The following is a 45,427-nucleotide window of genomic DNA, read 5'->3' on the forward strand; positions in this document are numbered from 1 at the left end:
TCGCCGCCGAGTCCGCCGCGCAGCACACCGCCCGGCTGCTGGCGGTGCACCCACCGGGTGCCCTCACCGTCCACCTGCTGGACCCGGCGGGCTCCGGCGCTGCCGCCTTCGCGGGGCTGCGCGGCGCGGGACTGCTGGCGCCCCCGGCGCCCGCCGGTGCGGCCGGGGTCGACGAGGTGCTGGAGCGGCTCACCCGGCGGGTCGACCTGGTGCAGATGGCGGTCCGCGGCGGTGCCCGCGACGCGCTGCCGCCCGGCCTCGACACCGCCGAGCAGCTCCTGGTCGTCCACGACTTCCCGCACGGCTTCGACGACCGGGCGGTGACCCGGCTGCGGTACCTGGCCGACGAGGGCCCCGCCGTCGGCGTCCACCTGCTGCTCGTCGCCGACCGCGAGGACGCCGCCGCGTACGGGCCGCTGCTGGACCCGCTCTGGCGCGGGCTGCTGCGGATCACGCCGCTGCCCGACGGCCATCTGGCCGACCCCTGGGTCCAGCACGTCTGGACGTACGAACCGGCCCTTGTGCCGGCGGGCAGTGGTGTGCTGGCAGCCGTGATCTCCGCCGCCGCACGGGCGCGGCGCGGGTCCGCCTGACACCCCTGCGCGACGGGCGGCCCGATGCTGCCGTGAGCTGCGCGTTTGGTGATCGTTTAGGCCCGTCTTTACCAACCGTTGGCAATTCGCGTAGGCTTCCCGGTGCGGAGGGGAGTACTCCTGGCGCGGCGAGCCCGTCAATACGGATCGGTACGGATTTTCCGGCCCGATCCCGGGCCGTCGGTCCGATGACCGCGCGCCCCGCGCGATTCCTCGGGTGGAAGAGACCTCCGGCAGCGATGACGCTGAGAGATGCCGTTACGTACTGCCGGAGGCGCAGTGGAAGTTTCCGTGACCCTATGGGTCCTCACCATCGTCGGTCTGCTCGTCCTGATCGGCGCAGACTTCTTCATCGGGCGCAAGCCCCATGACGTGTCCATCAAGGAAGCCGGGATCTGGACCATCGTCTGGATCATCCTCGCCGCGTTGTTCGGCGTGGGCCTGCTCCTGTTCGGAGGCGGGCAGCAGTCCGGTGAGTTCTTCGCCGGTTACATCACCGAGAAGTCGTTGAGCGTCGACAACCTCTTCGTCTTCGTGCTGATCATGGCGAAGTTCTCGGTCCCCTCGCAGTACCAGCAGCGCGTGCTGCTGATCGGTGTGCTGATCGCCCTGGTCCTGCGCGCGATCTTCATCGCGGCGGGCGCGGCGATCATCGCCAACTTCTCGTGGGTCTTCTACATCTTCGGCGCGTTCCTGATCTACACCGCCTGGAAGCTCATCCAGGAGGCCAGGGCCGACGAGGAGGACGAGGAGTTCGAGGAGAACCGCCTGCTCAAGGCGGCCGAGCGGCGCTTCGGCGTGGCCGACCGCTACCACGGCACCAAGCTGTTCATCGAGAAGAACGGCAAGAAGATCATGACGCCGATGCTGGTCGTCATGCTGGCCATCGGCACCACCGACGTCCTCTTCGCCCTCGACTCGATCCCGGCGATCTTCGGCCTGACCCAGGACCCGTACATCGTCTTCACCGCCAACGCCTTCGCCCTGATGGGGCTGCGGCAGCTGTACTTCCTCATCGGCGGTCTGCTCCGCAAGCTGGTCCACCTCAGCTACGGCCTGTCGGTGATCCTCGGCTTCATCGGCGTCAAGCTCGTGCTGCACGCGCTGCACGAGTCGGGCGTCCATGTCCCGGAGATCTCCATCCCGGTCTCGCTGGGCGTGATCTGCGCGGTCCTGGTGGTCACCACGATCACCAGCCTCATCGCCTCGCGGAAGCAGGCGGAGGCCGAGGCCGAGAAGTCCCGCTCCGGCGCCGTCACCGGTCCGTCCGGCGACGAGGACGGCGGCCGCAAGGACGGCGAGAGCTGACGGGTGCGGCGGGCCGTACCGGTCCGCCGTGATAGATGTCGGCCCGAGGCCGCATCAGCCCGCGTCCCCTCCGGGGGGCGCGGGCGCACCCGTTTCCGGAGGACCGCCATGACCCGCCCCGCCCACACCCTCGCCACCGCGCCGATCATGATCCTCAACGGCCCGAACCTGAACCTGCTGGGGCAGCGGCAGCCGGAGATCTACGGTTCCGAGACACTGGCCGACGTCGAACGGCTCTGCGCCGACGAGGCCGCGGCGCTCGGCGGCTCCGTCGACCTGCGGCACTCCAACCACGAGGGTGTCCTGGTCGACTGGATCCACGAGGCGCGCACCGGCGCGGCCGGCCTCGTCATCAACCCGGCCGCCTACTCGCACACCTCCGTCGCCCTGCTCGACGCGCTGAACGCCTGCGACGGGCTGCCCGTGATCGAGGTGCACATCTCCAACATCCACCGGCGCGAGCAGTTCCGGCACCACAGCTACGTCTCGCTGCGCGCCGACGGCGTCATCGCCGGGTGCGGTGTCCAGGGGTACGCCTTCGCGGTGCGGCGGATCGCGACGCTGCTGGCCGACGCGGGGTGAGCCCGGACTCCGGGCACGGCTGAGGGGCGGGACCCGCGACGGGTCCCGCCCCTCGGTGCGTTCGGCCGGCGGGCCGGCCGGTCAGCCGCGTCCGCCCCCGCCGCCGGTCACCAGCCCCGCTCCCGCCAGGCCGGGAGCTGCGGGCGCTCGGCGCCGAGGGTGGTGTCCGCGCCGTGGCCCGGGTAGACCCAGGTCTCGTCCGGCAGCTCCGCGAAGATCTTGGTCTCCACGTCCTCCAGCAGCCGGGCGAAGGCCTCCGGGTCCTGGTGGGTGTTGCCCACGCCGCCGGGAAAGAGGCAGTCCCCGGTGAAGACGTGCGGGTGGCCGTGCGGGTCGTCGTAGACGAGGGCGACCGAGCCCGGGGTGTGGCCGACGAGGTGGCGCACGGTCAGCTCCACCCGACCGACCCGTACCGTGTCGCCGTCGTCCAGCAGCACGTCGGTGGGGACCGGGATGCCCTCCGCGTCGTACCGCCCGGCCTGGGTGCGGGCCCCCGTCGCGGCCACCACCTCGGCCAGCGCCTGCCAGTGGTCGCCGTGGCGGTGCGTGGTGACCACGGAGGCGACCGAGTCCCGGCCGATCAGCCGCAGCAGGGTCTCGGGCTCCGCCGCCGCGTCGATCAGGAGCTGCTCGCCGGTGGCCCGGCAGCGCAGCAGGTAGGCGTTGTTGTCCATGGCGCCCACGGCGACCTTGGAGATCATCAGGCCGGTCAGTTCGTGCACGTCGGCGGGTCCGCCGACCTTCACCGCTCCGCTGTACGTCATGGCCGTCACCCTACCGACGGGGGCGCCGGGAGCCGGGGCCCGGCGGGGCTCACAGCGGGGGCAGGGCGGGCAGCGCGCCGCCGTCGGTCTTGAGGCCGTCGGGGGCGCGGCGTCCGGCGAGCCAGCCCAGCAGGTCGGCCGGGGGGCCCGAGACGGTGAGCGGCTCCTCTCCGGGGCTCGCGGCGCGGCCGCTGGTGAGGACGGGGGAGCCCTCCGGGCGGAGCAGCAGCGGGGGGACGTCGGGGTGGCCGGTGAAGCGGTCGGCGAGAAAGGCGTTCTCGGCGTCGGTGAACTCGGGGGAGAGGTTCTCCAGCGTCCGCCCCGCGCCGAGGTCGACCTGGTGCAGCTCGACCTCGACCAGCCGCCGGAAGGGGATGCGCCCGAGCCGGTCGGTGACGCCGTTGCGCAGCTCCACCACGGCGTCCCAGTCGGTGACCTCCGACAGGGCGGTGGCGAGCTTGGCGCCGCTCGCCCGGACGTCCTCGGCCAGGGCGTCGGCGGGCTGGGCGGCCCCGGCCTCGATGTCGGCGTCGCGGGCCTCGGCGCTCGCGTACATGGGGCGGCCCGCCAGGACGTTGAGCAGGGCGTCGGCGTTGCGGGCGAGGTGGCTGAGGACATGGCCGCGGGTCCAGCCCGGCAGCAGCGACGGCTCGGCCAGCGCCGCGTCGTCCAGCGTGCCCGCCACGGTCAGCAGCCGCGCCGTGGCCTGGTCCAGCGTTGTGAGATCGCGCACAGGATCAGTCATGGGACGACCCTAGTGGCAGGGGGTCGGGCCACTCGTTCGGGTGAAGGGGACGCCGTCTTCCCGTAAATCGAATGTACGTGCTATACGCTCGGTCTCCGGAAGAGGCATCCTGGATGTAGCCGGGATGCGATCCCCCGACGGTGGCCCGGTGCCGCCCTAGGGCCGAAGCCCACCGCCCCCGATCGCTCATTCCCTCCACCGCTGCCGCGGCGCCCCCGTACTTTGGTCAGGGGGCTCCGCTCCCGCTTCACTCCAGAAAGGTGCGGACCGGCGTGGCCGACCGTCTCATCATCCGTGGTGCCCGCGAGCACAATCTGAGGAATGTCTCGCTCGACCTCCCGCGTGACTCCCTCATCGTCTTCACCGGGCTCTCCGGATCGGGCAAGTCCTCGCTCGCGTTCGACACGATCTTCGCCGAGGGCCAGCGGCGGTACGTCGAGTCCCTCTCGTCGTACGCCCGGCAGTTCCTCGGCCAGATGGACAAGCCCGACGTCGATTTCATCGAGGGCCTCTCGCCCGCGGTCTCCATCGACCAGAAGTCCACCTCGCGGAACCCGCGCTCCACGGTCGGCACCATCACCGAGGTCTACGACTACCTCCGCCTGCTCTTCGCCCGGATCGGCAAGCCGCACTGCCCGGTCTGCTCCCGCCCGATCTCCCGCCAGTCGCCGCAGGCCATCGTGGACAAGGTGCTGGGCCTGCCCGAGGGCAGCCGCTTCCAGGTGCTGTCGCCGCTGGTCCGCGAGCGCAAGGGCGAGTTCGTCGACCTCTTCGCCGACCTCCAGACCAAGGGGTACAGCCGCGCCCGGGTCGACGGCACCACCGTCCAGCTCTCCGAGCCGCCGACGCTGAAGAAGCAGGAGAAGCACACCATCGAGGTGGTCGTCGACCGCCTCACGGTCAAGGAGAGTGCCAAGCGGCGGCTCACCGACTCCGTCGAGACCGCCCTCGGCCTCTCCGGCGGCATGGTCGTGCTCGACTTCGTCGACCTCCCCGAGGGCGACCCCGAGCGTGAGCGGATGTACTCCGAGCACCTCTACTGCCCGTACGACGACCTCTCCTTCGAGGAGCTGGAGCCCCGCTCCTTCTCCTTCAACTCGCCCTTCGGCGCCTGCCCCGACTGCACCGGCATCGGCACCCGCATGGAGGTCGACCCGGAGCTGATCGTCCCGGACGAGGACAAGTCCCTGGACGAGGGCGCCATCCACCCCTGGTCGCACGGGCACACCAAGGAGTACTTCGGCCGACTGGTCGGCGCCCTCGCCGACGCGCTGAACTTCCGCACCGACGTGCCCTTCGCCGCGCTGCCGCAGCGCGCGAAGAAGGCCCTGCTCCAGGGCCACAAGACCCAGATCGAGGTCCGCTACCGCAACCGCTACGGCCGCGAGCGGGTCTACACCACCGCCTTCGAGGGCGCCGTGCCGTTCGTCAAGCGGCGCCACTCCGAGGCGGAGAGCGACTCCAGCCGGGAGCGCTTCGAGGGGTACATGCGCGAGGTGCCCTGTCCGACCTGCGAGGGCACCCGGCTCAAGCCGATCGTGCTGGCGGTCACCGTGATGGGCAAGTCCATCGCCGAGGTCTCCGCCATGTCGATCACCGACTGCGCCGACTTCCTCGACAAGCTCACCCTCTCCGGCCGCGACCGCAAGATCGCCGAACGCGTCCTCAAGGAGGTCAACGAACGCCTCCGCTTCCTGGTCGACGTCGGCCTCGACTACCTCTCCCTCAACCGCCCGGCGGGCTCCCTCTCCGGCGGCGAGGCGCAGCGCATCCGGCTGGCCACCCAGATCGGCTCCGGCCTGGTCGGCGTGCTCTACGTCCTGGACGAGCCCTCCATCGGCCTCCACCAGCGCGACAACCACCGGCTGATCGAGACCCTGGTCCGCCTCCGCGACATGGGCAACACCCTGATCGTCGTGGAGCACGACGAGGACACCATCAAGGTCGCCGACTGGATCGTGGACATCGGCCCGGGCGCCGGTGAGCACGGCGGCAAGGTCGTCCACTCCGGTTCGCTGGACGGGCTGCTCGCCAACAAGGAGTCGATCACCGGCCAGTACCTCGCGGGCAAGCGGTCCATCCCGGTGCCGGAGATCCGCCGCCCGGTCGACCCGGCGCGCAGGCTGACGGTGGTCGGTGCCAAGGAGAACAACCTCCGCGACATCGACGTCTCCTTCCCCCTGGGCGTGCTGACCGCCATCACCGGCGTCTCGGGCTCGGGCAAGTCGACGCTGGTCAACGACATCCTCTACACCCACCTGGCCCGCGAGCTGAACGGCGCCAAGAGCGTCCCCGGCCGCCACACCCGGGTAGAGGGCGACGACCTGGTCGACAAGGTCGTCCACGTCGACCAGTCGCCGATCGGCCGCACCCCCCGCTCCAACCCGGCCACCTACACCGGCGTCTTCGACAACGTCCGCAAGCTCTTCGCCGAGACGATGGAGGCCAAGGTCCGCGGGTACCTCCCCGGCCGCTTCTCCTTCAACGTCAAGGGCGGCCGCTGCGAGAACTGCCACGGCGACGGCACCATCAAGATCGAGATGAACTTCCTGCCCGACGTGTACGTCCCCTGCGAGGTCTGCCACGGGGCGCGCTACAACCGGGAGACCCTGGAGGTCCACTACAAGGGCAAGTCCATCGCCGAGGTGCTGGACATGCCCATCGAGGAGGCCCTCGGCTTCTTCGAGGCCGTCCCCACCATCGCCCGCCACCTCCGCACGCTCAACGAGGTCGGCCTCGGGTACGTCCGCCTCGGCCAGCCCGCGCCGACCCTCTCCGGCGGCGAGGCGCAGCGCGTCAAGCTCGCCAGCGAGCTCCAGAAGCGCTCCACCGGCCGCACGGTCTACGTCCTGGACGAGCCCACCACCGGCCTGCACTTCGAGGACATCAGCAAGCTGATCACCGTCCTCTCCGGCCTGGTCGACAAGGGCAACTCGGTCATCGTCATCGAGCACAACCTCGACGTCATCAAGACCGCCGACTGGGTCGTGGACATGGGCCCCGAGGGCGGCAACGGCGGCGGCCTGGTCGTCGCCGAAGGCACCCCCGAGGAGGTCGCGGGCGTCCCCGCCAGCCACACCGGCAAGTTCCTGCGGGACGTCCTCGGCGCCGACCGGGTCAGCGACGCCTCGGCCGCACCCCGCTCCGGCGGCGCCCGCAAGACGGGGGCCACCCGCAAGGCCGTCGCGGCCAAGGCCGGCACGCAGCAGGCGGCGGCCAAGAAGACCACCGCCAAGAAGACCGCGGCCAAGGCACCCGCGAAGAAGGCACCGCGCGCCGCCAAGTGACGGCCGGGTGACCGGAAACCGCCGCTCCGGCCCGGTCACCGGTCCGACCGCGCAACGCCGCCCGCCGCCCTCGCGTCCTCACCGGCGCGGGGGCGGCGGCGGCCTGCCCGGCCGCCCCGCGGGAAGCGGGGTGAACAGCCGCTAATGTGACATTCATGATCGCGATGGGGAGTACCGCCCGCTCCCTGGCCGGGCGGGCCGGCGCCGCCGCGCGCAAGCCCTACTGGCAGCGCCCCGGCCCCACCTACCTGGTCCGCCGCTGGCCCGACCTCACCGCGACCTGCGTGGCCACGGTCTTCTTCTGGCTCTCCCTGACACCCTCGCTCGTCCCGCGGCCCTGGTACCTCCAAGGGCTCGTCGGCGGCATCAACGCCGCCATCGGCTACGCCCTCGGTGTCACCGTCAGCTGGCTCTTCCGGCTCCTGGTCAAGCGCCGTCCCCGCCCGGCCGTCCGCGCCCACGCCTGGCAGGCGTACTTCGTGATCAGTCCCGTCTGCGCGGTCTGGCTGATCTCCGAGAGCGCCCACATGCAGCGCCAGCTCCGCGCCCTGCAGGGGCTGCCGCCCTCACTGACCTGGCACACCCCGATGATCGTGCTGATCACCGTCGCCCTCTGGGCGGTGCTGCTGCTCCTGGCCCGCGCCGTGCGGCTGGGGGTGAGCCGCCTCATCCGGCTGCTCGGGCGGCTGCTGCCGAGGCCCGCCGCCGTCGGCCTCGGACTGCTCCTGTCCAGCGTGGCCGTCCTCTTCTGCGTCCAGGACCTGGTCTTCGAACGGGGCGTGGTCGACGTCGCCGACCGCATCTCCAAGGCCACCGACGGCGGCACCAAGGAGGGCGTCATCCCACCGGCCTCGCGGCTGGTCTCCGGCGGCCCCGGCTCGTACATCCGCTGGCGCGACCTCGGCTTCCAGGGGCGCAACTTCGCCGGGTCGGTCCTCACCAGCGAGCAGATCAGCGACTGGACCGGGCGGGACGCCGTGGACCCGGTCCGCGTCTACGCCGGTTCGGCCGCCCCGGAGGCCTTCGCCTACGACGAGGACCCCGTCGCCGCCCAGGTCGACCTGGCGATGAAGGAGCTGGAGCGGACCGGCGCCTTCGACCGCGACGTGCTCGCCATCGCCGGGACGACCGGCACCGGATGGGTCAACGCCAACGTCGTGGAACCCCTCGAATACATGCACGACGGCAACACCGCCACGGTCGCCCTCCAGTACTCCTACCTGCCGAGCTGGCTCTCCTTCCTCGTCGACAAGGAGAAGGCCGCGCACGCCACCCGCGAACTGGTCGACGCCGTCCACGCCCGCTGGGCGGCCCTGCCCCCCGACGGCCGCCCCCGCCTCGTCGTCACCGGCGAGAGCCTCGGCACGTACGCCGTCGAAGCCTCGTACGAGCGGCCGGGCGAGCTGCTGGACACCGTCGACGGCGCCCTGCTGCTCGGAGCGCCCAACTTCTCCCCGGTCTCCGAGGACATCCGCGCCCACCGCGACCCGTCCAGCCCCGTCTGGCGCCCGCTCTACGAGGACGGGCGCCACTTCCGCTTCGCCCAGTTCCCCCGCCGCGACCTCGCCCGGCCCGACGGGCCCTGGGAGGAGCCGCGCGTCGTCTACCTCCAGAACGCCTCCGACCCCATCGTCTGGTGGTCCTACGACCTCCTCTTCAAGCGCCCCGAGTGGCTGGACGATCCTCTCGGCCCCGACATCACCCCCGAGATCAACTGGTTCCCCTTCGTCACCTTCTGGCAGACCAGCGTCGACATGGCCGTCAGCTACGGGGTCCAGGCGCCGCACGGCCACCGGTACGGGGCCAACACGGTGGACGGCTGGGCGGCGGTGGTGCCCCGCGAGGGCTGGACCGACGCCGACACGCGCCGCCTGCACGACTTCATCGCCTCCCGGGACACCCCGTACTGACCGGGTGCGGACCGCGGCCGCGAACCCGGGGGCGGGAGGGGGCTCCGGCCGGGCCCGGGCTAGGGTCGTGACCGATCCCGAGCCGTCCACGGAGTCCAGCGGAGGCGCCATGTCCGCCCACCCCCTCACCCGCCGTACCGTCCTGCGGGGCGCGGCCCTCGTCCCGGCCGCCGGGCTGGGCGCGGCGGCCTGCGCGCCGCCGGACGACGGGCGCGCCGAGGGGCCCGCGGAGCCGGTCGAGCTGGGCGGTGCCGATGCCGTGGAGAAGGGCGGCGCGGAGCTCTTCCGCGAGCACCGGGTCGTCGTGAGCCGCGCCGAGGACGGTGCCTACCGGGCCTTCAGCGCCGTCTGCACCCACCGGCAGTGCCCGCTGCACAAGATCGAGGGCACCGTCTCCACCTGTACCTGCCACGGCAGCCGGTTCGACGTCACCACCGGCGAGGTGCTCCAGGGGCCGGCGGTCGCCCCGCTCACCGAACTCGACGTCTCGGCCGAGGGCGGCCGGCTGGTGGCCCGGCCCAGGCCCGCCTGACCCCGGCCGCCGCGTCCCGGCCCGTCACTGCGGGTCACGACGGAGTGTCGGTGGCCGACAGTAGGGTGTCTGACATGGCCGACCCCTCCAGCTACCGTCCGAAGCCGGGGCAGATCCCTGACTCCCCGGGCGTCTACCGCTTCCGCGACGACCACCGCCGGGTGATCTACGTCGGGAAGGCGAAAAACCTGCGCCAGCGCCTCTCCAGCTACTTCCAGGACCTGGCCGGCCTCCACCCGCGCACCCGCACCATGGTCACCACCGCCTCCTCCGTGGAGTGGACGGTGGTCTCCACCGAGGTCGAGGCGCTCCAGCTGGAGTACACCTGGATCAAGGAGTTCGACCCCCGGTTCAACGTCAAGTACCGCGACGACAAGAGCTACCCGTACCTCGCGGTGACGATGAACGAGGAAGTCCCCCGCGTCCAGGTCATGCGCGGCCAGAAGAAGAAGGGCGTGCGCTACTTCGGTCCGTACGGCCACGCCTGGGCCATCCGCGACACGGTCGACCTGCTGCTCCGGGTCTTCCCGGTCCGCACCTGCTCGGCCGGTGTCTTCAAGAACGCCGCCCGCACCGGCCGCCCCTGCCTCCTGGGCTACATCGGCAAGTGCGCCGCCCCCTGCGTCGGCCGCATCAGCCCCGAGGACCACCGCGACCTGGCCGAGGAGTTCTGCGACTTCATGGCCGGACGCACCGGCGCCTACCTGCGCCGCCTGGAGCGGCAGATGCAGGAGGCCGCCGAGGAGATGGAGTACGAGCGGGCCGGGCGTCTGCGCGACGACATCGAGGCGCTCCGTCGCGCCATGGAGAAGTCCGCCGTCGTCCTCGCCGACGCCACCGACGCCGACCTCATCGCCGTCGCCGAGGACGAGCTGGAGGCCGCCGTCCAGATCTTCCACGTCCGCGGGGGCCGCGTCCGCGGCCAGCGCGGCTGGGTCACCGACAAGGTCGAGGCGGTCGACACCGCCGGACTGGTCGGCCACGCCCTCCAGCAGCTCTACGGCGAGGAGCGCGGTGAGGGCGTCCCCAAGGAGGTCCTGGTCCCCGCGCTCCCCGACGACCTCGGCGCCGTCTCCCAGTGGCTCAGCGACCGGCGCGGCACCCAGGTCTCCCTGCGCGTCCCGCAGCGCGGCGACAAGAAGTCCCTGATGGAGACGGTCCAGCGGAACGCCCAGCAGTCCCTGGTCCTGCACAAGACCAAGCGCGCCTCCGACCTGACCACCCGCTCCCGCGCCCTGGAGGAGATCGCCGAGGCGCTGGAGCTGGAGAGCGCCCCGCTCCGCGTCGAGTGCTACGACATCTCCCACTTCCAGGGCGACGACGTGGTGGCGTCGATGGTGGTCTTCGAGGACGGCCTGGCGCGCAAGGGCGAGTACCGCCGCTTCCAGATCAAGGGCCGGGCCGGCGACACCCAGCTCTGGCACGGCCAGGGCCAGGACGACGTCCGCTCCATGCACGAGGTCGTCACCCGCCGCTTCCGCCGCTACCTGAACGACCAGGAGCGGACCGGCGAGTGGACCGAGGAGCAGGACGCCGTCGAGGGCGGCGAGGTCACCGCCTCCCTCACCGACGAGGACGGCCGCCCCAAGCGGTTCGCCTACCCGCCGCAGCTCGTCGTGGTCGACGGCGGCCAGCCGCAGGTCGCCGCCGCCCAGCGGGCCCTGGACGAGCTGGGCATCGACGACATCGCCGTCTGCGGCCTGGCCAAGCGCCTGGAGGAGGTCTGGGTCCCCGGCCAGGACGACCCCGTGGTCCTGCCCCGCACCAGCGAGGGCCTCTACCTCCTCCAGCGCATCCGCGACGAGGCCCACCGCTTCGCCATCACCTACCAGCGGGCCAAGCGCTCCAAGCGCATCCGCACCAGTCCCCTGGACGACGTCCCCGGCCTGGGCGAGACCCGCAAGCAGGCCCTGATCAAACACTTCGGCTCGGTCCGCAAGCTGCGCGCCGCCACCGTCGAGCAGATCTGCGAGGTCCAGGGCATAGGCCGCAAGACCGCCCTCGCCGTGGCCGCGGCCCTGGCGGAGACGACCCCGTCGGTGGCGGTCAACACGGCCACCGGGGAGATCGTGGGCGACGACTCGGAGGAGACGGCGCCTCAGGCGCCGGGCTCCGGGGACGCCGAGGGAGCCGGCGCACCCGGAGAACCCGGGCCGGGGACTCCGGCGGGGGCTGCCGCTCCGGACGCGGACCCCGACGGGGCTCCCGCGGCAGCCGGTGAGACCGGGGAGGCGGGCGCCGCCCGCGCCTGCGGCGAGCCCGGTCGCCCGGAGACCGCCGACGAGGGCGCGGCTCCGCAGGCGACCCCCTCGGGCCCCCTCGCCCCCGCCCGCCCGCAGGGCGAGCCCGGCCCCGGTGGGGACGCGCCTCCGCTCGTGCGCCCGGCGCCGTCGGCGCCCCAGCCCGGTGACGCGGAGACCGCGCGGGTGCCCGAGGAGGGCGACCCCGAGCCTCTTCAGGGGGCGGCCCCGCAGCCCGCCGGGGGCGGCCCACGCCCCGGTGAGGAGGCCGCCGCCCCGCCGGCCGGCGATTCCCCGGCCCGGTCCCGCGCGGCCGGTTCCACGGATGGCGGCGCGGCGGGACAGACTGGAGGTCCGGGGGTGTCCGGGGCGGCGGCCGAGCAGGACGGGCCGGGTGGCCCGGCAGAACCGGACGACGGCCCCGACCAGGCGCCGTCGCACATCGCACCGAAGAACCGGGGGCAGCAGACATGACCGAGCGTGACGGAGACGGAGCACAGGTGAGTACGGGCACGACCGGCGACGCGGCGGAGGCCACCGAGACGGCCATCCCCGAGCTGGTGATCATCTCCGGCATGTCCGGCGCCGGGCGCAGCACCGCCGCCAAATGCCTGGAGGACCTCGGCTGGTTCGTCGTGGACAACCTGCCGCCCGCCCTCATCCCCACCATGGTGGAGCTGGGCGCCCGCTCCCAGGGGAACGTCGCGCGGATCGCCGTCGTCGTCGACGTGCGCGGCCGCCGCTTCTTCGACAACCTCCGCGAGTCCCTCGCCGACCTCGACGTCAAGAACGTCACCCGGCGCATCGTCTTCCTGGAGTCCTCGGACGACGCGCTGGTGCGCCGTTTCGAGTCGGTGCGCCGCCCGCACCCCCTCCAGGGCGACGGCCGCATCGTCGACGGCATCGCCGCCGAGCGGGACCTGCTGCGCGAGCTGCGCGGCGACGCCGACCTCGTCATCGACACCTCAAGCCTCAACGTCCACGAGCTGCGCGCCAAGATGGACGCCCAGTTCGCGGGCGACGAGGAGCCCGAGCTGCGGGCCACGGTGATGTCCTTCGGCTACAAGTACGGCCTGCCGGTCGACGCCGACCTCGTCGTCGACTGCCGCTTCCTGCCCAACCCGCACTGGGTCCCCGAACTGCGCCCCTTCACCGGGCTCAACGAAGAGGTGTCGGACTACGTCTTCAGCCGCCCGGGCGCCAAGGAGTTCCTCGACCAGTACACGGAGCTTCTCCAGCTCATCAACCGCGGGTACCGCCGCGAGGGCAAGCGGTACGTGACCATCGCCGTGGGCTGTACCGGCGGCAAGCACCGCTCGGTCGCCATGTCCGAGAAGCTCGCCTCGCGTCTCGCCTCCGAGGGTGTCGAGACGGTCGTCGTCCACCGCGACATGGGCCGGGAATGACCGGCCGCTCCTCGCGCCTGCGGCGGATGCGGCGCCTCACCCCGGCCGCGACGCCCCTGGGCTGGGCGCCGCGCCCGCGCCCGCGCGGCCGGGGCGCCCAGCCCAAGGTCGTCGCCCTCGGCGGCGGCATGGGTCTGTCGGCCTCCCTGGCCGCCCTGCGCCGTATCACCGGGGACCTCACCGCCGTCGTCACCGTCGCCGACGACGGCGGCTCCAGCGGGCGCCTGCGCGACGAACTGGGCGTACTGCCCCCCGGTGACCTGCGCAAGGCGCTGGCCGCCCTGTGCGGCGACGACGCCTGGGGGCAGACCTGGTCCCGGGTGATCCAGCACCGTTTCCACTCCCGCGGCGACCTGCACGACCACGCCGTCGGCAATCTGCTGATCGTCGCCCTCTGGGAGCAGCTCGGCGACCACGTCCAGGCGCTCGACCTGGTCGGGACCCTGCTCGGCGCGCACGGCAGGGTGCTGCCCATGTCCGCCGTACCCCTGGAGCTCCAGGCCCTGGTACGGGGCCACGACCCGGCGCGCCCGGACGACGTCGACACCGTACGCGGCCAGGCGACCGTGGCCCTGACCCCCGGCGAGGTCCAGTCGGTGCACGTGGTGCCGCACGACCCACCGGCCGTGCCCGAGGCCGTCGAGGCGGTCCTCGACGCGGACTGGGTGGTGCTCGGCCCGGGCTCCTGGTTCTCCTCGGTCATCCCGCACCTGCTGGTGCCCGAACTGCTCGACGCGCTGCTCTCCACCAAGGCCCGCAGGGTCCTCTCGCTCAACCTCGCGCCGCAACCCGGAGAAACCGAGGGGTTCTCCCCGCAGCGTCATTTGGAGGTTTTGGCCCGACACGCCCCTAAACTCGCCCTGGACGTGGTGCTCGCCGACGAGGCGGCCGTGCCCGACCGCCTCTCCCTCGACGACGCCGCCCGGCGTCTGGGGGCGACGGTCGAGCTGGCGCCCGTGGCCCGCCCTGACGGCAGCCCCCGGCACGACCCGGAGCTGCTGGCGGCCGCGTACGACCGTATTTTTCGGATGCATGGAAGGATCGGCCCATGGCGATGACGGCAGCGGTGAAGGACGAGGTCTCCCGGCTTCCCGTCACCCGCACCTGTTGCAGGAAGGCGGAGGTCTCCGCGGTCCTGCGGTTCGCGGGTGGGCTGCACCTGGTGAGCGGCCGCATCGTGATCGAGGCGGAGCTGGACACGGCGATGGCCGCCCGGCGCCTCAAGCGGGACATTCTGGAGATCTTCGGCCACAGCTCCGAACTGATCGTGATGGCCCCCGGCGGGCTGCGCCGCGGTTCGCGCTACGTGGTCCGGGTGGTGGCCGGCGGTGACCAGCTCGCCCGCCAGACGGGCCTGGTCGACGGCCGCGGCCGCCCGATCAGAGGCCTGCCGCCGCAGGTCGTCTCCGGCGCCACCTGCGACGCCGAGGCCGCCTGGCGCGGGGCGTTCCTCGCCCACGGCTCGCTGACGGAGCCAGGCCGCTCCTCCTCCCTGGAGGTCACCTGCCCCGGCCCCGAGGCGGCCCTCGCCCTGGTCGGCGCGGCCCGCAGGCTCTCCATCGCGGGCAAGGCCCGTGAGGTGCGCGGCGTCGACCGGGTGGTGGTCCGCGACGGCGACGCCATCGGCGCGCTGCTCACCCGCCTCGGCGCGCACGAATCGGTCCTCGCCTGGGAGGAGCGGCGGATGCGGCGCGAGGTGCGCGCCACCGCCAACCGCCTCGCCAACTTCGACGACGCCAACCTCCGCCGCTCGGCGCGGGCCGCCGTCGCGGCAGGCGCCCGGGTGCAGCGCGCCCTGGAGATCCTCGGCGAGGAGGTCCCCGAGCACCTGGCCGCGGCCGGACGGCTGCGCATGGAGCACAAGCAGGCGTCGCTGGAGGAGCTGGGCGCCCTCGCCGACCCGCCGCTCACCAAGGACGCGGTCGCCGGGCGGATCCGCCGCCTGCTGGCCATGGCCGACAAGCGGGCCCAGGACCTGGGCATCGCCGGCACCGAGGCCGGTCTCAGCGAGGACCTGGCGGACCATCTGGTGGGCTGACGCCCCGCCCGGTCAACCACGGAAACCACCCGTAGCCCGTACGGCTGGCGCACCGCCCGGCCCCGCCCTCCCGCCCAGGGGGAGCGGGGCCGCTCCGGTCGCGGGCGGTGGCAACCGCGCGTATCCTGCGCCCGGTTGACAGGGCGTGACGAGGCGCCGGGGAGGGCGCCCCGCGGCACCCTCGCGGGGGCTACCGGACAGTAGCCCCGGGGGTGTCCCGCGCGGTGTCGTCCAATGTCACTCCCCGGGCCTCGGAGAGGTAGGGTCGGAGTCGGTCGGGGACATCCCATACAGCTCGCCGGCGTCGAAAACCGGCGTACCAACGAGGAGATCGGCTCGTGACGATCCGCGTAGGCATCAACGGCTTCGGCCGCATCGGTCGCAACTACTTCCGCGCGCTTCTGGACCAGGGCGCGGACATCGAGATCGTGGCTGTCAACGACCTGGGTGACACCGCGACCACCGCACACCTGCTGAAGTACGACACCATTCTCGGCAAGCTCTCCGAAGAGGTCTCGCACACCGAGGACACCATCACGGTCGGCTCCAAGACCGTCAAGGTGCTCTCCGAGCGCAACCCGGCCGACATCCCCTGGGGTGAGCTCGGCGTCGACATCGTCATCGAGTCGACCGGCATCTTCACCAAGAAGGCCGACGCCGAGAAGCACATCGCCGGCGGCGCCAAGAAGGTCATCATCTCGGCTCCGGCCAAGGATGAGGACATCACCATCGTGATGGGCGTCAACGAGGACCAGTACGACCCGGCCACCGACAACGTCATCTCCAACGCCTCCTGCACCACCAACTGCGTGGCGCCGATGGCCAAGGTTCTGGACGAGAACTTCGGCATCGTCAAGGGCCTGATGACGACGGTGCACGCGTACACCAACGACCAGCGCATCCTGGACTTCCCGCACAAGGACCTGCGCCGCGCCCGCGCCGCCGCCGAGAACATCATCCCGACCACCACGGGCGCCGCCAAGGCCACCGCGCTGGTCCTGCCCCAGCTCAAGGGCAAGCTCGACGGCATCGCGATGCGCGTCCCGGTCCCCACCGGCTCCGTCACCGACCTGGTCGTCACCCTCCAGCGCGAGGTCACCAGGGACGAGATCAACGCCGCCTTCGAGAAGGCCGCCCAGGAGGGCCAGCTCGCCGGCAAGCTCGTCTACACGGCCGACCCGATCGTCTCCTCGGACATCGTCTCGACCCCGGCGTCCTGCACCTTCGACTCGCTGCTGACGATGGCCGAGGGCACCCAGGCCAAGATCATCGGCTGGTACGACAACGAGTGGGGCTACTCCAACCGCCTCGTCGACCTCACCGTCTTCGTGGGCGAGCGGCTCTGACCGCCACCCGTTCGGCAGGCAGCACCGCACGATGAGTGACAGGGTCCGGACCGCGCGACGCAGCGCGGTCCGGGCCCTGTCGCACGCCGCCGCCCGCCCCGACAGCCATGCAGCACGAGAGCAGAGCCACGAGTCCAGGAGAGCAGTCATGAAGACGATCGACGAACTTCTCGCCGAGGGCGTGAGCGGCAAGCGGGTCTTCGTCCGCGCCGACCTCAACGTCCCCCTCGCCGACGGCCTGATCACCGACGACGGCCGCATCCGCGCGGTCCTGCCGACCGTCCAGGCCCTCACCGCAGCCGGTGCCAAGGTGGTCGTCGCCTCGCACCTCGGCCGCCCCAAGGGCGCCCCGGACCCGGCCTTCTCGCTGCTGCCCGCGGCCGAGCGGCTCGGTGAACTCCTCGGCGCGCCCGTGGCGTTCGCCCAGGACACCGTCGGTCCCGCCGCGCACGACGCCGTCGACGGACTGGAGCCCGGCCAGGTCGCGGTGATCGAGAACCTCCGCTTCAACGCGGGCGAGACCAGCAAGGACGACGCCGAGCGCGGCGCCTTCGCCGACCAGCTCGCCGCCCTCGCCGACGTCTACGTGGGCGACGGCTTCGGCGCCGTGCACCGCAAGCACGCCTCGGTCTTCGACCTCCCGGCGCGCCTGCCGCACTACGCCGGCTACCTCATCGCCACCGAGGTCGGCGTCCTCAAGAAGCTCACCGACGACGTCCAGCGCCCGTACGCGGTGGTCCTCGGCGGCGCCAAGGTCTCCGACAAGCTCGGCGTCATCGACAACCTGCTGGAGAAGGCCGACCGCATCCTGATCGGCGGCGGCATGGTCTTCACCTTCCTCAAGGCCAAGGGGTACGAGGTCGGCGCCTCGATGCTCCAGGAGGACCAGATCCCGGTCGTCCAGGAGTACCTGAAGCGCGCCGACGAGCTGGGCGTCGAGTTCGTCCTCCCGGTCGACGTGGTGGTCTCCGACGGCTTCCCCGACCTGAAGGCCAAGGCGCCCACCCACCCCGACACCGTCCCCGCGGACGCCATCCCGGCCGGGCGGATGGGCCTCGACATCGGCCCCGCCACCGCGGAGCTGTACGCAGCCAAGCTCTCCGACGCCCGCACCGTCTTCTGGAACGGCCCCATGGGGGTCTTCGAGCACCCCGACTACGCTGGCGGCACCCGGGCAGTGGCCCAGGCCCTGCTCGACTCCCCGGCCTTCACGGTCGTCGGCGGTGGAGACTCCGCCGCGGCCGTCCGGCTGCTGGGCTTCGACGAAAACGCATACGGACACATCTCGACCGGCGGCGGCGCCAGCCTTGAGTACCTCGAAGGCAAGACGCTCCCCGGCCTCGCCGCACTGGAGGACTGAACCACCGTGACTGACACTGCCCAGGGACGCATCCCGCTGATGGCGGGCAACTGGAAGATGAACCTCAACCACCTGGAGGCCATCGCCCACGTCCAGAAGCTGGCGTTCGCCCTGGCCGACAAGGACTACGACGCCGTCGAGGTCGCGGTCCTGCCGCCCTTCACCGACCTGCGGTCGGTCCAGACGCTGGTCGACGGCGACAAGCTCAAGATCAAGTACGGCGCCCAGGACATCTCGGCGCACGACTCCGGCGCCTACACCGGCGAGATCTCGGGCCCGATGCTGGCCAAGCTGAAGTGCTCCTTCGTGGCCGTCGGCCACTCCGAGCGCCGCCAGTACCACGGCGAGAGCGACGAGCTCTGCAACGCCAAGGTGAAGGCCGCCTTCAAGTACGGCATCACCCCGATCCTCTGCGTCGGCGAGGGCCTCGACGTCCGCAAGGCCGGCGAGCAGGTCCCGTACACCCTCGCGCAGGTCGACGGCGGCCTCAAGGACGTCCCCGCCGAGCAGGCCGAGACGGTCGTCATCGCCTACGAGCCGGTGTGGGCCATCGGCACCGGCGAGGTCGCCACCCCCGAGGACGCCCAGGAGGTCTGCGGGGCGATCCGCGGGCGCCTGGCCGAGCTGTACTCGCAGGAGCTGGCCGACAAGGTCCGCATCCAGTACGGCGGCTCCGTCAAGGGCGGCAACGTCGCGGCGATCATGGCCCAGCCCGACGTGGACGGCGCCCTGGTCGGCGGCGCCGCGCTGGACACGGACGAGTTCGTCAAGATCGTCCGCTTCCGCGACCAGTGAGCCCGCGCTTCCGCGACCAGTGAGTATGCGGTAGAGCGGAATCGTCGTACCCTTGCGGGGGCCGGGGCACCTGACCCGGCCCCCGCAGTCCATCCAGTTCCGAGGAAGTTGGTCCAGCCGTGGTTATGGGGTTCTCGATCGCCCTGATCGTCTTCAGCCTGCTGCTGATGCTGCTGGTGCTGATGCACAAGGGGAAGGGCGGCGGCCTCTCCGACATGTTCGGTGGCGGCATGCAGTCCTCCGTGGGTGGCTCCTCGGTCGCCGAGCGGAACCTCGACCGGATCACGGTCGTCGTCAGTCTGCTCTGGTTCGCCTGCATCGTGGTGCTCGGCCTGCTGATGAAGCTGGACTGAGCCCACCCGGCACCGTCGGCGCCGGTCCCGATCCGGGCGCGCGGCCTATCATGAGGCGTGCGCCCGGCGGGTACCGCGTCCGCGGAGCCCTGAACTCCGCTCCCTGGACGCCCGTCGCGGCTTCCGTACACTGGTGCGCCCGCGGCGGAGCCGGTCACGCTTCGCGGCACCATCACGCAGGGAGTGACGACTGTGGCAAGTGGCAACGCGATCCGCGGCAGCCGGGTCGGAGCGGGGCCGATGGGGGAGGCCGAGCGGGGCGAGTCGGCACCGCGCCTGCGGCTCTCCTTCTGGTGCGCCAACGGACACGAGACCCAGCCGAGCTTCGCCAGCGACGCGCAGCTCCCCGACACCTGGGACTGCCCGCGCTGCGGTTTCCCCGCCGGCCAGGACCGGGCCAACCCCCCGGTGCCGCCGCGCAACGAGCCGTACAAGACGCACCTCGCCTACGTCCGCGAGCGGCGCTCCGACGCCGACGGCGAGGCGATCCTCGCCGAGGCCCTGGCCAAGCTCCGCGGCGAGATCTGAGCCGTACGCCGCCGCCGCCCGGCCCCTCGCGCGCCCGCGCCGCCATCCCCGTCCGGTCCACCGGGAGTTGTCCCGGTGGCCACCTCTCCGCCGCTTCGTGGCACCACCCCGACCGCCCCGCCATCAATTAGGTTGGTGGGGCAGCGGGGCAAGCCGAGACGAGAGAAGGCGGAAAGTCACCGATGAACCCAGCAAGCCGAACCGGGCTGTCCCAGCGGCCGCAGTGGACCGCGCTCGCCGACCACCGCGCGGCGCTCGGCGAGGTGAGCCTGCGGCAGTTGTTCGCCGACGACCCGGACCGCGGTGAGCGGTACACCCTCCAGGTCGGCGACCTGCACATCGACTACTCCAAGCAGCTCGTCACCGACGAGACGCTGGTGCTGCTGCGGGAGCTGGCCGAGGCCACCGACGTGGCGGGGCTGCGGGACGCGATGTACCGCGGCGAGCCCGTCAACACCACCGAGAACCGCGCGGTCCTGCACACCGCGCTCCGCGCGCCGCGCGGCGCCGTCGTCGAGGACGGCGGCCCGGGCGGCCCGAACGTCATCCCCGCCGTCCACGAAGTCCTCGACCGCATGGCCGACTTCGCCGACCGCGTCCGCTCCGGCGAGTGGACCGGCCACACCGGCCGCCGGCTGCGCAACGTCGTCAACATCGGCATCGGCGGCTCCGACCTCGGCCCCGCCATGGCCTTCGAGGTGCTGCGGTCCTTCTCCGACCGCGACCTGACGGTGCGTTTCGTCTCCAACGTCGACGGCGCCGACCTCTACGAGTCGGTCCGCGACCTCGACCCGGCCGAGACGCTCTTCATCGTCGCGTCGAAGACCTTCACCACCATCGAGACCGTCACCAATGCCAAGTCCGCGCGCACCTGGCTCCTCGACGGGCTCGGCGCAGGACCGGAGGCGGTCGCCCGGCACTTCGTGGCGCTCTCCACCAACGCCGAGAAGGTCGCCGACTTCGGCATCGACCCGGCCAACATGTTCGAGTTCTGGGACTGGGTCGGCGGCCGCTACTCCTACGACTCGGCCATCGGCCTCTCGCTGATGATCGCGATCGGACCCGAGCGGTTCCGCGAGATGCTCGACGGCTTCCACCTGGTCGACGAGCACTTCCGCACCGCGCCCCCCGAGGCCAACGTGCCGCTGCTGCTGGGGCTCCTCGGCATCTGGTACGGCAACTTCCACGACGCCCAGTCGCACGTGGTGCTGCCCTACTCGCACTACCTCTCCCGCTTCGCCGCCTACCTCCAGCAGCTCGACATGGAGTCCAACGGCAAGCGCGTCCAGCGCGACGGCGAGCCCGTCGCCTGGCAGACCGGCCCCGTCGTCTGGGGCACCCCCGGCACCAACGGCCAGCACGCCTACTACCAACTCCTCCACCAGGGCACCAAGCTGATCCCGGCCGACTTCATCGGCTTCGCCCGGCCCGTGGACGCGCTGCCGCCCGGCCTCGCCGACCAGCACGACCTGCTGATGGCCAACTTCTTCGCCCAGACGCAGGCGCTGGCCTTCGGCAAGACGGCCGAGGAGGTCCGCGCCGAAGGCGTGCCCGAGGAGCTGGTGCCGCACCGCACCTTCCCCGGCAACCGGCCCACCACCACCGTCCTGGCCGACGCGCTGACCCCCTCGGTCCTCGGCCAGCTGGTCGCCCTCTACGAGCACAAGGTGTTCGTCCAGGGCGCCGTCTGGGGCATCGACTCCTTCGACCAGTGGGGCGTCGAGCTCGGCAAGGTCCTCGCCAAGGAGGTCGAGCCGCTGCTGACCGCCGAGGACGGCGAGCGCTCCACCGACTCCCTGGACAGCTCCACCGCCGCCCTCGTCGCCCGCTACCGCGCGCTGCGGGGCCGCTGACCCGGTACGCGGAAGGGCCCGGCGTCCCCCGTGAGGGAGGCGCCGGGCCCTTCCGCGTGGTGCGGCCCGACCGGTCTCAGGCGGAGGCCTGCGGGTAGAGGTCGCGGGGCAACTGGGAGGCGGCCGCGCCGTCCAGCAGCCACAGCGTCCGTGACCAGCCCTCGGCGCCCGCCGCCGGAGCCTGGATCTCCCCGGCGCCGGAGAGGGCGATGGCCACCGCGTTCGCCTTGTCCTCGCCCGCCGCGAGCAGCCACACCTCGCGGGCCGCCCGGATCGCCGGGAGGGTGAGGGTGATCCGGGTCGGCGGCGGCTTGGGCGCGCCGTGCACCGCGACCGCGGTGCGCTCGGTCTCCCGTACGGCCGGCAGCTCGGGGAAGAGCGAGGCCACATGGGTGTCCGGGCCGACGCCCAGCATCAGGACGTCGAAGTCGGGCACCGCGGGGTGCCGCCCGTCGTGCCCGGCCGCCCGGGCCAGTTCGGCGGAGTACGCCTCGGCGGCCGCCTCCGGGTCGTTCCCCCACGGCCCGTCCGAGGCCGGCATCGGGTGGACGCGGTCCGGGTCGAGGGGGACGGCGTCGAGCAGGGCATCGCGGGCCTGGGTGACGTTCCGCTCGGGGTCGCCCTCCGGCAGGAACCGCTCGTCGCCCCACCACAGGTCGACCCGCCGCCAGTCCACCGCGTCCCGCGCCGGGGAAGCGGCCAGCGCGGCGAGCAGGCCGTTGCCGTTGCGGCCACCGGTGAGGACCAGCGAGGCGTGGCCGCGCGCCGCCTGGGCGTCGACCACGTGCGTGATCAGCCGGGCGGCGGCCGCCTGCGCCATCAGCTCCTTGTCGCGGTGGACCACCAGCTGCGGGGTGCGGGTCACTTGGCGCCCTTCTTGGCGGGAGTGGCCTTGGTCGTCCGCTTCACCGGCGCGTCCTTGTGGCCCTCCGCCCGGTGCGGGGCGTCGTGCGCGTCCGCGACCCGGGGCACCTCGTGCTCGTCCAGCCGCTCCACGCCGTACCGCAGGGCGGCCGCGTAGGTGTCGTCCGGGTCGAGGCGGCGCAGCTCCTCGGCGATCAGCTCGGCGGTCTCGCGGCGCTTGAGGGCGACCGCGCGCTCGGGCTGGCCCTCGATGGAGAGCGTCGCCAGTGCTCCGTCGGCCCGGCCCAGGACGATCGGGCCGCAGTCGGTCTCCATCCGCACCCCGGTCAGGCCGGGCCCGGGCGACGCCTTGCGGGCGACGGGGACCTGGAGCCGTTCGGCGAGCCACATGGCGAGCAGCTCGCAGCTCGGGTTGAACTCCTCGCCCTCCACCTCGACGGAGGCGACCTGGCAGACGACCTGGTCGAGCGCGGCGGCCAGCATCGAACGCCACGGCGTGATCCGGGTCCAGGCCAGGTCGGTGTCGCCCGGGGTGTAGGAGGCGGCCCGCTCGGCCAGCTCCTTGATGGGCTGCTCACCGGCGTAGGTGTCGGTGACCCGGCGCTGGGCGAGAGCGCCCAGCGGGTCCTTCGCCGGGTTCAGCGGCCCGTTCACCGGCCACCAGGCGACCACCGGCGCGTCGGGGAGCAGCAGCGGCAGCACCACCGACTGGGCGTGGTCGACGATCTCGCCGTAGAGCCGGAGGATGACCGTCTCCCCGGTGGAGGCGTCGGCGCCCACCCGGATCTCGGCGTCCAGCCGCGAGGTGGTGCGGTTGCGCGGGGAGCGCGAGACCCGCTTGATGACGACCAGGGTGCGCGAGGGGTGCTCGCGCGACGCCTCGTTGGCCGACTTCAGCGCGTCGTAGGCGTTCTCCTCGTCGGTGACGATGACCAGGGTCAGCACCATGCCGACGGCAGGGGTGCCGATGGCCCGGCGGCCCTGCACCAGCGCCTTGTTGACCTTGCTGGAGGTGGTGTCCGTCAGATCGATCTTCATGGCCGGCGCCAGCTCCGTCCGTCTCGTGCGAGCATCTCGTCCGCCTCCTTGGGCCCCCAGCTGCCCGCCGTGTACTGCGCCGGCTTGCCGTGGGTGTCCCAGTACCCCTCGATCGGGTCGAGGATGCGCCAGGACAGCTCGACCTCCTCGGTGCGGGGGAAGAGGTTGGCGTCACCGAGCAGCACGTCGAGGATGAGCCGCTCGTACGCCTCGGGGCTGGACTCGGTGAAGGACTCGCCGTAGGCGAAGTCCATCGACACGTCCCGGACCTCCATCGAGGTGCCCGGCACCTTCGAGCCGAACCGCACGGTCACGCCCTCGTCCGGCTGGACCCGGATGACCAGGGCGTTGTGGCCCAGCTCCTCCGTGGTCGTGGTGTCGAACGGGGAGTGCGGGGCGCGCTGGAAGACCACCGCGATCTCGGTGACCCGGCGGCCCAGCCGCTTGCCGGTACGCAGGTAGAAGGGGACGCCCGCCCAGCGGCGGTTGTCGACCTCCAGCTTCACGGCGGCGTAGGTGTCGGTCTTGGAGCGGGGGTTGATCCCCTCCTCCTCCAGATAGCCGACAGCCTTCTCGCCGCCCTGCCAGCCCGCCGAGTACTGCGCGCGGACCGTGTCCTTGCCCAGGTCGTCGGGGAGCCGGACGGCGCCGAGGACCTTGGCCTTCTCCGCCACCAGCGCGTTGGCCTCGAAGGAGGCGGGCTCCTCCATCGCGGTCAGCGCCATCAGCTGGAGGAGGTGGTTCTGGATGACGTCGCGGGCGGCGCCGATGCCGTCGTAGTAGCCGGCCCGGCCGCCGATGCCGATGTCCTCGGCCATGGTGATCTGCACGTGGTCGACGTAGGACCGGTTCCAGAGCGGTTCGAACATGGTGTTGGCGAAGCGGAGCGCCAGGATGTTCTGGACGGTCTCCTTGCCGAGGTAGTGGTCGATCCGGAACACCTGGTCCGGGTCGAACACCTCGTGCACGATCTCGTTGAGTTCGCGGGCCGAGGCCAGGTCGTGGCCGAACGGCTTCTCGATGACGGCGCGCCGCCAGGAGTCCTCGGGGGCGTCGGCCAAGCCGTGCTTCTTGAGCTGCTGGACGACCTTGGGGAAGAACTTCGGCGGGACGGAGAGGTAGAAGGCGAAGTTGCCGCCGGTGCCCTGCTCCTTGTCCAGCTCCTCCATGGTCGCCTTGAGCGTCTCGAACGGCTCGTCCTCGTCGAAGGTGCCCTGGACGAAGCGCATGCCCTGGGCGAGCTGCTGCCAGACCTCCTCGCGGAAGGGCGTGCGGGCGTACTCCTTGACGGCGTCGTGGACGACCTCGGCGAAGTCCTGGTCCTGCCACTCGCGCCGGGCGAACCCGATCAGGGAGAAGCCTGGTGGCAGGAGGCCGCGGTTGGCCAGGTCGTAGACGGCGGGCATCAGCTTCTTGCGCGACAGGTCGCCGGTGACGCCGAAGATGACCAGGCCCGACGGCCCCGCGATACGCGGGAGCCGTCGGTCCGCGGCGTCACGAAGCGGGTTCGCTCCGTGCAGTGCGGTCAAGGGGATCAGCCCTCCGAGGAGGCGAGCCGGTCGAGCTCGGCCTGGGTCGAGGAGAGGAGGTCCTTCCAGGACGCCTCGAACTTGTCGACGCCCTCGTCCTCCAGGAGCTGGACGACCTCGTCGTACCCGATGCCGAGCCCGGCGATGGCGTCGAGCACGCCCTGCGCCGACTCGTACGTCCCCGAGACCGCGTCCCCGGCGATCTGGCCGTGGTCGGCGGTGGCCTCCAGGGTGGCCTCCGGCATCGTGTTGACGGTGCCCGGCGCGACCAGGTCGTCGACGTACATCGTGTCCTTGTACGCCGGGTCCTTCACGCCGGTCGAGGCCCAGAGCGGGCGCTGCCGGTTGGCCTGCGCCTTCTCCAGCTCGGCCCAGCGGGCGGAGGCCGGGGTGGTGCCGTCGAGCGAGCCGAAGACCCGCTCGTACGCCTGGTAGGCGAGACGGGCGTTGGCCAGGGCGGCGCGGCCCTTCAGCTCCTTCGCCTCGTCGGTGCCGATCGCGTCGAGCCGCTTGTCGACCTCGGAGTCGACGCGGGAGACGAAGAACGACGCCACCGAGTGGATCTTCGAGAGGTCCAGCCCCGCCGCCTTCGCCTTCTCCAGACCGGCGAGGAAGGCGTCCATCACCTCGCGGTAGCGCTCCAGCGAGAAGATCAGCGTGACGTTGACGCTGATGCCCTTGCCGATCACCTCGGTGATGGCGGGCAGGCCGGCGCGGGTGGCGGGGATCTTGACCAGCGTGTTCGGCCGGTCCACCAGCCACGCCAGCTGCTTCGCCTCGGCGATGGTCGCCTTGGTGTTGTGCGCCAGCAGCGGGTCGACCTCGATCGACACCCGGCCGTCCTGGCCGTCGGTGGCGTCGAAGACCGGCCGCAGGATGTCCGCGGCGTCGCGGACGTCGGCGGTGGTGATCATGCGGACGGCCTCCTCGACGGAGACCTCCCGCGCGGCGAGGTCGGCGAGCTGGGTGTCGTAGCCGTCGCCCTGCGAGATCGCCTTCTGGAAGATCGACGGATTGGTGGTGACTCCGACGACGTTGCTCTCGTCGATGAGCTCGGCGAGGTTGCCGGACGTGATGCGCTTGCGCGACAGGTCGTCCAGCCAGATCGCCACGCCCTCGTCCGAGAGGCGCTTCAGTGCGTCTGCCATGGAAAAAACATCTCCTACAGCTACAGAGGTATGTGCCGTCGTCAGCGCTGAGCGGCGGCGAGGGATTCCCGGGCGGCCTCGGCGACCGCGTCCGCGGTGAAGCCGAACTCGCGGAACAGCACCTTCCCGTCCGCCGAGGCACCGAAGTGCTCCAGCGAGACGATCCGGCCGGCGTCCCCGACGAAGCGGTACCAGGTCAGGCCGATGCCGGCCTCGACCGCCACCCGCGCGCGCACGGCACGCGGCAGCACCGACTCGCGGTACGCCTCGTCCTGCTCCTCGAACCACTCGACACACGGCATGGAGACCACCCGGGTGGGCACTCCCGCCGCCTGGAGCTGCTCGCGGGCCTCGACGGCCAGCTGCACCTCGGAGCCGGTGCCGATGAGGATGGCCTGCGGCTCGCCGCCCTCGGCCTCCGCCAGGACGTAACCGCCGCGGGCTGCGGCATCGTTCAGCTCGTAGGTCGGCACGCCCTGGCGGGTCAGCGCCAGACCGTGCGGGGCGCCCTTGCCGTACACCTTGGTCCACCGGCGCATGATCTCCCGCCAGGCGACGACCGTCTCGTTGGCGTCGGCCGGACGGACCAGGTTCAGCCCCGGGATGGCGCGCAGCGCGGCCAGGTGCTCCACCGGCTGGTGGGTCGGGCCGTCCTCGCCGAGGCCGATCGAGTCGTGCGTCCAGACGTAGGTCACCGGCAGGTGCATCAGCGCGGAGAGGCGCACCGCGTTGCGCATGTAGTCGGAGAAGACCAGGAACGTACCGGCGTAGATCCGGGTGTTGCCGTGGAGCTGGATGCCGTTCATCTCGGCGGCCATCGCGTGCTCGCGGATCCCGAAGTGGATCGTACGGCCGTACGGGTCGGCCTCCGGCAGCGAGTTGCCCGCGGGCAGGAACGACGAGGTCTTGTCGATCGTCGTGTTGTTCGAGCCGGCCAGGTCGGCGGAGCCGCCCCACAGCTCGGGCACGACCGCGCCGAGCGCCTGCAGGATCTTGCCGGAGGCGGCGCGGGTCGCGACGGCCTTGCCGGTCTCGAAGACCGGCAGCGTGTCCTCCCAGCCCTCCGGCAGCTCACCGGCGGCGACCCGGTCGAAGAGCGCGGCGTGCTCCGGGTTGGCGGAGCGCCAGGCGGCGTACCCCTTCTCCCACTCGGCGCGCAGCTCGCGGCCGCGGTCCAGGGCGCCGCGGGTGTGGGCCAGGACCTCCTCGGAGACCTCGAAGCTCTTCTCCGGGTCGAAACCGAGGATGCGCTTGGTGGCGGCGACCTCGTCGTCGCCGAGCGCCGAACCGTGCGCGGCCTCGGTGTTCTGCGCGTTCGGGGCCGGCCAGGCGATGATCGAGCGCATCGCGATGAAGGAGGGACGCTCGGTCTCCGCCTTCGCCGCCTCCAGCGCCGCGAAGAGGGCGGCCGGGTCCAGGTCGCCGTTCTCCTGCGGCTCCACCCGCTGCACGTGCCAGCCGTAGGCCTCGTACCGCTTGAGGGTGTCCTCGGAGACGGCCGTCTCGGTGTCGCCCTCGATCGAGATGTGGTTGTCGTCCCACAGCATGATCAGGTTGCCGAGCTTCTGGTGGCCCGCGGTGGAGGAGGCCTCGGCGGAGATGCCCTCCTGGAGGCAGCCGTCACCGGCGATGCAGTAGACGCGGTGGTCGAACGGGGAGGCGCCCTCGGCGGCCTCCGGGTCGAACAGGCCGCGCTCGTACCGCGAGGCCATCGCCATGCCCACCGCGTTGGCCACACCCTGCCCGAGCGGGCCGGTGGTGGTCTCCACGCCGGTGGTGTGGCCGTACTCCGGGTGCCCGGGGGTCTTCGAGCCCCAGGTGCGGAAGGCCTTCAGGTCATCCAGCTCCAGACCGAAACCGGCCAGGTACAGCTGGATGTAGAGGGTCAGGGACGAGTGGCCCACGGAGAGGACGAAGCGGTCGCGCCCCGTCCAGTTCGGGTCCGCCGGGTCGTGCCGCATCACCTTCTGGAAGAGGGTGTACGCGGCCGGCGCGAGGCTCATCGCCGTACCGGGATGGCCGTTGCCGACCTTCTGTACGGCGTCTGCGGCCAGGACGCGGACGGTGTCGACGGCCCGCTGGTCCTCTGCGGTCCACTCGAAGTCTGTGGTGGTCGGCTTGGTGCTCACCCTGGGTCAGGGCTCCTCTCCACATGTCGAACGCCGGTGACGTCGGGACACCGGACGCGGTCGAGCCTACCGGTGACGGAAGGTGCTGATCCTTCGCTTCACCACCGCCGTCCCCGCGCCCCCGGTCCCAGCCTGCCGGGCCCGGGCGCCGCGCGCCTGTCGGGCGCCGCCGCCGCGCGCCCCGCCAGGGGCCCGCGCGGACACGTTCCGTCAACCGGGTGCCCCCTGACGGCCCCTGTACGGCCGCCCGCCGGACACGCTCCGTGCACCGGCGGCGGGGACCAACACGGCGGACCCCCCGCGAGGGGCGGGGGACAGCAACGTCTAAAGTGACCAGGAAGGCGCGAGTCCTAACCGGTCCCTCATGGCCGGTGACTTGCTGGAAATGTCTCTGTCAGGGGTGTGCGTGACGGCCGTTGAATCCCGTCCTGCGGGAGCGCTCGGGACCAGCCCAGGCCATCGGCCGTTCGGGGCCCGCGTCAAGGCATTCGTGGCGATGACCAAGCCGCGGATCATCGAACTGCTGCTCATCACCACGGTCCCGGTGATGTTCCTGGCCGAGCAGGGGGTGCCCTCGCTCACGCTGGTCCTGGTGACCTGCGTCGGCGGCTACCTCTCGGCGGGCGGTGCCAACGCCCTGAACATGTACATCGACCGCGACATCGACGCCCTGATGGAGCGGACCTCGCAGCGTCCGCTGGTCACCGGCATGGTCAGCCCGCGCGAGGGACTGGTCTTCGGTCTCGTCCTGGCGGTCGTCTCCACCCTCTGGTTCGGCCTGCTGGTCAACTGGCTCTCCGCCTGGCTCTCGCTCGGCGCCCTTCTCTTCTACGTGGTCGTCTACACGATGATCCTCAAGCGGCGCACCGCGCAGAACATCGTCTGGGGCGGCATCGCCGGGTGCATGCCGGTCCTCATCGGCTGGTCGGCGGTGACGAACACGGTCTCCTGGGCCGCCGTCATCCTCTTCCTCGTCATCTTCTTCTGGACGCCGCCGCACTACTGGCCGCTGTCGATGAAGGTCAAGGAGGACTACGCGCGCGTCGGCGTGCCGATGCTCCCGGTGATCGCCTCCAACCGCGTCGTCGCCAAGCAGATCGTGCTCTACAGCTGGGTCATGGTCGGCGTCTCGCTGCTGCTCCAGCCGCTCGGCTACACCGGCTGGTTCTACACCGCGGTCGCGCTGGTCACCGGCGGCTGGTGGCTCTGGGAGGCGCACGGCCTGCAGAACCGCGCCCGGCAGGGCACCACCGGAGCCAAGCTCAAGGAGATGCGGCTCTTCCACTGGTCCATCACCTACGTCTCGCTGCTCTTCGTCGCGGTCGCCGTGGACCCCTTCCTGCGCTGACCCGCCTGCCCGGCACCACCCCTCAGTACTCCGCCGACGGGCGGGGCGCGTGGCCAAAGCCACCCGCCCCGCCCGTCGCCCGTTGATCTACCGCTCGGTAGCATCTGGCCATGGCCAACACACAGCAGGACGACACCAAGCCGGACGCCCGCGCCGAGCGCCGCGCGGCCAAGGCCGCCAAGTCCATCACCGCCTTCGCCGGCGCCCACGGCGGAGCCGAGGCCCAGATCGCCTACCTCGGTGAGGAGGGCGCCCGCATCGTCCTCGTCGGCGACGACGGTGCCTGGGGCGACGTCGTGGTGCCCAGCATGGAGGTGGCCCGCGCCGCCACCGAGAAGGCCGGCGTCACCGTCCACGAGGAGTTCGGGGGCGAGTTCGCCGCCAAGGTCGTCACCGGTCCTTACGAGTGGTCGCGGATGGCCGGCCTCCAGCTCGGCGGGCCGGGCCGCCCCGGGCAGGCCGCCTGAGCGAAGCGCCGGAGCCCGCCTCGCCGACGGGCGGCGCCCCGGCGCGGCTTGCCGAAGGCGCCGCCCGCCCTGGCGGGGCCGCCCGGCCGAAGGGCTCGACCGGCTCCGGTGAGGCCGCCTGGCCGGGAGGCCAGGCCCCCGGGCCGGGGACGGGCCCCCACTCTCGGCCCGTCCGCGCACACGCAACGCCCGGCGGGTCTACGCGCTGGACTGAGGGGGCCGGACGCAACCGCGCCCCCGCTCCCCTTGGGCGGGGAACAGGGGCGCGGGCGGGTGCGTCAGTGGGCCGCGGCGACCGGGGTCTCCGGCTGGGCCGGGACCTGGCCGTGGGCGGCGTACGGCCTCTCGCGCAGCGAGAGCAGCAGGCGCAGCACGCCGATCCAGACCAGGCAGGAGCCGAACATGTGCAGGCCGACCAGGATCTCCGGCAGGTCGGTGAGGTACTGGACGTAGCCGATGGCGCCCTGGAGGAGCAGGATCACGAAGAGGTCGCGGACGCGGGCCAGCGGACCGGCGGGGGCGTCGACCGCCTTGAGGACGAACCACAGGGCGAAGGCGAGCGCCACCACGACCCAGGCGAGCACCGCGTGCAGGCGGCTGACCGTCTCCCAGTCGACCGGCATGCGCGGGACCTCGCTGGAGTCGCCCGCGTGCGGTCCGGCGCCGGTGACGACGGTGCCGACGGCGATCAGCAGGCCCGTGACCCCGACCATGACCTGGACGAGCTGGCGCAGCGGCTTGCCGACCAGCGGCCGGGGCGGCTCGTCGCCCTCCTTGGCCCGCTGCCACGTCACGGTCGCCACCGCGATCAGCGCGGTGGAGAGCAGGAAGTGGGCGGCGACGGTGTACGGGTTGAGGCCGACCAGGACGACGATGCCGCCCAGGACGGCGTTGCCCATGACCACCCAGAACTGCGCCCAGCCGAGCCGGGTGAGGGCGCGGCGGCGGGGCTTGGCCGCGCGGGCGGCGATGATGGCCCAGCCGACGGCGGCGCAGAGCACGTAGGTCAGCATCCGGTTGCCGAACTCGATGGCGCCGTGCAGCCCCATCTCGCGGGTGGAGGTCAGCGAGTCCTCGGTGCACTTGGGCCAGGTCGGGCAGCCCAGCCCCGAGCCGGTGAGGCGGACGGCGCCGCCGGTGACCACGATGACCACCGTCATCACGAGGGCGGTGAGCGCCGCCCGGCGGACGATCCCGGGGGACGGGGTCCAGCGCGCGGCGATGAAGGCGAGGGGGTTGCGTGCGGCCTCGACGGCGGTGGCACGGGTCTTCTCAGGCACGGAGGACATGGTAGGCCGAAGCTTGTGCACGGTTTCACTTGGGGTGCCCGAGGGGTGCGGCGGGCCCGGTCTCCGTCGCGGGACGGGGCCTGGCGGACCGGGGCTCACCAGGGCCGACGCGGGCCTGGCGCGAGAAGCGACCGGGCAGGCGGCGGCCTGACGGCAGGGCCGGGCCGGCCCTGCCGGGTCACTCCCAGCGGAAGAACCGCCCCGCCGCGGCCAGGGCCGCCACCGCCCACACGGCGAGGATGCCGAGCTGGGCCAGGGGCAGCCCGGCCCCGTCCTGGAGGACGGCGCGCAGCCCCTCCGAGAGCGCCGAGATCGGCAGCCAGCCCAGCGCCGCGCCCACCGCGTCGGGGAACTTCGACAGCGGCACGATCACCCCGCCGCCGACCAGCAGCAGCAGGAAGACCAGGTTGGCCGCGGCCAGCGTCGCCTCGGCCTTCAGAGTGCCCGCCATCAGCAGGCCGAGCCCGGAGAAGGCGGCCGTACCGAGGGCCAGCAGCAGGAGCACGGCGAGCGGGTTGCCGTGCGGGGACCAGCCGAGCACCAGCGCGATCACCGCCAGCAGCACCACCTGGAGCACCTCGGTGACCAGCACCGCCAGCGTCTTCGACGCCATCAGGGCCCAGCGGGGCAGCGGGGAGGCCCCCAGCCGCTTGAGGACGCCGTAGCGGCGCTCGAAACCGGTGGCGATCGCCTGGCCGGTGAAGGCGGTCGACATCACGGCCAGTGCCAGGACGCCGGGGGCGAGGAAGTCGACCGGCTCGGCGGCGCCGGTGTCGACGATCTCCACCGTCGAGAAGAGCACCAGCAGCAGGGACGGGATGATCACGGTGAGCAGCAGCTGTTCGCCGTTGCGGAGCAGCAGCTTGGTCTCGAAGGCGGCCTGGGCGGCGATCATGCGGCCCACCGGCGCGGCCCCGGGCCTCGGGGCGTAGGTCCCGGTCCTCATGCGCGCAGCTCCTTGCCGGTCAGTTCGAGGAAGACGTCCTCCAGGGTGTGGCGCTCCACGGAGAGCTGGTCGGGCATGACTCCGTTCTGGGCGCACCAGGAGGTGACGGTGGCCAGCAGCTGCGGGTCGACGGTGCCGGTCAGCCGGTAGGAGCCGGGGCTCAGCTCGACGGCGGCGGTGTCGGCGGGCAGCGCCTTCAGCAGCGAGGCCAGGTCCAGGCCGGAGCGGCCGGTGAAGCGCAGGGTGTTCTCGGCGCCGCCCCGGCACAGCTCGTCGGGGCTGCCCTGGGCGACGACACGCCCGGCGTCGATGATCGCCACGTCGTCGGCGAGCTGCTCGGCCTCGTCCATCGCGTGCGTGGTCAGCACCACGCTGACGCCGTCGGCACGCAGCTCGCGGACCAGCTCCCAGGTGGAGCGGCGGGCCTGCGGGTCGAGCCCGGCGGTCGGCTCGTCCAGGAAGACCAGCTCGGGACGGCCCACCACGGCCATGGCGAGGGCGAGCCGCTGCTGCTGCCCGCCGGAGAGGCGCCGGTAGGTGGTGCGGCCGCAGGAGCCGAGGCCGAGGCGTTCGATCAGCGCGTCCACGTCGAGCGGGTGGGCGTGCAGCTTCGCCATGTGGCGGAGCATCTCGCCGGCGCGGGCGCCGGAGTAGACGCCGCCGGACTGGAGCATCACGCCGATCCTCGGGCGCAGCGACGGTGCCTCGCGGACCGGGTCGAGGCCCAGCACGCGGACGGTGCCCGCGTCGGGCCTGCGGTAGCCCTCGCAGGTCTCGACCGTGGTGGTCTTGCCCGCGCCGTTGGGACCGAGGACGGCGGTGACGCCCGCCCGGGCGGTGAGGTCGAGGCCGTCGACGGCCGTCTTGGTGCCGTACCGCTTGATCAGGCCCCGCACCTGGAGAACGGGCTCCGGCGGGGTGGGCCGGGGGATCTCGCCCGGTGGGGTGCTGCGCATACCGGAGAGTCTAGGGACGGGCCGCCGCACACCGGCACGTGGGCCGAGGGGCTCGCGGAGCGGCCGGGAGGCTCGCCGGGAGCGGGACGCGCCGGGCGGTGACCCAGGGTGCCCCGGGCGTGGTTCCCAGTGACGGACGAGGCCCGGGGGCCCCTACCACAGCAGGGCCGGTTAGGTAACCCTAAGTGATCGATGCCACCCCGAGGCTGCCACCTGGGCGGTTGTCGCGCCCGGGCGAATTACGCAACAATGGCGTTGTGAAAAAGGATGGCGAGGCTCCGCAGGAGGAACTCGCGACCGGTGAGCGGTCCACCCGCAACCGCGTCGCGCGCTCCATCCTGGACCACGGTCCCTCCACGGTGGCAGCCCTCGCCAAGCGGCTCGGGCTCACCCAGGCCGCCGTCCGCAGGCACCTCGACGCCCTTGGCACCGACGGCGTCGTCGAACCCCGCGAACAGCGCGTCTACGGCGCCCGGACCAGGGGCAGGCCGGCCAAGGTCTTCGCCCTCACCGACTGCGGGCGCGACGCCTTCGACCAGTCCTACGACACGCTCGCCGCCGACGCGCTGCGCTGGATCGCCGAGACGGCGGGACCGGACGCGGTGGCCGCGTTCGCCCGCGCCCGGGTCGCCGCCCAGGCCGAGCAGTACCGCGCCGCGATGGACGACGACGGAGCGGCCGCGGACCCGGCGGACCCCGCCGAGCGCGCCCACGCGCTGGCCAAGGCGCTGAGCGCCGACGGGTACGCTGCTACGGCGCGTAGCGCCCCCGAGCCACAGCAGGGCGAACAGCTCTGTCAGCACCACTGCCCGGTCGCGCACGTGGCCGAGCAGTTCCCACAGCTCTGCGAGGCGGAGACCGAGGTCTTCTCCCAGCTCCTGGGCACCCACGTCCAGCGCCTCGCGACCATCGCGCACGGAGACGGCGTCTGCACGACGTTCATCCCGCGCGCCACCGCGCAGACCACCGACACATCAGCAAGCACGGCCGGGAGGAACCCCGCATGACGCTCCCCACGGAGACTGCCCACCCCGAACTCGAGGGCCTGGGTACGTACGAGTACGGCTGGGCCGACTCCGACGCGGCCGGAGCCTCCGCCCGGCGTGGCATCGGCGAGGACGTCGTCCGCGACATCTCGGCCAAGAAGTCCGAGCCGGAGTGGATGACCAAGCTCCGCCTCAAGGGCCTGAAGCTCTTCGGCAAGAAGCCCATGCCGAACTGGGGCTCGGACCTCTCCGGCATCGACTTCGACAACATCAAGTACTTCGTGCGGTCCACCGAGAAGCAGGCCGAGTCCTGGGAGGACCTGCCGGAGGACATCAAGAACACGTACGACAAGCTCGGCATCCCGGAGGCGGAGAAGCAGCGCCTGGTCGCCGGTGTCGCCGCGCAGTACGAGTCGGAGGTCGTCTACCACCAGATCCGCGAGGACCTGGAGGAGCAGGGCGTCATCTTCCTCGACACCGACACCGCGCTGAAGGAGCACCCGGAGCTCTTCCAGGAGTACTTCGGCACCGTCATCCCCGCCGGCGACAACAAGTTCGCGGCGCTCAACACGGCCGTGTGGTCCGGCGGCTCCTTCATCTACGTGCCGAAGGGCGTGCAGGTCGAGATCCCGCTCCAGGCCTACTTCCGGATCAACACCGAGAACATGGGCCAGTTCGAGCGGACGCTGATCATCGTCGACGAGGACGCCTACGTCCACTACGTCGAGGGCTGCACCGCGCCGATCTACAAGACCGACTCGCTGCACTCCGCGGTCGTCGAGATCATCGTCAAGAAGGGCGGCCGCTGCCGCTACACGACCATCCAGAACTGGTCGAACAACGTCTACAACCTGGTCACCAAGCGCGCCGTGGCGTACGAGGGCGCGACCATGGAGTGGATCGACGGCAACATCGGCTCCAAGGTCACCATGAAGTACCCGGCCGTCTACCTGATGGGCGAGCACGCCAAGGGCGAGACGCTCTCCATCGCCTTCGCCGGCGAGGGCCAGCACCAGGACGCGGGCGCCAAGATGGTCCACATGGCCCCCAACACCTCCTCGAACATCGTCTCCAAGTCGGTGGCGCGAGGCGGCGGCCGCACCTCCTACCGCGGTCTCATCGAGATCGGCGAGGGTGCCCCGGGCGCCAAGTCGAACGTGCTGTGCGACGCGCTGCTGGTCGACACCATCTCCCGCTCGGACACCTACCCCTACGTGGACGTCCGCGAGGACGACGTGTCGATGGGCCACGAGGCGACCGTCTCCAAGGTCTCCGAGGACCAGCTCTTCTACCTGATGAGCCGCGGCCTCACCGAGTTCGAGGCGATGGCGATGATCGTGCGCGGCTTCGTCGAGCCGATCGCCAAGGAGCTCCCCATGGAGTACGCCCTCGAGCTCAACCGGCTCATCGAGCTCCAGATGGAAGGCTCCGTCGGCTGACCGCCGAGCCAGCAGCAAGCGAAGTCCTCCGGCTCGGTTCGCTGAGTCCGACGCAGAGAGAGAGCACCACGACAGCCATGGCTGAGGCCCAGAACGCCCCCGTCCAGGGGGGCACCGTGCCGGCGGGTTCCACCACCGCCGGTCAGATCGCGGTGGCCGCCGAGTCGACCGTCGCCACGCGCATGAGCGCACCCCCCTCGTACGACGTGGCCGACTTCCCGGTCCCGCACGGCCGCGAGGAGGAGTGGCGGTTCACGCCGCTGGAGCGGCTGCGCGGCCTGCACGACGGCAGCGCCGTCGCCGACGGCGGCATCCGTGTCGAGATCTCCACCCCCGAGGGGGTCACCCAGGAGACCGTCGGCCGCGACGACGCCCGCGTCGGCCGGGCCGGCAAGCCCGTCGACCGGGTCGCCGCCCAGGCGTACAGCGCCTTCGAGAAGGCCTCCGTCATCACCGTGCCCAAGGAGGCGCGGCCCGAGGAGCCGATCCGCATCACCGTGCACGGCGAGGGCGGCACCGCCTACGCCCACCAGGTGATCGAGCTCGGCGCCTTCGCCGAGGCCGTCGTGGTCATCGACCACACCGGTGACGCGGTCCTCGCCGCCAACGTCGACTACCTCCTCGGCGACGGCGCCAAGCTGACCGTCGTCGCCGTGCAGGACTGGGACGACAACGCCGTCCACGTCGCCCAGCACAACACGCTGGTCGGCCGCGACGCCTCGTTCAAGTCCGTCGTCGTCACCTTCGGCGGCGACCTGGTCCGGCTGCACCCGCGCGTCTCGTACGCCTCCACCGGAGGTTCGGCCGAGCTCATCGGCCTGTACTTCACCGACCGCGGCCAGCACCAGGAGCACCGCCTCCTGGTCGACCACAACCAGCCGCACTGCACCTCGAACGTCGTCTACAAGGGCGCGCTCCAGGGCGACGACGCGCACGCCGTCTGGATCGGCGACGTCCTCATCGAGGCCGCCGCCGAGGGCACCGACACCTACGAGATGAACCGCAACCTCGTCCTCACCGACGGCGCGCGGGTCGACTCGGTGCCGAACCTGGAGATCGAGACCGGCGAGATCGTCGGCGCCGGCCACGCCTCGGCGACCGGCCGCTTCGACGACGAGCAGCTCTTCTACCTGATGGCGCGCGGCATCCCCGAGACGGACGCCCGCCGCCTGGTGGTCCACGGCTTCTTCGCCGAGCTCGTCCAGCAGATCGGCCTCCCCGACGTCGAGGAGCGCCTCCTCGCCAAGATCGAGGCCGAACTGGAGGCCGCGGTCTGATGGCCATCGCGTACGTGAAGGCCTGCGCGCTGAGCGAGCTGGAGGAGGACACCCCCAAGCGGGTGGAACTCGACGGCACGCCGGTCTCCGTGGTGCGCACGGAGGGCGAGGTGTTCGCGATCAACGACATCTGCTCGCACGCCAACGTCTCGCTCTCCGAGGGCGAGGTCGAGGACTGCCAGATCGAGTGCTGGCTCCACGGCTCCGCCTTCGACCTGCGCACCGGCGAGCCCTCCGGGCTGCCGGCCACGCGCCCCGTCCCCGTATACCCCGTAAAGATCGAAGGGGACGACGTGCTCGTCTCCCTCTCCCAGGAGTCCTGAGGCACCCATGGCAACGCTTGAAATCCACGACCTGCACGTCACCGTCGAGGCCGACCACGCCACGAAGGAGATCCTCAAGGGCGTCGACCTGACCGTGAAGCAGGGCGAGACGCACGCCATCATGGGCCCGAACGGCTCCGGCAAGTCGACGCTCGCCTACTCCCTCGCGGGTCACCCCAAGTACACGATCACCGGCGGCACCGTCACCCTCGACGGCGAGGACGTCCTGGAGATGTCCGTCGACGAGCGGGCCCGCGCCGGCCTCTTCCTCGCCATGCAGTACCCGGTCGAGGTCCCCGGCGTCTCCGTCTCCAACTTCCTGCGCACCTCCGCCACCGCCGTCCGCGGCGAGGCCCCCAAGCTGCGTACCTGGGTGAAGGAGGTCAAGGAGGCCATGGAGCGTCTCCACATGGACCCCGCCTTCGCCGAGCGCAACGTCAACGAGGGCTTCTCCGGCGGTGAGAAGAAGCGCCACGAGATCCTTCAGCTGGAGCTGCTCAAGCCGAAGATCGCGGTCCTCGACGAGACCGACTCCGGCCTCGACGTCGACGCCCTGCGCGTCGTCTCCGAGGGCGTCAACCGCATCCGTGAGGGCGGCGAGGTCGGCGCCCTGCTGATCACGCACTACACCCGCATCCTGCGGTACATCAAGCCCGACTTCGTCCACGTCTTCGCGGGCGGCCGCATCGCCGAGTCCGGCGGCGCGGAGCTGGCCGACAAGCTGGAGGCGGAGGGCTACGAGTCCTACGTGAAGGGTGGCGCATCCGCGTGACTGTGGCCCATCAGGGGCTCTCCGGCCTCCTCGACACCGAGGCGATCCGCAAGGACTTCCCGATCCTGCACCGGGAGATCCACGACGGCAGGAAACTCGTCTACCTGGACAACGCGGCGACCTCGCAGACGCCCCGCCAGGTGCTCGACGTGCTCAACGAGTACTACGAGCAGCACAACGCCAACGTCCACCGCGGCGTGCACGTGCTCGCCGAGGAGGCCACGGCGCTGTACGAGGGTTCCCGCGACAAGGTCGCCGCCTTCATCAACGCCCCGAGCCGCGACGAGGTGATCTTCACCAAGAACGCCTCCGAGTCGCTCAACCTCGTCGCGAACATGCTGGGCTGGGCCGACGAGCCCTACCGCGTCGACGCCGACACCGAGATCGTCATCACGGAGATGGAGCACCACTCCAACATCGTGCCGTGGCAGCTGCTCTCGCAGCGCACCGGCGCGAAGCTGAAGTGGTTCGGGCTGACCGACGACGGCCGCCTCGACCTCTCCGACATCGACGAGATCATCACGGAGAAGACGAAGATCGTCTCCTTCACCCTCGTCTCCAACCTGCTGGGCACGCTCAACCCGGTCGAGAAGATCGTCCGGCGCGCCCAGCAGGTCGGCGCCCTGGTCCTCATCGACGCCTCGCAGGCCGCCCCGCACATGCCCCTGGACGTCCAGGCGCTCCAGGCCGACTTCGTGGCCTTCACCGGCCACAAGATGTGCGGACCGACCGGCATCGGCGTCCTCTGGGGCCGCCAGGAGCTGCTGGAGGACCTGCCGCCGTTCCTCGGCGGCGGCGAGATGATCGAGACCGTCTCGATGCACTCCTCGACGTACGCTCCGGCGCCGCACAAGTTCGAGGCCGGTACGCCGCCGATCTCCCAGGCCATCGGCCTGGGCGCGGCGGTGGACTACCTCAGCTCCATCGGCATGGAGAAGATCGCCGCGCACGAGCACGCGATCACCGAGTACGCCGTCGAGCGGCTGCTCCAGGTCCCCGACCTGCGCATCATCGGCCCGGCCTCGGCCGAGGACCGGGGTGCGGCGATCTCCTTCGCGCTGGGCGACATCCATCCGCACGACGTCGGGCAGGTCCTCGACGAACAGGGCATCGCGGTCCGCGTGGGACACCACTGCGCGCGCCCCGTCTGCCTGCGGTACGGAATTCCCGCGACCACGCGGGCGTCGTTCTACCTGTACTCCACGCCCGCCGAGGTCGACGCCTTGGTGGACGGCCTGGAGCACGTACGGAACTTCTTCGGCTGAGGGACGGGTCGTGAAGCTGGATTCGATGTACCAGGAAGTCATCCTGGACCACTACAAGAACCCGCACGGGCGGGGGCTGCGCGACGGTGACGCCGAGGTGCACCACGTCAACCCGACCTGCGGCGACGAGATCACCCTGCGGGTCAGGTACGACGGCGAGCGCATCGCCGACGTCAGCTACGAGGGGCAGGGCTGCTCCATCAGCCAGGCCAGCGCCTCGGTGCTGAACGACCTGCTCGTCGGCAAGGAGCTGGCCGAGGCGCGGAAGATCCAGGGCACCTTCCTGGAGCTGATGCAGTCCAAGGGCCAGATCGAGCCCGACGACGCCATGGAGGAGGTGCTGGAGGACGCGGTCGCGTTCGCCGGTGTCTCCAAGTATCCGGCGCGCGTCAAGTGCGCGCTGCTGAGCTGGATGGCGTGGAAGGACGCGACCGCCCAGGCCCTGGGCGAGGACGAGACCGACAACGCTGCGAGGAAGACGGCATGAGCGAGAACGCAGAGGCCACTCTGAAGCCCGCCTCGGAGGAGGAAGTCCGCGAGGCGCTGCTGGACGTCGTCGACCCTGAGCTGGGTATCGACGTCGTCAACCTGGGCCTGATCTACGGCGTGCACGTCGACGACGCGAACATCGCGACCATCGACATGACACTGACCTCGGCGGCCTGCCCGCTGACCGACGTCATCGAGGACCAGGCCAAGTCGGCCACCGACGGGATCGTCAGTGAGCTGCGGATCAACTGGGTCTGGATGCCGCCGTGGGGTCCCGACAAGATCACCGACGACGGGCGCGAGCAGCTCAGGGCGCTGGGCTTCAACGTCTGAGCGGGGGCACGCTGGGGCGTGCCTTGCGGGAGGCGGGGCTCACCGGTCGCGGCCGGTGGGGCCCGCCTTCTCGGCTTGGCCGGGCGGCGGGTTCGCCTTGGCCGGGCGGTGGCTGGGCTCGCTCTGGCCTCAAGCGCCGGCCGGGCTGGGGTGGGGTGGCCTCAAGCGCCGGCCGGGGCTGTTCTTGGCCTCAAGCGCCGGCCGGGCTGTTGGGTGGCGTGCTGTTCGTTGTGACGTGGCCGTCACTGATTGGGCTCAGGTGCCGGCCTGGCTCACTGATGGGCTCAGATGGTGGCCGGGCTTTGCGAGGGGCGGTGCCGGTTGGCTCGGGTGGGGTGGCGGCGGTTAGGTTGCCCTCATGACCGACACGACTGCTACTCGTACCACCGGCGCCGTCGCCGCCGGCCTGGCCACGCTCTCCAGTGACGGCGTGGTGCTCGACACCTGGTTCCCGGCGCCCGAACTCACCGACGCCCCCGGCCCCGCCGGCACCGAACGGCTCACCGCGACGCAGACCGCCGAATTCCTCGGCGAGGCCGCCGCGCAGACGCTGGGCGAGGACCCGCGCCGCGGGGTGGAGATCGTCGCGGTGCGTACGGTCATCGGCTCCCTCGACGACAAGCCGCTCGACGCCCACGACGTCTACCTCCGGCTCCACCTGCTCAGCCACCGCCTGGTGCGCCCGCACGGCCAGAGCCTGGAGGGCATCTTCGCCCACCTCGCCAACGTCGCCTGGACCTCGCTCGGCCCGGTCCCGGTCGACTACCTGGAGCAGGCCCGGCTCAACGCCCGCGCCGCCGGGCTGCACCTCCAGGTCACCTCGGTGGACAAGTTCCCCCGGATGACCGACTACGTCGCCCCCAAGGGCGTGCGCATCGCCGACGCGGACCGCGTCCGGCTCGGCGCGCACCTCGCCGCCGGCACCACCGTCATGCACGAGGGCTTCGTCAACTTCAACGCCGGGACGCTGGGCACCTCCATGGTCGAGGGCCGCATCTCCGCCGGTGTGGTCGTCGGCGACGGCTCCGACATCGGCGGTGGCGCCTCCACCATGGGCACCCTCTCCGGCGGCGGCGACGTCGTCATCTCCATCGGTGAGCGCTGCCTGGTCGGCGCCGAGGCCGGTGTGGGCATCGGCCTCGGCGACGAGTGCGTGGTCGAGGCGGGGCTCTACCTCACCGCGGGCACCCTGGTCACGCTCCCCGACGGCGAGGTCGTCAAGGCCCGCGAGCTGAGCGGCGCCTCGAACATCCTCTTCCGCCGCAACTCGGTCACCGGCGCCGTCGAGGGCCGCCCGAACAACGCGGTCTGGGGCGGCCTCAACGAGGTCCTGCACAGCCACAACTGATCCGGCGACCTGTCAGGTGTCCGACCGAACGGCCCGCTCCGAAGTTCCGGAGCGGGCCGTTCGGTCCGACAGGGCTCAGGGGCGGAAGCGGAGCACCTGCGGGTCGTGGTCGCTGTTCTGGTCGGCGAACTCGGCGTTGATGTGGACGCTGTCGTACCGGAAGTGCTTGACGGCGGGGCTGACCAGGATCTGGTCGAGGATCTGGCTGTTGCCCTGGTAGACGTACGAGTAGCGCTCGGCGCGCGGCAGGGAGAGGACGGCGGGCTTCAGGGCGCCGCCCGCGGTCAGGGCCTTGGTGGTGCCGGAGAACTCGAAGTCGTTGATGTCGCCGAGGACCAGGACCTTGGCCTTGCCGTCCGCCGCCAGCAGCTTCCTCACGAAGGTGTTGACGGAGGCCGCCTGCGCGTGGCGCTGGGTCTCCGAGGAGCGCGTGGGCGGCTGGCGGTGCCCGGCCAGCGGCTCGTCGCCGCCCTTGGAGGCGAAGTGGTTGGCCACCACGAAGACCCGCTCACCACGGAAGGTGAACTCGCCCGCCAGCGGCTTGCGGCTGTTCTGCCACGCCGTGTCGGCCGGGTCGACACGACCGGGGGAGTGGGTGAGGGCGGCGCCGCCGCGCTCGCGGACCACCCCGGTCGCGGTGGTCGCGTCCCCGCCGGGACGGTCGGTGAAGGAGACCCGCGCAGGGTTGAAGAGGAACGCCTGCCGGATGTTGCCGCCGGGCTCGCCGCCGTCCGCCTTGTCCACGGGGTCGATGGACCGCCAGTCGTAGCGCGGTCCGCCGGCGGCCACGACCGCGTCGGTGAAGCGGCGCAGGGTCTGCTCTGCGGAGACGGTGCCGTCGTCGGCCGGCCCGTTGTCGTCCTGGATCTCCTCCAGGGCCAGCACGTCGGGGGAGGCGAGGTTGGTCACCACGGCCCGCGCCAGCGCGTCGAACTTCTCCTGCGGGTCGCCGGGGTCGAGGTTCTCCACGTTGTACGTGGCCACCGCCAGCTCTCCGGCGGCCTGCCGCCGGGTCCGCTCCCGCTTCAGGCCCCCGCCCTTGACCTCGCCCAGCTCGCGGGCGGCCAGCGTGTACCCGCCGTACTGGTTGTAGTCGAGCGGTCCCTCGGTGCGGCCGGTGAGCCGGTCGCCCACGTCGGCCTGGGGGAAGGGGCTCTCCGCGGCCGGGGCCAGCTGCTGCACCTGGAGCCGCCCGGTGTTCTGCGCGGTGTACGAGCCGTAGACCGTGCCGCCGCGCGCGTTCGGCCGCTCGCCCGGCTTCACCGTCACCCACAGCTCGGCGTACGGGTCGGTGGCGCCGACCACTCGGGAGCTCCCGATGCGGACGTTCATGCCCTCCAGTGACTCGTAGAAGTCCAGGGCGTACGAACGAGGGCGCAGCGGAAGGGAGTTGATCGATCCCTGCGCGGCCGGGTCGCCCGCCGGGGTGTAGCGGGCCGGGACCGCGCGGGCGTCGACGACCCGGGCGGGCGGCAGCGGGTTGCCGGAGGAGACGACGGTGACCGTCGGCTGGGAGAGCTGGGTCAGCGACTGGTTGCCGCTGGAGGTGCCGCCCGGTATGTACTCGGTGACGGTGCCGGAGACCTCGACGGCGTCACCCGTCTTCACCGTCGGCGCGCCGCTGGTGAAGACGAAGAGCCCCTCGCTGGTGGCCGGATCACCGTCGGGCCGGGTCTCCTGGAACCAGAAGCCGCGCGAGCCGTAGCTCCGGACGCCGGTGACGACCCCGGGCACCGCGGAGACCCGCTGGCCCACCAGCGGCGAGGTTCTCGTGTCGCCCTGGATGTCGTGGATGCGCAAGGTGGCGTCGGCGGCGGCCGACGGCGATGCGGCCACCAGCAGGCCCGCGCCGAGCGCCGCCGCGCAGAGGGCCGCGACGGCGGGGGAGCGGCGCGTGAGGGCGGCGCGAGGGACGGGGCGGGCGGAAGAACCGGCCATGGAGGGCTCCGAACGTGACGAAGAACGGGACGGGGAACGAGAGGCGAGGAAAGCGGGAAGGAGCCGGCCCGCCGGGCGGCACCGGCCCCGGGTACGGCTCTACGCGCGTCAATCTCTTGGAGGGCAGGGGGAGTTGTCAAGGGACGCCAGATGTACTCCGGGTGACGCGGGCCGGAACCGGTCGGCATGCCCGCAAATCCGTCTACGCTGAACCGGCACCAGGACACGCCGCCGCACCGAGGAGAACCACCCGATGCCCGCTCAGCCCCCAGCCCTGCCCCCGGTCAGGCTCACCTCCGAGGCGGAACTGGCGAGGGACGCGCTCGCCACGCCGCTCCTGGGCCGCGCCGTGCGGCTCGCCCGCTGGGCGGGGCCCGCGACCCGGGTCGGCGCGGGCGGCGAACTCCTCGACGCGCACCTGCCCGAGGCGGCAAAGGTGCTGGGACTGCCCGCCGGGGACGAGGGCGAGGCGCAGGCGAGCGAGGCGTGGCGGATCGCCGTGGACACCGGCCTGGTCACCGTCGAGGACCCGGAGGAGGGTGACAGCGGCGAGGAGGTCCCGGGCACGGTCGAGGCCGGACCCGAGCTGGGACTGGTCACCGGCGGCAGCCCTCAGGACGTGGTGGGGATCTGGGAGGCGGCCCTGGAGACCGTCCTCGCCGACGCCGCCGTCCCCGACCTGGAAGGGCTGGTCGAAGCGGTGGAGGCGGGGGAGGAGTTCGACCTCGACGCGCTCGACTGGGATCCCGAGGGCGAGGAGGAACTGCTCGACCTGGCGCTCACCAACCTCTACGCGCTGACGCTGACCGCGGGCAGCGCCGGCCAGACGCCGGTGCCGCTGCCCGCCCTCGCCGCCACCATGGTCGCCTCGGACGAGCCTTTGGGTGAACCCTCCGACGAGGTCCTGGAGTTCGTCTCCGACACCATGATGCGGCTGGACGACTACTTCCGGGCGCTGGAGCTGATCGGCCTGGTGGAGTTCTGGCCGGTCGACGAGGAGCTGATGGCCGACGCCGACGAGGAGCCCGGGGCGCCCGAGCCGGACGAGGACATCAGCCGCTACGGCATGGTCCGCCTCACCGCGCTGGGCCGCCACGCCCTGCGGCTGCGGCTCGCCGAGGCCGGCCACGAGGCCCCGGTCGTCGGCGACCTGGCGGACAAGGGCGCCGACGCGCTCCTCGACGGGATCGCCGGGTACCCGCAGGAGGCCGTCCGCGACGAGCTCGCCGCCTGGCTCGCCGGACGCGAGGCCGCCGTGGCCGCCCGTGAACTGCTGGCCGCCGCCCGGGGCGCCGACGAGGGCGCGCCGCTGCGCCGGCTGCGCTGTCAGGAGGCGTTGTCGCTGGTCGGACTGGAGGCCGAGGGGGCGCTGCGGGAGGTGCTGGACGACCCGGAGCTGGGCGGGCTCGCCCGGGTGTGGCTGGCGGAGCGGGGCGCGGCCGACGTGCCGCCGCCCGCGCAGGAGCTGGTCTTCTGGCTGACGGTGGACACCCTCACGGCCCAACTGGCGGCGGAGGGCAACTCCGAGGAGCTGCGCGCGCTGGTGGAGGGGCTCGCCGACCAGCACAGCGGCTTCTTCGAGGCCGCCTGGCGGGTCGACCATCCCGCCACCGCCGACGTGCTGGAGGCGATGGGGCGGCTCCACCCCGACCGGCAGGTCGCGAAGGTGGCCCGTAAGGCGGCCTTCAAGGCGCGGTCACGCCAAGGGGCCTGAGCTCACGTAGGGGCGGCGGTCCCGCCGTGAGGGCGGTCTGCCTCTTCTACGGGCGGGTCGCCTACCGTGCGGGGAGAGCGAACGCCCCTGCGTGGGCCGGGCCTTGGCGGGTTGCACATGACGCGGCGGGGCGGGGGGGCCCCCCAGCAGAATGGGCGCCCCCCCGGGGGGGGGGGCGCCCCCCCCCCC

General features: G+C 72.0%; 39 protein-coding genes (1 of these 39 cut by a window edge). 28 read left to right on the top strand and 11 right to left on the bottom strand.

Annotation, left to right across the window (positions count from 1 at the left end; translation table 11 throughout):
* From ACFWMZ_RS14100 to aroQ, 3 genes are all read left to right on the top strand, one after another.
* Window positions 1-593, top strand: the final stretch of a protein-coding gene (locus ACFWMZ_RS14100) for a TerD family protein (RefSeq protein ID WP_383201657.1). The gene continues 1,300 nt to the left of window position 1, outside the view; the window shows 593 of its 1,893 coding nt (coding positions 1,301-1,893); the start codon falls outside the window, past its left edge; it ends in the stop codon at window positions 591-593.
* A gap of 279 nt (window positions 594-872) precedes the next feature.
* A complete protein-coding gene (locus tag ACFWMZ_RS14105; RefSeq protein ID WP_383175389.1) occupies window positions 873-1,901 on the top strand; it encodes a TerC/Alx family metal homeostasis membrane protein in 1,029 nt (342 codons plus the stop codon).
* A gap of 108 nt (window positions 1,902-2,009) precedes the next feature.
* Window positions 2,010-2,483 carry a type II 3-dehydroquinate dehydratase gene (gene aroQ / locus ACFWMZ_RS14110; protein WP_383175392.1) on the top strand — a complete coding sequence of 158 codons (474 nt, stop codon included), beginning with the start codon at window positions 2,010-2,012 and terminating at the stop codon, window positions 2,481-2,483.
* A 107-nt stretch (window positions 2,484-2,590) separates the two neighbouring features.
* Here aroQ and ACFWMZ_RS14115 read toward each other — a convergent pair whose 3' ends face one another.
* Entirely contained in the window at window positions 2,591-3,247 is a 657-nt protein-coding gene (locus ACFWMZ_RS14115; protein WP_383201660.1) for an MBL fold metallo-hydrolase, read from the bottom strand.
* Window positions 3,248-3,296: 49 nt separating this feature from the next.
* Window positions 3,297-3,992 (bottom strand): maleylpyruvate isomerase family mycothiol-dependent enzyme, encoded by a 696-nt coding sequence (locus ACFWMZ_RS14120; RefSeq protein ID WP_383201663.1) that lies wholly within the window; start codon window positions 3,990-3,992, stop codon window positions 3,297-3,299.
* 272 nt (window positions 3,993-4,264) lie between these two features.
* On the opposite strand from ACFWMZ_RS14120, the gene uvrA reads away from it, so the two are divergent.
* The 13 genes from uvrA to pgi all read left to right on the top strand — a co-directional run bounded on the left by uvrA (window position 4,265) and on the right by pgi (window position 21,640).
* The gene (gene uvrA, locus ACFWMZ_RS14125) at window positions 4,265-7,279 is read left to right on the top strand and encodes an excinuclease ABC subunit UvrA (protein ID WP_383175401.1); all 3,015 of its coding nucleotides are present in this window, start codon (window positions 4,265-4,267) and stop codon (window positions 7,277-7,279) included.
* Window positions 7,280-7,434: 155 nt separating this feature from the next.
* Entirely contained in the window at window positions 7,435-9,189 is a 1,755-nt protein-coding gene (locus ACFWMZ_RS14130; protein ID WP_383201666.1) for an alpha/beta hydrolase, read from the top strand.
* Window positions 9,190-9,298: 109 nt separating this feature from the next.
* The gene (locus ACFWMZ_RS14135) at window positions 9,299-9,721 is read left to right on the top strand and encodes a Rieske (2Fe-2S) protein (RefSeq protein WP_383175407.1); all 423 of its coding nucleotides are present in this window, start codon (window positions 9,299-9,301) and stop codon (window positions 9,719-9,721) included.
* 74 nt (window positions 9,722-9,795) lie between these two features.
* The gene (gene uvrC, locus ACFWMZ_RS14140; protein ID WP_383175409.1) at window positions 9,796-12,435 is read left to right on the top strand and encodes an excinuclease ABC subunit UvrC; all 2,640 of its coding nucleotides are present in this window, start codon (window positions 9,796-9,798) and stop codon (window positions 12,433-12,435) included.
* Window positions 12,432-13,367, top strand: a complete 936-nt coding sequence (rapZ, locus tag ACFWMZ_RS14145; protein ID WP_383175412.1) for an RNase adapter RapZ — start codon at window positions 12,432-12,434, stop codon at window positions 13,365-13,367. Before uvrC ends, rapZ begins: the two co-directional genes overlap by 4 nt.
* Window positions 13,364-14,425 (top strand): uridine diphosphate-N-acetylglucosamine-binding protein YvcK, encoded by a 1,062-nt coding sequence (gene yvcK, locus ACFWMZ_RS14150; protein WP_383175415.1) that lies wholly within the window; start codon window positions 13,364-13,366, stop codon window positions 14,423-14,425. The genes rapZ and yvcK overlap by 4 nt, the downstream gene beginning before the upstream one ends.
* Complete coding sequence (gene whiA, locus ACFWMZ_RS14155; RefSeq protein ID WP_023419981.1) at window positions 14,416-15,405, top strand: DNA-binding protein WhiA; 990 nt, start codon at window positions 14,416-14,418, stop codon at window positions 15,403-15,405. Before yvcK ends, whiA begins: the two co-directional genes overlap by 10 nt.
* A 338-nt stretch (window positions 15,406-15,743) precedes the next feature.
* The gene (gap, locus tag ACFWMZ_RS14160; protein WP_383175420.1) at window positions 15,744-16,751 is read left to right on the top strand and encodes a type I glyceraldehyde-3-phosphate dehydrogenase; all 1,008 of its coding nucleotides are present in this window, start codon (window positions 15,744-15,746) and stop codon (window positions 16,749-16,751) included.
* 148 nt (window positions 16,752-16,899) lie between these two features.
* Window positions 16,900-18,111, top strand: coding sequence for a phosphoglycerate kinase (locus tag ACFWMZ_RS14165; RefSeq protein ID WP_383201669.1), 1,212 nt, complete (start codon window positions 16,900-16,902; stop codon window positions 18,109-18,111).
* Window positions 18,112-18,150: 39 nt separating this feature from the next.
* The gene (gene tpiA, locus ACFWMZ_RS14170) at window positions 18,151-18,906 is read left to right on the top strand and encodes a triose-phosphate isomerase (protein ID WP_383175506.1); all 756 of its coding nucleotides are present in this window, start codon (window positions 18,151-18,153) and stop codon (window positions 18,904-18,906) included.
* 125 nt (window positions 18,907-19,031) lie between these two features.
* Entirely contained in the window at window positions 19,032-19,259 is a 228-nt protein-coding gene (gene secG / locus ACFWMZ_RS14175) for a preprotein translocase subunit SecG (RefSeq protein ID WP_008406068.1), read from the top strand.
* 192 nt (window positions 19,260-19,451) lie between these two features.
* The gene (locus ACFWMZ_RS14180) at window positions 19,452-19,787 is read left to right on the top strand and encodes an RNA polymerase-binding protein RbpA (protein ID WP_383201672.1); all 336 of its coding nucleotides are present in this window, start codon (window positions 19,452-19,454) and stop codon (window positions 19,785-19,787) included.
* Between the two features lie 182 nt (window positions 19,788-19,969).
* Window positions 19,970-21,640 (top strand): glucose-6-phosphate isomerase, encoded by a 1,671-nt coding sequence (gene pgi, locus ACFWMZ_RS14185; protein WP_383175430.1) that lies wholly within the window; start codon window positions 19,970-19,972, stop codon window positions 21,638-21,640.
* Between the two features lie 76 nt (window positions 21,641-21,716).
* Here the strand turns inward: pgi and pgl are convergent, their stop codons facing one another.
* From pgl to tkt, 5 genes are read right to left on the bottom strand one after another with little or no spacing between them, the layout of a single operon-like run.
* The gene (gene pgl, locus ACFWMZ_RS14190) at window positions 21,717-22,505 is read right to left on the bottom strand and encodes a 6-phosphogluconolactonase (protein WP_383175433.1); all 789 of its coding nucleotides are present in this window, start codon (window positions 22,503-22,505) and stop codon (window positions 21,717-21,719) included.
* A complete protein-coding gene (gene opcA / locus ACFWMZ_RS14195; RefSeq protein ID WP_383175436.1) occupies window positions 22,502-23,542 on the bottom strand; it encodes a glucose-6-phosphate dehydrogenase assembly protein OpcA in 1,041 nt (346 codons plus the stop codon). The genes pgl and opcA overlap by 4 nt, the downstream gene beginning before the upstream one ends.
* The gene (zwf, locus tag ACFWMZ_RS14200) at window positions 23,539-25,071 is read right to left on the bottom strand and encodes a glucose-6-phosphate dehydrogenase (RefSeq protein ID WP_383175439.1); all 1,533 of its coding nucleotides are present in this window, start codon (window positions 25,069-25,071) and stop codon (window positions 23,539-23,541) included. The genes opcA and zwf overlap by 4 nt, the downstream gene beginning before the upstream one ends.
* Window positions 25,072-25,076: 5 nt before the next feature.
* Window positions 25,077-26,219: a transaldolase gene (gene tal / locus ACFWMZ_RS14205; protein WP_383175442.1), complete on the bottom strand. Its 1,143-nt coding sequence runs from the start codon at window positions 26,217-26,219 to the stop codon at window positions 25,077-25,079.
* Window positions 26,220-26,260: 41 nt separating this feature from the next.
* Entirely contained in the window at window positions 26,261-28,348 is a 2,088-nt protein-coding gene (gene tkt / locus ACFWMZ_RS14210; RefSeq protein WP_383175445.1) for a transketolase, read from the bottom strand.
* Window positions 28,349-28,754: 406 nt separating this feature from the next.
* Here tkt and ACFWMZ_RS14215 point away from each other — a divergent pair, with 406 nt between their 5' ends.
* Window positions 28,755-29,696, top strand: coding sequence for a heme o synthase (locus ACFWMZ_RS14215; RefSeq protein WP_383175448.1), 942 nt, complete (start codon window positions 28,755-28,757; stop codon window positions 29,694-29,696).
* Between the two features lie 110 nt (window positions 29,697-29,806).
* Window positions 29,807-30,163 carry a hypothetical protein gene (locus tag ACFWMZ_RS14220; RefSeq protein WP_383175451.1) on the top strand — a complete coding sequence of 119 codons (357 nt, stop codon included), beginning with the start codon at window positions 29,807-29,809 and terminating at the stop codon, window positions 30,161-30,163.
* 278 nt (window positions 30,164-30,441) lie between these two features.
* On the opposite strand, the gene ACFWMZ_RS14225 is transcribed toward ACFWMZ_RS14220, so the two are convergent.
* The 3 genes from ACFWMZ_RS14225 to ACFWMZ_RS14235 all read right to left on the bottom strand — a co-directional run bounded on the left by ACFWMZ_RS14225 (window position 30,442) and on the right by ACFWMZ_RS14235 (window position 33,354).
* Window positions 30,442-31,452: a heme A synthase gene (locus ACFWMZ_RS14225; RefSeq protein WP_383175454.1), complete on the bottom strand. Its 1,011-nt coding sequence runs from the start codon at window positions 31,450-31,452 to the stop codon at window positions 30,442-30,444.
* Window positions 31,453-31,630: 178 nt separating this feature from the next.
* On the bottom strand, window positions 31,631-32,398 hold the full coding sequence (locus ACFWMZ_RS14230; RefSeq protein WP_383201675.1) for an ABC transporter permease: 768 nt from the start codon (window positions 32,396-32,398) through the stop codon (window positions 31,631-31,633).
* Window positions 32,395-33,354 carry an ABC transporter ATP-binding protein gene (locus tag ACFWMZ_RS14235; RefSeq protein ID WP_383201678.1) on the bottom strand — a complete coding sequence of 320 codons (960 nt, stop codon included), beginning with the start codon at window positions 33,352-33,354 and terminating at the stop codon, window positions 32,395-32,397. The genes ACFWMZ_RS14230 and ACFWMZ_RS14235 overlap by 4 nt, the downstream gene beginning before the upstream one ends.
* 257 nt (window positions 33,355-33,611) lie before the next feature.
* Here ACFWMZ_RS14235 and ACFWMZ_RS14240 point away from each other — a divergent pair, with 257 nt between their 5' ends.
* The 9 genes from ACFWMZ_RS14240 (at window position 33,612) to dapD (ending at window position 41,586) form a co-directional block, all read left to right on the top strand.
* Window positions 33,612-34,361 carry a helix-turn-helix transcriptional regulator gene (locus tag ACFWMZ_RS14240; RefSeq protein ID WP_383175463.1) on the top strand — a complete coding sequence of 250 codons (750 nt, stop codon included), beginning with the start codon at window positions 33,612-33,614 and terminating at the stop codon, window positions 34,359-34,361.
* Window positions 34,358-35,779 (top strand): Fe-S cluster assembly protein SufB, encoded by a 1,422-nt coding sequence (sufB, locus tag ACFWMZ_RS14245; RefSeq protein ID WP_383175466.1) that lies wholly within the window; start codon window positions 34,358-34,360, stop codon window positions 35,777-35,779. The genes ACFWMZ_RS14240 and sufB overlap by 4 nt, the downstream gene beginning before the upstream one ends.
* A gap of 77 nt (window positions 35,780-35,856) precedes the next feature.
* Window positions 35,857-37,056: a Fe-S cluster assembly protein SufD gene (gene sufD, locus ACFWMZ_RS14250; RefSeq protein WP_383175469.1), complete on the top strand. Its 1,200-nt coding sequence runs from the start codon at window positions 35,857-35,859 to the stop codon at window positions 37,054-37,056.
* 5 nt (window positions 37,057-37,061) lie between these two features.
* Window positions 37,062-37,379: a bifunctional 3-phenylpropionate/cinnamic acid dioxygenase ferredoxin subunit gene (locus tag ACFWMZ_RS14255; RefSeq protein WP_383175509.1), complete on the top strand. Its 318-nt coding sequence runs from the start codon at window positions 37,062-37,064 to the stop codon at window positions 37,377-37,379.
* A gap of 7 nt (window positions 37,380-37,386) precedes the next feature.
* Window positions 37,387-38,151, top strand: a complete 765-nt coding sequence (gene sufC, locus ACFWMZ_RS14260; protein ID WP_383201680.1) for a Fe-S cluster assembly ATPase SufC — start codon at window positions 37,387-37,389, stop codon at window positions 38,149-38,151.
* Window positions 38,148-39,416 (top strand): cysteine desulfurase, encoded by a 1,269-nt coding sequence (locus tag ACFWMZ_RS14265; protein WP_383175475.1) that lies wholly within the window; start codon window positions 38,148-38,150, stop codon window positions 39,414-39,416. The genes sufC and ACFWMZ_RS14265 overlap by 4 nt, the downstream gene beginning before the upstream one ends.
* Before the next feature lie 10 nt (window positions 39,417-39,426).
* Window positions 39,427-39,903: a Fe-S cluster assembly sulfur transfer protein SufU gene (gene sufU, locus ACFWMZ_RS14270; RefSeq protein WP_383175478.1), complete on the top strand. Its 477-nt coding sequence runs from the start codon at window positions 39,427-39,429 to the stop codon at window positions 39,901-39,903.
* A complete protein-coding gene (locus tag ACFWMZ_RS14275; RefSeq protein WP_003947436.1) occupies window positions 39,900-40,238 on the top strand; it encodes a metal-sulfur cluster assembly factor in 339 nt (112 codons plus the stop codon). Before sufU ends, ACFWMZ_RS14275 begins: the two co-directional genes overlap by 4 nt.
* 358 nt (window positions 40,239-40,596) lie before the next feature.
* The gene (gene dapD / locus ACFWMZ_RS14280; protein WP_383175482.1) at window positions 40,597-41,586 is read left to right on the top strand and encodes a 2,3,4,5-tetrahydropyridine-2,6-dicarboxylate N-succinyltransferase; all 990 of its coding nucleotides are present in this window, start codon (window positions 40,597-40,599) and stop codon (window positions 41,584-41,586) included.
* Window positions 41,587-41,661: 75 nt separating this feature from the next.
* Here the strand turns inward: dapD and ACFWMZ_RS14285 are convergent, their stop codons facing one another.
* A complete protein-coding gene (locus ACFWMZ_RS14285; protein WP_383201683.1) occupies window positions 41,662-43,524 on the bottom strand; it encodes an endonuclease/exonuclease/phosphatase family protein in 1,863 nt (620 codons plus the stop codon).
* A 253-nt stretch (window positions 43,525-43,777) separates the two neighbouring features.
* Here ACFWMZ_RS14285 and ACFWMZ_RS14290 point away from each other — a divergent pair, with 253 nt between their 5' ends.
* Window positions 43,778-45,238 (top strand): hypothetical protein, encoded by a 1,461-nt coding sequence (locus tag ACFWMZ_RS14290; protein WP_383201686.1) that lies wholly within the window; start codon window positions 43,778-43,780, stop codon window positions 45,236-45,238.
* Window positions 45,239-45,427 lie beyond the last annotated feature (189 nt).

This window comes from Streptomyces sp. NPDC058373, from assembly GCF_042723275.1.
Lineage (GTDB): Bacteria > Actinomycetota > Actinomycetes > Streptomycetales > Streptomycetaceae > Streptomyces.

What these genes read in the sequence shown, in the direction of transcription:
- secG (WP_008406068.1), top strand. Translation starts at nt 19,032, where the DNA reads ATGGGGTTCTCGATCGCCCTGATCGTCTTCAGCCTGCTGCTGATGCTG.
- ACFWMZ_RS14135 (WP_383175407.1), top strand. Translation starts at nt 9,299, where the DNA reads ATGTCCGCCCACCCCCTCACCCGCCGTACCGTCCTGCGGGGCGCGGCC.
- ACFWMZ_RS14165 (WP_383201669.1), top strand. Translation starts at nt 16,900, where the DNA reads ATGAAGACGATCGACGAACTTCTCGCCGAGGGCGTGAGCGGCAAGCGG.
- ACFWMZ_RS14235 (WP_383201678.1), bottom strand. Translation starts at nt 33,354, where the DNA reads ATGCGCAGCACCCCACCGGGCGAGATCCCCCGGCCCACCCCGCCGGAG.
- ACFWMZ_RS14285 (WP_383201683.1), bottom strand. Translation starts at nt 43,524, where the DNA reads ATGGCCGGTTCTTCCGCCCGCCCCGTCCCTCGCGCCGCCCTCACGCGC.
- ACFWMZ_RS14130 (WP_383201666.1), top strand. Translation starts at nt 7,435, where the DNA reads ATGATCGCGATGGGGAGTACCGCCCGCTCCCTGGCCGGGCGGGCCGGC.
- yvcK (WP_383175415.1), top strand. Translation starts at nt 13,364, where the DNA reads ATGACCGGCCGCTCCTCGCGCCTGCGGCGGATGCGGCGCCTCACCCCG.
- sufD (WP_383175469.1), top strand. Translation starts at nt 35,857, where the DNA reads ATGGCTGAGGCCCAGAACGCCCCCGTCCAGGGGGGCACCGTGCCGGCG.
- sufB (WP_383175466.1), top strand. Translation starts at nt 34,358, where the DNA reads ATGACGCTCCCCACGGAGACTGCCCACCCCGAACTCGAGGGCCTGGGT.
- ACFWMZ_RS14275 (WP_003947436.1), top strand. Translation starts at nt 39,900, where the DNA reads ATGAGCGAGAACGCAGAGGCCACTCTGAAGCCCGCCTCGGAGGAGGAA.
- opcA (WP_383175436.1), bottom strand. Translation starts at nt 23,542, where the DNA reads ATGAAGATCGATCTGACGGACACCACCTCCAGCAAGGTCAACAAGGCG.
- sufC (WP_383201680.1), top strand. Translation starts at nt 37,387, where the DNA reads ATGGCAACGCTTGAAATCCACGACCTGCACGTCACCGTCGAGGCCGAC.
- ACFWMZ_RS14120 (WP_383201663.1), bottom strand. Translation starts at nt 3,992, where the DNA reads ATGACTGATCCTGTGCGCGATCTCACAACGCTGGACCAGGCCACGGCG.
- ACFWMZ_RS14220 (WP_383175451.1), top strand. Translation starts at nt 29,807, where the DNA reads ATGGCCAACACACAGCAGGACGACACCAAGCCGGACGCCCGCGCCGAG.
- ACFWMZ_RS14290 (WP_383201686.1), top strand. Translation starts at nt 43,778, where the DNA reads ATGCCCGCTCAGCCCCCAGCCCTGCCCCCGGTCAGGCTCACCTCCGAG.
- aroQ (WP_383175392.1), top strand. Translation starts at nt 2,010, where the DNA reads ATGACCCGCCCCGCCCACACCCTCGCCACCGCGCCGATCATGATCCTC.
- ACFWMZ_RS14115 (WP_383201660.1), bottom strand. Translation starts at nt 3,247, where the DNA reads ATGACGTACAGCGGAGCGGTGAAGGTCGGCGGACCCGCCGACGTGCAC.
- pgi (WP_383175430.1), top strand. Translation starts at nt 19,970, where the DNA reads ATGAACCCAGCAAGCCGAACCGGGCTGTCCCAGCGGCCGCAGTGGACC.
- dapD (WP_383175482.1), top strand. Translation starts at nt 40,597, where the DNA reads ATGACCGACACGACTGCTACTCGTACCACCGGCGCCGTCGCCGCCGGC.
- tal (WP_383175442.1), bottom strand. Translation starts at nt 26,219, where the DNA reads ATGGCAGACGCACTGAAGCGCCTCTCGGACGAGGGCGTGGCGATCTGG.
- rapZ (WP_383175412.1), top strand. Translation starts at nt 12,432, where the DNA reads ATGACCGAGCGTGACGGAGACGGAGCACAGGTGAGTACGGGCACGACC.
- uvrC (WP_383175409.1), top strand. Translation starts at nt 9,796, where the DNA reads ATGGCCGACCCCTCCAGCTACCGTCCGAAGCCGGGGCAGATCCCTGAC.
- whiA (WP_023419981.1), top strand. Translation starts at nt 14,416, where the DNA reads ATGGCGATGACGGCAGCGGTGAAGGACGAGGTCTCCCGGCTTCCCGTC.
- ACFWMZ_RS14230 (WP_383201675.1), bottom strand. Translation starts at nt 32,398, where the DNA reads ATGAGGACCGGGACCTACGCCCCGAGGCCCGGGGCCGCGCCGGTGGGC.
- tpiA (WP_383175506.1), top strand. Translation starts at nt 18,151, where the DNA reads ATGGCGGGCAACTGGAAGATGAACCTCAACCACCTGGAGGCCATCGCC.
- ACFWMZ_RS14225 (WP_383175454.1), bottom strand. Translation starts at nt 31,452, where the DNA reads ATGTCCTCCGTGCCTGAGAAGACCCGTGCCACCGCCGTCGAGGCCGCA.